This window comes from Nonomuraea sp. NPDC048901 (assembly GCF_040649695.1).
Classification (GTDB): Bacteria; Actinomycetota; Actinomycetes; order Streptosporangiales; family Streptosporangiaceae; genus Nonomuraea.
On record NZ_JBEZFW010000034.1, the window covers coordinates 1 to 56,258 of the forward strand.

A 56,258-nucleotide genomic window follows, 5' to 3' on the forward strand; every position below is an offset into this window, starting at 1 on the left:
TGTACCGGTTAATGATCGAGCAGAACGTTAACCGGTACACGATTTGGTTGTCAATCGCGCCGCGACATCACCGGAGGCCTCGACGTGCCCGAGTTCCTGGACCTGCACAGCAAGATGTCGAAGGCGCTGCGGGCGGCGGCCGAGACGGCGGTGCGGCGCCACGGACTGCACCTCGGGCAAGATCACCTGCTTGCGGTGCTGTGGCGGCAGGACGGCCGCACCCCGGGCGAGGTCGCCGCCGCGCTGAACGTCACCACCCCCAACGTGGTCAAAGCGGCCACCCGGATGACCACGGCCGGCCTGCTCACCCGGCGCCGCGACGACCGCGACAACCGGCTGGTCCGGCTGTGGCTCACCGACGCCGGGCGTGCCCTGCAAGCTCCCATCGAGAGGGAGCGCCGGCTGCTCGAAGAGCAGGTCACCGCCGACCTCACCGAGGCCGAGCGCGAACATCTGCTCAACGCACTGACGAAGATCCACAGTGCGGCGGCCGCCCTGCTGGACGCCCCCATCGACGACCGCGACTCGGCCACCAGCTGACGCTGCGACATATCACCCTCCTTCGTCGTTCGTGAGGCCGTGTTGTCAGTGGGGGCTGAGATCGTGCTTCTGTGAGCGAACTGGTTGAGCATGTCGATGAGCATGACCGCGTGCTGGGAGTCGTCGATCGTGAAGAGGCAGTACGCGAGCACTGGTTGCACCGCATCGCGGTGACGATCTGCCGTGATCGTGAGGGGCGGATCTTGGTGCTGCGACGGGCCCGGACGTTGTCCCGATTCCCGGGCCACTACGATGTGTTGGTCGGCGGTGCCGTGGACGTGGGCGAGTCGTATGAGGAGGCGGCGGTCCGGGAGCTGGCCGAAGAGCTGGGCGTTCGGGTGCGGGTGCGCTTCCTGTTCAAGTTCCTTTGCCGGGAAGGGATCAGCCCCATCTGGTTCGGGGTGCATGAGGCCGTCGTGCCGGAGGTCCTGGTTCCGGACTCGGGTGAGATCGACTGGCTGGACTGGCTGACGGTGAGCGAACTGCTTGAGGTCGTTGATCAATGGTCCTTCGTCCCGGGAGGGCGGGAAGCTCTGCGCCGATATCTGCGGTCCGGATTCGGCAGCGGTGCGGGCGAGGTGGGAGCCGGGTGATCGGCGAGGCGGGTCACCTCGGCATTCGGTACGTGGGTCGCGGTGCGCGCGCTGGACGTACCCGCGACGACGACGCAGCTGGTCGCCCAGCTCGGCCTGAGCCTGGGCACCGTCGGCAGCCATCTGGCGGTGCTGCGCGATGCCGGCCTGGTCACCCGCACCCGCGCCGGCCGGGCCGTCCGCTATGAGCACACGCCGCTGGGCGCGGCCCTGGCGGCCCGCGATCAAGCAGCCGCCCGCGATTAACTCGTGGCGACGTCGGTGGTCATCCCGCGACAATGGCCGACGTTGAGGAGGTCAACGTTGAGGAGGTCGACGTTGGGGAGGTCGGCATGGAGCAGGTCGACGTAAAAGAGGTCCAGGTCGTCGTCGCCCATAACGAGCGCGCGACCCTGCGCGTCGGCGACGTGTTCCTGAAGATCGACGCCGATCAGACGCGCACCGACGTCGAGGTCGAGGCGATGGCCATGGCGCCGATCCCGACTCCTGAGGTCCTGTGGCGCAAGCCGCCCGTGATCGCGCTCGCCGCCCTCCCCGGGACGGCGCTCGGCCGCCTCGGTGAGCCGTCGGCCGCGTCGTCGGCGGCGTGGGTCGCGGCGGGTGCCGCCGTACGGATGCTGCACGACGCGCCGCTGCCGCCATGGCCCGGCCGGAGCATCGACGAGATCGCAGCGCGCCTCGACGGCGAATGCGAGCGGCTGGTCACGAACGGCGTCCTTCCCGCCGACCTGGTCACGCGCAACCGCCGGATCGCCGAGGCCGCGCTCCGGTCGTGGACGCCGGTGTTCACGCACGGCGACCTGCAGGTGACCCACGTGTTCGTCGACGGTGACGAGATCACCGGCGTGATCGACTGGTCCGAGGCGGCCCAGGGCGATGCCCTGCATGACCTGGCCATCTTGACGTTCGGACACGAGGAGCGCCTTGGTGACGTCGTCGCCGGCTACGGCACCGACGTCGATCTCGACGTGATCCGCGCGTGGTGGTCGTTACGCAGCCTGCTGGCGGTCCGCTGGCTGGTCGAGCACGGCTTCGACCCGTTCTTGCCAGGCTGCGAGGTCGACGTGCTGAGATCCCGGATGTGAGGTCGCACAAGCCCGACGGCCACGAGTGCCGTCACCAGGCTCATGTGGTGCGGCCCTGATCGGATATTCCGTGGCGGACGTCCCGGGGAGCGATCACACTGGGCGCAATGGACAGAACAGTCAGCGCATGGGTCACATCGGGTGGCGATCGGCTCGGTGTCATCGGCCCGTTCGCAGTGAATGTGCCGTGGTGGGCCGAAGTGGAGCCGGTCGTCGCGCACCTGCGCCAGGCGCTCGGCGTGGACGTCCTGGTGCTGCGTCTGTTGAACGTGGATGGTGGCGAGGGCGGCCGTGGTGGTCATGTGATCTATCACGTCGAAGCGCTGGAGCGGCCCGCGCCCGGGCGGCTGACGGGTGCGCTGCCCGCCGATCATGCGGTGCTCGACAGGCCCGAGCCGCTGCGGACGCCGTGGGCGCGGATCGACGGGCTGCGGGAGCTGTTCGGCTGGGCGGCGGACGCGCTGAGGACGGCCGGGCGACCGCTGACCGGGCCGATCCGGCAACGCAAGACCTGGAATCTGGCCGGGCTGTTCCTCCTGCCCACCGCCCAGGGACCGCTATGGCTGAAGGCCACGCCCCACTTCGCCACCGACGAGGCCACCGTCATCGACGCGTTCGCGGCTCTGGACCCGGGCCTGGTTCCCACGGTCGTGGCGTCGGGACCGCGGCGAGTCGTGATGGAGCACCTTCCCGGCGAGGACTGCTGGGACGCTCCCGTCGAGATCATCGACAGCGCCGTGACGCGACTGGTCGCCGCCCAGGCCGGCTTGACGGGTGTGATCCCGCCCGGGTTGCCGGACAGCCGCGCGACCGCCGTCGCCGACCGGGTCCGCGACCTGCTCGCCGGTGACGTGGGCCGCGAGCTGACCGCCGAGGAGCTGGCGGGGGCGTACGAGTTGGTCGAACGGTGGCCCATGCTGGCCGAGTGCGGTCTGCCCGACACGATCGTGCACGGCGACTTCCACCCGGGAAACTGGCGCAGCGACGGCGGCCCGCCGACCGTGGTGGACTTCGCCGACGCGCACCTCGGCAACCCGGTGCTGGACGGAATACGGGCTCGTGACTGGCTTCCTCCCGCCAGCCGGCCCGCCGCCGCCGCGGCCTGGATCGCGGCCTGGACCGCGCACGTACCCGGTTGCGACGCGGCGCGCGCACTCGCGATCGCCGAACCGCTGTCCCATCTTCACTACGCCGTCCGCTACCAGGAGTTCCTGGACGGCATCGAACCGTCGGAGCGGATCTACCACCTCGACGACCCGGTCACCAGCATCCGCGCCGCCCTGCGGGCCGCTGTGATCATGGACTGACGATCTGACCGATGGCCACGCGGGCGTACCGTTACCCCGGGCAGTTCCGGCGGCCGACGTTCTGCCCAGCACCGACGACGGAGACCCAGACAGGGCTTTCCGGTGTCATGGCGGCGGCCGTGCACACGATCTGCTCCACGGCCAATGCGGACAGTTTGCCGGCCGGAGTGGACGGGTTCACCGCCAAGTGGCCGGGCTGACGGCCTGGCGCGGCGGTCACCGAGAACGGGGCGGCTTCGGGCGGCACGTCGGTGGTGAGTCCTTGCGCCTGTTCCGCCGTGGTGGGTCCGGCTGCCAGCAGCGCGAGCGTGTCCGCTTGGGACAGTGGCGGACCGGGCCGCGTCACCGCGCTGAGCCGGCCGTTCTTCACCAGGTAGAGGGTGGTCGTCGGGGTTCGTGCGACGGGCCCGCTCGGCGGGTCGCCGGCGCGGATGACGTCGGAGGGTCGCACGCCGCAGCCGGTCACGGCGACGAGCGATACGAGGCCCGCGGCGAGCACGCGGCGGGCGAGCCCGGTCCTCACTCGGGGCCTCCGTCCTGATCGTGCGCCCGGCGTGGCAGACGCAGCGTGAAGATGGCGCCGCCGTTCGGGGCGTTGGTGACAGTGAGGTCGCCTTGGTGCAGGCGCGCGTTCTCCCGCGCGATGGCGAGGCCGAGACCGCTGCCCTCGGACCTGGCCCTGGCCGCGCTGGCCTTGTAGAACCGGTCGAACACGTGCGGCAGCACCGCTTCCCGCAGCCCCGGTCCGTGGTCGCGGACCTCGAGAGCGAGCCATTGCGGGTCGGCGGAAAGCCGTACCGACACCGGTGGCTCGCCGTGCCGCAGGGCGTTGCCGACCAGGTTCGCGAGGATGACGTCCACTCGGCGGGGGTCCAGCCGGGCCGTCACCTCGGGTGGAAGCTCGGTGTGCACCTGCTCCGTCCAGCCCCGGGTACGCAGGCTCGCGCGCACCAGCTCGGCCACGTCGATCTCGTTCAGCGCGAGGGCCGCGACGCCGGAGTCGAACCGGCTGATCTCGATGAGGTCGTTCACCAGCCCGGTGAGGTTGAGCGTCTCCTGGCTGACCAGCCTGGCGGCCCGGCCGGCGGGCTCGGGCAGCTGGGCCGCCTCCTCGTCGAGGACGTCGGCGACCGCGGTGAGCGCGGCCAGCGGGGTGCGCAGCTCGTGGGACACGTCGGCCACGAACCGGCGGGCGTCGGCCTCCATCTCGCGCAGCTGCTTGACGTGCCGTTCCAGCTCCGCGGCGGTGTTGTTGAACGTGCGTGCCACGTCGGCCAGCTCATCGGAGCCGCGGACCGCGATCCTGGTCCGCATCTCGCCCTCGCCCAGCAGGCGTGCCGCCCGGCCGAGCTCGCGCACCGGGCGCAGCACGCCACGGGTGGCCAGCAACGCCAGGACGACCGCGAACGCCAGGGCCGCCCCGCCGATGAGCCAGGCGGACGCGGTGAGCTCGTCGATGCTGCGTTGTTCGGCAAGCAGGCTGCGCGCGGCGTACACCTCGATGCCGGACACCCGCGTCGTCCGGTCCCGCTCGGTGATCAGCAACGGCGCGCCGATGATCAGCCAGGGCGAGTCCTGCCGCACCACGCGTTGCCACGCGATCTGGCCGTCGGCCACCGCCTGCCGCAACTGTGGGGAGATCACCCCGAGATCCAGGGCCAGCACCATTCCGCCCGGCCTCAAGCGTCCCGGCGGGGTGACCGGCGAGTGCGTCTCGTGGTAGATGGCGACCGCGTACTCCACGCTGTCCTGGTCGGGCACGGCGGCGGCGATGTCGTCGAGCTCGTCCGGGCCCGGCACCGAACTCCGCAACGGGTAGAGCGCCGCCAGGCGGCTTCTCATCGTCTGCACCGTGGCATCCTGGGCACGCTGCAGGATGTCGTTGCGGGCCTGGACGTAGAGCCCGCCGGCCACCGCCGCCGTGGTGACCACACACAGCAGGGCGAACGCGAACAACAGCCGGGTACGCAGCCCCAGATTCGGCTGAAATGTCACGGGTGGCCTATACCGGCCCGAACCGGTACCCGAACCCACGCACCGTCTGCACGTAGACCGGCGCCGCCGAGTCGTCCTCGATCTTGGCGCGCAACCGCTGCACGCACGCGTCCACGAGACGCGAGTCGCCGAAATACCCCTGCTCCCACACCGACTCCAGCAGTTGCTGGCGGCTGTGCACCCGGCCCGGCGTGCCGGAGAGCTCGAGCAGCAGGCGCAGCTCGGTCGGGGCGAGGCTGACCGGTACGCCGCGGTTGACGACCACCAGCCCGGCCCGATCGATGGTCAGATCCCCGTGCCGCTCCAGCTCCGCCTGGTCCCGGCCGATGCGCCGGAGTATCGCGCGAATGCGTGCCTCGAGCACCCTGGGCTGCACCGGCTTGACCACGTAGTCGTCGGCGCCCGCCTCCAACCCGGCCACCACGTCCATGTCGTCGCCGCGCGCGGTCAGCATGATGATCGGCACCTCACGGGCGGCTCGAATGCGGCGGCAGACCTCGAACCCGTCCATGCCAGGCAACATCAGATCGAGCACGACGACGTCGGGAAGATCGGCACGCAACCGGTCCAGCCCCTCCTCGCCGGACTCCACCGCGCGCACCCGATGCCCATGCCGGGTCAGGGCCAGCTCAAGGCCCTCTCGTACGGCCGGGTCATCCTCGATCAACAACACTCGCGACACGCCGCCGAGTATCACAGCACGCTCCGTAACTTGCCTGTCGGTCAACCCCATCCACTGTCGGCCGGTCGTGTCCCCGCCTCGTCCGCGCCGTGTCATGGTTGTGTCACGATCGCGCCTACGGTCGACCCAAGGTCCCGCCTGGTCGCGCCGACGGTGGCCGCCGTCGAGAAACGGTGACATGCGGCTGACAACGCACGCACATTCGGCGTCAAGCCTAGTCGCCATGAACGAGCCACGCACGATCCCACCTCGGCCCCGAGATCGGCTGTACGCCGCGGTCACGCTGGTGCTCGCCGTGCTCCTGCTGCCCGCGGCGTTCGTCCGCAGTCCCGGCCGCGCCCGCGAACTGGCCTGCCGCTGGGCGCTGTGGATGCGATTCCCCGCCGAGGACCTCACCGGACTCACCGACGGCGCCATGGCGGCGTTCACCGCGGCGCGTACCGAGGCGCTGTGGCGTCACGGCCAGCTCATCGGCCTCACCTCGGGATACCGCGATCCCGTCGTCCAGCAGCGGATGTTCGACGAGGAGGTGCGCCGTTCCGGCTCCCCGGCCTCGGCCCGCATGCTCGTGTTACCCCCGGCGGAGTCCAGCCACGTCAAGGGCATCGCGCTGGACGTGCGCCCGCACGAAGGCGCGCGCTGGCTCGAGGAACACGGCGCCCGCTACGACCTTTACCGCATGTACGACAACGAGTGGTGGCACTTCGAGCACCGCCCGGACAGGTGCGGCACGCCACCACGTCGACGACCCCACCCCGGCGTGGGCTACGTCATCGAGAACGGGGGTCAGACGTAGCCCATGCGCTACAGGGCACAGGTCGTTAGTTATCGCTGATCGCGCAGACTTTCGCACTCCGCAAGGATCATCGTCCACGAGGCGGCGGGCAACCGCGCCGTCAGCCGGTCACCGTCAGCCTGTACGTCCAGCGGCCCCGGAAGGGCCTCCACCCGGTGCGGGTCGTCCCCGGCGGCGATCACCGAGGCCGACACCGGCCTGACCGCCGCCGGGAGCCGGACGGAGAGGTCGAGGTCCTGGTCGGGCGACCGGTTGACGGCGAACAGCGCCACCTGGGACCCCTCGACGGTGGCCACCGCCGACAGCGCGGGCGCCTCGCCGTACCGCTCGGTCTCCAGGAGCGGCCCGGACGGCTCCACCCGCAGCACGGTGCCGCGCGCGTGCCGGGCCGTCAGCGCGAACGGGTGGAAGATCGTCTGACGCCAGGCCGGGCCGCCGGGCTCGGTCCTGATCGGCGCGATGATGTTGGCGAGCTGCGCCTGGCAGGCGATGCTCACCCGGTCGGCGTGCCGCAGCAGCGTGATCAGGAAGTCCCCCACCACCACGGCGTCGGCGGCGGTGAAGGTGTCCTCGATCAGCTCCGGCGCCTCCTGGAACGGCGAGCGCTCGCGCCCGGTGAACCGGCTCTGGTTCCAGACGTTCCACTCGTCGAAGGACAGGTTGATCTTCTTCTTGCGCCGGAGCTTCGCCCCGATGTGGTCGGCCGTGGCCACGACGGCCGAGATGTAGCGGTCCATGTCCACGGCGCTGCAGAGGAAGCCGGGCAGGTCGCCGTTCTCCTCGTAGTAGTTGTGCAGAGACAGGTAGTCGACCGCGTCGTAGGCGTGTTCGAGCACGGTGGCCTCCCACGCGCCGAACGTCGGCATCCCGCTGTTGGAGCTGCCGGACAGCACCAGCTCGATGCCGGGGTCGACGAGCCGCATGGCCTTGGCGGTCTCGTTCGCGAGCCGTCCGTACTCGTGCGCGGTCTTGTGGCCGATCTGCCAGGGTCCGTCCATCTCGTTGCCGAGACACCAGAGCTTGATCCCGTACGGGGCGGTCACTCCGTGTTTGACCCGCAGGTCCGACCACTGCGTGCCCGAGGGGTGGTTGGCGTATTCCAGCAGGTCACAGGCCTCCTGGAGGCCCCGTGTGCCGAGGTTGACGGCCATCATCGGCTCCACCCCGGCGGCCCGGGTCCAGGTCATGAACTCGTTGAGCCCGAACGCGTTCGTCTCGATCTGCCGCCAGGCCAGGTCCAGCCGGGAGGGCCGGTCGGGGCCGACGCCGTCCTCCCAGCGGTAGCCGGAGACGAAGTTGCCTCCCGGATAGCGGACCACGCTCACGCCCATCTCGCGGGTCAGCTCCAGCACGTCGGTGCGGAAACCGTTGTCGTCCGCCGCCGGGTGGCCCGGTTCGTAGATGCCGGTGTAGACACACCGGCCCATGTGCTCGACGAACGAGCCGAACAGGCGCCGGTCGACGGGGGCGATGCGGAAAGAGGGGTCAAGGGTCAGGTGTGCTTGCGGCACAGGTCAGGCTCCTCGGTAGACGCGTACGTAGTCGAAGTCGGCGTTGACGGCCGGCTGGGCCCCTCCGTGGGCGACCAGGCCGACGCGCACGTCCGTGTCCTTGGGGAAGGTCCACACGCCGCCCCAGGTCCAGGTCTTGCCGTCGCGGCTGGATCCGGCGCGGAACTCGTGCTCCCCGTTGGCCGGGTCCACGTGGTGCGCCAGCCGTAGCCAGGTGGTCTTGGCGGGCGGGCCGACGATGTTGCCGCCGTAGGACAGGCGGCCGGCGAAGGTCAGCTCGCGGCCGTACTCGACCTGGCGGGTGTTCCAGATGGCGACCTGGGACAGGCGGGCGAAGTCGTCGTCGGAGGCGTAGGCGATCAGCCCGGCCTGCTGGTAGTTGCGTACGGCGTCCTCGCCCAGGTCGAGCGTGACCTTGGTCTCCACGACGTAGTCGCCCTTGGGGGCCTCGCGCAGCAGCGCCGACGCCTTGTTGCCGGCCCCGACCAGGTCGGTGCCCTGGACGGGCCAGCGCAGCACGCCCTCCTCGGTCTTGGCCGCGGCGTCCTGCCGCACCCAGGTCCAGCGGGAGTCGAGCGGCCCGTTGAACTCGTCGGCGTCCAGCAGCCTGCCCGTACGCGGCGTCGGCGCCGCCTTGGTGACGGCCTTGAACAGCGGGGCGGCGGAGACGTTGTCGAAGTCGGCGCTCCCGTCGGCGACCAGCCCGATCGGGCCGTTGGCGCGGCCCGTGACGGTGACGCTCGCCCGCGGGTCACGGAGCCGGGCCTCGGTCACCTCGGCGGTGATCGTCCGTCCCTTGACGGTGACGGCCAGGTTGTGCCAGGTCGCGGCGCCTCCGGGCAGCGCCACCGTACGCGACGCGCCGCCCGAGGTGAGCGTCAACCCGTCGCGCGAAACGACCGCGGTCGTGCCACCTATGCGAATCCCGGCGGACTTGTCCGTCTTGAGGTCGGTCTCGACGCGCATGTCCCCGCCGAGCGACCTGCGGCTGATAAGCGTGCCCTGGCCACGGACATACCCATCCTGTACGGTCCAGCCGGCCGTGTTCCGCCAGCCCGACAGATCGCCCGCGAACCGATCGTCCACGACCCCGCGGGTCACCGGCGTCTCCCGCGACTGCTCGGAAGGCCCGGCCCCCGCGCGCACGGCCGGCCAGCCGTCGATCCAGTCCAGCCGGTCCAGCAGCATGGGCCGCTCGTTGATCCCGTACGGCTCGTCCAGGAACGGGTCGCTTCGATCGATGGCGTGGTAGAGCATCCAGTCCTGACCGGAAAGGTCGGTGAGCTGGGCGTGGTGGCCGGTGCCGATGAAGCGGTTGCCGTTCTGGTCCAGGACGGGGGTGCCACCGGCGCGCGAGGCCAGCAGCGGCACGCCCTCGCGGTCGACGAACGGCCCGCGCGGGCTGGTCGAGCGCCCGGCCAGCACCGAGTAGCCGGTGGTCGGCCCGGCGCAGCAGTTCGCCGAGGAGCCGAGCAGGTAGTAGTAGCCGTCGTGGCGCACCACGTACGCGCCCTCGAACTTGTTGTCGATCGCGACCTGGTGCGGCTGCCCGGTGGCGCGCAGCCCGTCGGCGGACAGCTCGGTCACCCACAGGCCGCCGAAGAACCCGCCGAAGTACAGGTACTTGCGCCCGTCCACGTCGGTGAACTGCGCGGGGTCGATCGTGTTCCAGTACGAGTTGCCCGAGGGACGCGGGGCGACGACCGGGGCGTCGATGTGCGTCCACGGCCCGGTCGGCGTGGGCGCCGTGGCGGCGCCGATCGAGTAGTCCCAGTTGGCGGGCGTGGTGGCGGTGTCGGTGACGGTGAAGTACATGACGTACCGGCCGTCGAGGTAACGGATGTCCGGGGCCCAGAACAGACTGCCCGGCGCCGCGTACGACGGCAGGTTGTCCGGCCCGAACGCGTCGCCCACGTAGGTCCAGCTGACCAAATCACTGGAGCGGGAGATCGGCAGCCTGTGCAGGACCTTCTCGCCCTCGCGCAGCGGGTCCGAGGTGCCGTAGGAGTACCAGTAGCCGTCCTGTCCGCGGATCACCGACGGGTCGGCGAACGTGTCGGAGAAGGAGTTGGACACCGGATTGGTGAAGAGGGACAGGATCAGTGTGGCGATGACCGCCAAGTGGTGCATGTGTCAGCCCTTCAGGCCACTACGAGAGATGCCTTCGATGACGTACCGCTGGGTCAGACTGAAGAGGATCAGGACGGGGATACTGGCCAGCACCGCGCCCGCCATGATCACCGGATAGTGGATCGTGTACGCGCCCTGCAGGATCGACAGGCCCGGCGGCAGCGTGAAGTACTCCGGGCTGAAGATCACGTAGATGGGCCAGATGAAGTCGTTCCAGTTGGACAGGAAGCTCAGCACGGCCAGCGTGGCCAGCGCGGGCCGCGACAGCGGCAGCGTGATCCGCCAGAAGATGTGCCAGTGGTTGGCGCCCTCCATCAGCGCCGCCTCGTCCAGCTCACGCGGCAGCCCGACGAAGAACTGCCGCAGGAAGAACACCCCGAACGCGCCCGCCGCCCCCGGCACGACGAGCGCCGTCAGGCTGTCCAGCCAGCCGAGCTGGTCGACGATCAGGAACTGCGGGATGAGGAAGACGAACCCCGGCACCAGCAGCGTGCCGACGATCATCCCGAACATCAGCTTCTTGCCGCGGAACTCCAGCCTGGCCAGCGCGTACGCGGCCAGCGACGACACCGCGAGCACCAGCAGCATGTGCCCGGTGGCGGCGATGACACTGTTGGCGAACCAGCGCAGCACCGGCGTGTCCGTGGTGCCCTGGAAGACCGTCCCGTACGCGGACGTCGTCGGCTCGGTGGGTAGCAGCGTGGGCGGCACCCGGGTGGCCTCGGTCTGCGTCTTGAACGACACGCCCAAGGCCCACACCAGCGGCCCCACGAACACTACGGCGAGGGCCAGCAGACCCGTGTAGCGCTTCATGACCGGGTCCTGAACAGCCGGAAGTTGACCACGCTGATCAAGATCAGCAGCAGCGTGAGCAGGTAGCTCATGGCCGAGGCGCTGCCCATCTTGTACTCCCTGAGCCCCTGCTGGAGCATGTACATGATCGCGGTCCGCGTCTCCCCGCCCGGCGCTCCTTGGGTCAGCAGGTACGACTGCCCGAACATGTTCGCCGAGGCCAGGATCGTCGTCGTCACCACGAACAGCGCGACGGGCCGCAGCCCCGGCAGCGTGACGTGGACGAACTCGCCCCACCGCCCCGCGCCGTCCACCTTCGCCGCGTCGTACAGCTCGCGCGGGATGTCCTGCATCCCGGCCAGGTAGATCACCGCGTTGAAGCCGAGCGTCCACCAGACCGTCACCCCGACCAGCGCGATCCAGGCCCACGGCGTCGCGGTGGTCCAGGGGATCGGCGTGCCGAGTATCCAGGCGACCAGGCCGAGGTTCGGGTCGAGCAGCAGCCGCCACATCAGGCACACCACCGCCACGCCCAGCACGAACGGCGCGAAGAACAGCCCCCGGAAGAACGTCCGGCCCCGGAAGGGCCGGTTGAGCAGCAACGCCACCCCGAGCGGCAGCACGACCAGGAACGGCACGCTGAACACGGTGAAGATCCCGGTCGCCCGCATCGACATCCAGAAGTCGCCGTAGACCGGCGACTGGTCGTCGAACAGCGCCGTGTAGTTGTCCAGGCCGACGAACGGCTTGCCCTCGAGCATGTAGTCCCAGTCGTGCAGGCTCACCCAGATCCCGAACAGGGCCGGGGCCAGCACGAACACCGAGAACAGGATCAGGTACGGCGCCAGGAACAGGTACGGCGTCGCCTTGCCCGATCGGGGAACGCGCGTCTCCCGCTCCAGCGTCTCTTCCGCCGAGCTTTTTGCCGAGATCGCGACCATCAGGCGCCGTACTTCTTCCGGTTGGCCTCAAGGATCTTGTCGGCCTTGGCGGCGGCCTCCGTGAGCGCGTCCTTGGGGCTCTTCTTGAGCAGGATCGCCGCGTTGATCGCCTGGTCGACGACCGCGGAGGCGTCCCCGATGCCGGCCACCGACGGCGGGAAGTACAGGTAGTCGATCTGGGTGCCGATCGTGGCCTGCTCCTTCAGCGCCGCGAACTCCGCGCCTTCGCGGATCGACTTGCGGGCCGGCACCTGGCCGCCCTTGGCCCATTCCAGCGAGTGGCCGCTGATCCAGTTGATGAACACCTTGGCCGCGGTCAGCTTGTTCTGGTCGGGCGTGCGCTGCTTGAACACCACGAACTGGTGCGAGCCCGCCCACGCCGCCGGCTTCGCCCCGATCTGCGGGAGCGGCGCGACGCCCCACTCCAGGTTCTTGATCTCCTTGAGCGTGTTGATGGACCAGATGCCGTTCCAGTTGAAGGCGGCCTTGCCGTTCTGCAGGGCGATGAAGTCGGCGTCCTGGCCGACGTTCTTGGGGCTGTAGCCCTTGTTGACGAGGTCGACGAGCCAGGTCAGGGCCTGCACGCCGGGGTCCTCGGCGAAGCGCGAGACGCTGGCGTCGTCGGCGAAGTGCCGGCCGCCGTTCTGGTAGAGCAGCGACCCGAACTGCATGCTTCCGGTGAACGGGAACGGCGTGGCCCAGTGCCCCTGGATGCCCGCCTTCTTCAGCGTCTCCAGCGCCTTCATGTACTCCTCGCCGGTCTTGGGCGGCTGCTCCGGGTCGAGCCCGGCCTGCTTCATGACCGTCTTGTTGTAGAAGAAGCCGAGCGGGTGCACGTCGAGCGGGATCGAGTAGCGCGCGCCCTTGTAGACGCCGGCCTTCCAGACCGGCGGGGAGAAGTCCGCCTCGGTGAGGTTGAGCGCGTTGGCCACGTCGTCGAGGGGCAGGACCACCTGCCGTGCCGCGTTGGTGGCGACGCTGTCGACGTGCATGATGCCGATGTCGGGGCCTTGACCAGCGGAGACGGCCGCGGGGACCTTCGCGTAGTAGTCCTCCCACTTGTAGACGTTCATCGACACCTTGATGTTCTGGTGCTCGGCGTTGAACTGGTCCACCAGCTTCTTCATGACCGGACCGTCGCCGCCGGTGAAGCCGTTCCAGAACTTCAGCGAGACCGAGGCGCCGGTGTATTCGGTGGGCGCCGCCGTGGTCGCCGGCGCCTGCGCCTGCTTGGGGCCGCCGCCTCCGCCGCAGCCCGCCGCGCCGATGACCAGCGCGCCGAGGCCCAGTCCCAATGCGTGCCGCCTGGAGAGGTTGTCGAGGGACATGCCAGATCACTCCTGCCCGTGAGGTTACGGACGTTCTACAACGTTGGTTCCAACGTTGTAAATTACTTGGCGCCAGTTCGTTACATCGTTGTAAACCAGGTAGGGTTCGCGACGGCGAAGGGGGCGAAGGGGCATGGTGCGGCCGAGGCTTAAGGACGTCGCCGAACTGGCCGGGGTGTCGATCAAGACCGTGTCCAACGTGGTCAACGACTATCCCCATGTCAGCGGCGAGACACGGGCCCGGGTGGAGGCGGCGATAGCCGAGCTCTCCTACCGGCCGAACCTGTCGGCGCGCAGCCTGCGCCAGGGCCGCTCCGGCGTGGTAGCGCTGGCGGTGCCCGATCTGGACAACCCCTACTTCGCCGAACTGGCCACGAACGTCATCGAGGCGGCCGACCGGCGCGGCTGGACCGTGCTCATCGACCAGACCCAGGGCGACCGGGCCAAGGAACGCGTGGTGATCTCCGGGATCCGCGACCACCTCATCGACGGGCTGCTGTTCAGCCCGCTCGCGCTCACGGGCAAGGATCTGGCCGGGCGCGACGAGCGTACGCCGATGGTGCTGCTCGGGGAGCGCATCGGGATGGGCCGCTCGCCGTACGATCACGTCGGCATCGACAACGTGGCCGCCGCGCGGGCGGCCACCCTGCACCTGGCCGAGCGCGGCGCGCGCAGGATCGCCGCCATCGGCGTGCAGCGCACGGCCGTCGCCGCGACGGGCCGCCTGCGGCTGAAGGGCTACCAGCAGGCGCTCGCCGAGGCCGGCTTCCCCGCCGACCCGTCACTGGCCGCGCCGGTCGCCCGCTGGGGGCGCGCCGACGGCGCCGAGGCCATGGGCCGCCTGCTCGACTCCGGCGCGCCGGACGCGGTCTTCTGCTTCAACGACACGCTCGCGCTGGGCGCCCTGCGAACGCTGCTCAAGCGGGGGTACGAGGTGCCGGGCGAGGTGATGGTGATGGGGTTCGACGACATCCAGGACGGCCGGTTCGCCACGCCGACACTGTCGACCGTGGCGCCCGACAAGGCGCAGATCGCGCAGGCGGCGGTGGACCTGCTGGCCGAGCGGCTGAGCGGCGGGACGGAGAAGGCGCACGAGGTGTGCGTGCCGCATCGACTGGCATTTCGGGAGAGTACGGATTTGTCGGGGAAGTAGCCTCAGCGGAATGGACAACGCCGCGTTAACCGACATGGGCCTCGTCCACGAGGCTCAATCCGGCGACGTCCGCATCTTCGCGATCCCGCCGCTCTGAGGCGGTGACTGCGGGCGATCGTGCGCAGCGCCGGCGAGCCTGGCCCACGACGACGTGGCGGCTGCCTTCTCCTCGGGCCGCTCATGCTGCTCCATACCGCCCTCTTCCTCAGTAGAGGCTGGGCGGGGTGACGGATACAGCACCCGTGAAGTATCCATCCACTTCGAATCCACAGCCTCCTGACAAAGTCGACGCGAAGGAATTGAGTTTCCAGGACAGAGAAAGGTACGACCCGCGTGCGAAGAAGAGCGAGCTGGAGACTGGCCACGGCATTCAGCCTGGTCGTCGTCGCCGGCCTGGTAGCCGTTCCTGATACGGCGCTGGCGGCTCCCGCCATCCGGCTGTCCGCCCCCGCGAAGTTACGGGTGGCGGACGTTCCCGGTTCCGTCGACTACCTGACGAAGAAATACGGCGTCAGTGTCGACGAGGCGATGCGTCGGCTGGAGTTGCAGCGAACCTCGGGGGCTCTGCACACCGTGCTCACCCGCGACTACGCCGACTCCTATGCGGGGTCCTGGATCGACCAGGAGAACGGTGGTGTGCTGGTCATCGCGAGTACCGCCGCCGAGGCGCTGGTCCCCGCGCTGAGCGCGATCCCGGACCGGAGCCACGTCCGCGTCGCGGCCGTGCGGCACTCCCTCAAGGAGCTGAAGGCGAAGGCCGCCGACGTCGGTGCCCGTCTCGGGCTCACGCCCGAGCAGGCGCCGGTGATCAACGAGGAGAAGAACCGCGTCGAACTGCACAACCAGGCCGCGGCCGCGGTACGCGGTTCGGCCAGCCGGCTCGCCACAGCCGGCGACCTGGACGTTACCGTGATCGATCCGCCGACCATCACACTCCAGCGGGGTCCGTGCGAGATCCAGGCGTGTTTCCCCCCGATGCGCGGCGGCTTGCGGCTGGACCTCTACGACGTGAACTACTACAAGCTCGCGGGCGACTTCTGCACCAGCGGCTTCAATGTGAAGGGCTCGAACGGGTGGAAGTACACGCTTACGGCGGGACATTGTCTCACGGGTGAGAGCTATTACACGAAGCACACGGACGTGTTCGTCGGCCGCCGCGAAGCCTCGACCAGCAACTCGGAATATCCGGCGGATGGAGCGCTCATGCCGTTCGTCACCAGGGGCTTCACGGAATACGTGAAAACCTGGGCGAAATGGCCGTATAACACGGTGATCCACTACAGCACCAAGGCATTCCCGATATTCGGAATGTGGGCGTATAACGACGTCCGTGTCGGCTGGGTGGTGTGTTCGACCGGCGCGCGGTCGAACAACACCAGGTGCGGCGACATCACGAAAAAGGATGGAGGCTTCCAGTCGAACATCTGCACCCAGTCCGGAGACAGCGGCAGCCCGCTCTACAGTGAGGTCGACAACAAGGCCTACGGGATCCTGCACGGGTCTTCGGGGCTGGGCTGTTGGACCGGTAAAACGTCGTACTGGTCGTCGCTGACGTACATCTTCAATATGGCGAAGAAATCCGGTCTTACCTTCGAGCTGGTCACCGACCCCGACCCGTAACAACAGGCCGCGCGCCTCGAAACATTAGGGGGAGCGATTATTTCCTCTCAGGTCGATCGCTGTTCGCTATGCTCGACGTCATGGCTGACGTCGAGCTACGCCACCTGAGGACCATGGCTGCCATAGCCGAGGAAGGAACATTCGGGCGGGCAGCGCTCCGGCTTGGCTACACCCAATCGTCGGTGAGCCAGCAGATCGCCGCGCTGGAGAAGGCCGTCGGTGGCGCCGTCTTCGATCGGCCTGGAGGTCCCAGGCCGGTACGAATCACTCGCCTTGGCGAGGTGGTCCTGGCCCACGGGCGCGATCTGCTCACGCAAGCGGAGGCGCTGGCCGACGCCGTCGATCGCTTCAGGGCGGGTAGCGGCCGGATCGACATCGGCACCTTTCAGGGCGCGACCAACCTGATCCTGCCGGCCGTCGTGCGCCGGCTGCTGAGCGAGCACCCCGGCTGCGACATCAGGCTTTCCGAGGTGGAACCGGAGGATCCACACATCGGGGATCTTGACCTGTTGTTCCACTACGGCCGGATCGAAGGCGACGTCGAGCACGTCGAACTGCTCGACGAGCCGTATCTCCTGGTGGCCGGCGCCGGCGCGTTCCCCGATGGTCCAGTGCGGGTGGAGCTGCTCGACGACGCTCCGATGGTCGCCTGGCCTCCCACCTATCACCAAACATGGCTGGAGCGGGAGCTGGCCGGCACCGGCGCGCGGCCACGGATCGTGTTCCGCACCGCCGGCCACGAAACCATCGTGTCGATGGTGCGGGCGGGCATAGGGTCGGCGGTGCTGCCGTGGCTCGCCCTTCACGGATCCGATGCCTGGTCCGACGACCGGCTCAGCATCCACCAACTGCGACCATCGCCCGCCACCACGTGGTATCTGTACTGGCCGGCCGGCCGCACCCAGTCGCCGCTCGCAGCCCGAGCCATCGCCATCGCCGTCGAAGGCGCAAAAGAGCTGGCCGGCCAGATTGCGTGACCATCGCTACAGGCGATCAAATTGATCGATAATTATCGCTTTTCACGATGGAGTCGCGGTATTTAGCCTTCCAGGCATGAACGCTCATCAATCCCATGGCGAGCAGCTCCTGTCGATCAACGGCGTCGAGCTGTGCGTGGAGACCTTCGGAGACCGCGCGAGCTCGGCGATCATGTTGGTGGCCGGGGCGGCCGCCTCGATGCTGTGGTGGGACGCCGAACTGTGCGAACGCATCGCCGCCCGTGGCCAGTTCGTGGTCCGGTACGACCATCGAGACACCGGCCGGTCGACCTGCCACCCGCCGGGACAGCCCACCTATTCCCTCACCGACCTGGCCCTGGATGTGCTCGGGATTCAGGACGCCCTGGGCATCGAACGCGCCCACGTGGTCTGTCAGTCGATGTCCGGCGGGGTCGGACTCATTCTCGGTGTGGACCATCCCGATCGGGTCGCGTCGCTGACGTTCGTCTCGACCTCGACCGGGGCCGACGACCTGCCGCCGCCCTCGAGCGATCTGGCCATGCCGGCCGAGCCGGATTCCTTCGACGCGGCCGCGCTCGTCGAGTACGTGGTCGCCGGCGCGAGGGCCTGCGCCGGTGGCTCGCCGTACTTCGACGAGGCCGCGATCCGCGCGTTGGCCGAACGTGACGTGGCGCGTGCCAGGAACTACGCCTCGACGCTGGCCAATCACTACGCCATCGAGTTCGACGAGCCGGCCCAAGGCGGCTTCGGCGACATCGCGGCGCCGACGCTCGTGGCCCACGGCGACCACGACCCACTCCTGCCGCTGCCGCACGGCAAGGCGCTCCGCGACGCCATCCCCGGCGCCGAGCTGCTGGTCCTGGAAGGGGCCGGACACGATCTGCCGCGCCCGGTATGGGATGACCTCGTGTCGGCCCTGGTACGGCACACAGAACCCCCGGTACGGCGCACGGAAGAAGGCCGCTCATGAACCGGCTGCGATCGGCGCTCTGGCTGCCGCTCTTCGACGACCTCGCCGACCCGCGAGCGGTCGCGCGCCTTGCCGCCGACGCGGAGGAAGCCGGCTGGGACGGCTGCTTCGTATGGGATCAGCTGTGCTGGCGAGCGCCGGTCCGGCAGGTCGCTGATCCGTGGATCGCGCTGGCGGCGATCGCGATGGCGACCGAGCGGCTGCGGCTCGGCCCGATGGTGTCGCCGCTTCCCCGTCGACGGCCGGCCAAGGTCGCCCGCGAGACCGCGACGCTGGATCGGCTCAGCGACGGCCGCCTGACCCTCGGCGTCGGCCTTGGCGGAGACCGTTTCGCCGGCGAGCTGTCCAAGACCGGCGAGCAACTCGACGATCGGCGGCGCGGACAGATGCTCGACGAGTCCTTGGCCATCCTGGCCGCCGCCTGGTCCGGCGAGCCGGTGCGCCATCGCGGCGAGCACTACACCGTCGACGACATCGCGTTCCTGCCGCGGCCGGTTCAGCGGCCCGGCGTGCCGGTGTGGGCCGCCGGATTCCCGGGCAACGCCAAGCCGATCCGCCGCGCCGCCCGGCTCGATGGCTTCTTTCCGGTCAATCTCGAGCACCCCGACCAGTTCGCCGAGGTCGTCGCCGCCCTCACCGAACTGCGCCATGGTGAGATGGCCTCGTACGACATCGCCGTCGGTCTGCCGCACGGCGTCGATCCGGAGCCGTACGCGAAGGCCGGTGCGACCTGGTGGCTGCCGGAGTTCGAACCGGGCGTACGGCTCGACGTCGTGCGTGGCGTACTCCGCGATGGCCCGGCAGGGTGACGCGTCAGTCGGGCGTCAGGACGGCGCGTCCCCTGAGCTCTCCGGCGCGCAGGCGGGTCAGCGCCTCATGGGCGGCGGACAGCGGAAACCGCTCGACCTCGACGTGCAACGCCCCGGAGCGGGCGAGGGCGATCACCTCCGCGAGTTCGGGCAGGGCGCCCCAGAACGGCAGTGAGATCCGGCCGCCCGGGGGCAGCGGGCCCGGTTTGCGGACGGTCAGGTGCCCGCCGCCGTTGCCCACGATGGCGAGATCACCGCCGGCGCGCAGGCTGGCGGCGGCCAGATCGACCGTCGATTGGCTGCCCGCGAAGTCGAGCACGACGTCAACGCCGCTGCCGCCGCTCGCCGCGCGCAGGACGCGGCCGGTGTCCGGCGAAAGGCGGGTGCTCAGGTGGGCGCCGCACCTGTCGGCGACGGCCAGGGCCTCCTCGCGCACGTCGACGGCGAACACCCGGCTCGGCGTCAACGCGCGCAGGATCTGAATGGCCAGGTGCCCGAGGCCGCCGACACCGATCACGGCGACCGTCGATTCGTCGTCCAAGGACGCCCGGCACCGCTGGATGGCGTGATACGGCGTCAGGCCGGCATCGGACAGCGGGGCGGCCTGCACAGGATCCAATTCGCCGATCGGCTGGAGGTGGCGGGCCGCCGGCACGAGGACGAAGTCGGCCATCCCGCCGTCGCGGCCCAGCCCCATCCCGGCCCACGGCAGGTCCGCTCGGCGGTCGCAGTAGTTCTCCCGGCCCGCCACGCAGCGTCGGCATTCGCCGCAGCCCCAGGGGCCGTACACCACGTACCGCTCGCCGACGGTGATCCCGGTGACGGCCGAGCCCACCGCCGCGACCCGGCCGGCGACCTCATGGCCGAGGGTGAACGGCGCAGGGAAGGGCATGTCACCCGGACCCGCGTCGAGAACGTGCAGGTCGGAGTGGCAGATTCCGGCGGCTTCCACGCGCAGGAGGACCTCGAGCTCTCGCGGGGCCGGCTGGTCGACGTCGGTGAGGACGGGCGGCAGGCCCCAGCCCGGCAGCCGGAGCGCTCTCACCGCGCCGTCCGATGCGCCGGGAGGCGGATCTCGGCTTTTGTCATGGTCGGCACCAGCATGGCGACACAGTAGCAAACTGAAGTTGGTTCAGTATCGAAGGCGACCCCCTTGCTCGAGGGTGGCTCGTCGTCTAAGGTTCTCGAACTGAGTTCATTTTGGGTGACAGGGCGCGGAGCGCGTGAGCCGCCCTGCGAGAGAGTGACGGTCGGAATGGATCAATTCCTGCTCGTCCTGGTAAGCGGCGTCGCCAGCGGCGCGATCTACGGTTTGATGGGCCTCGGCCTAGTGATCATCTACCGGGCGACGGACGTGGTGAACTTCGCCCTCGCCGCCCTGGCCACGCTGGGACTCTATGCCGCGATCACCTTCCGTGACAGCGGCGTCGCGATGCTCCTGTGCGTGCTCGCCGCGATCGCCGTGACCGCGCTGGCCGGGGTGGTCGCCCGAGAGGTGGTGATCCGGCCGCTCGGTCAGGGGCAGTTGTTCTCCGCGCTCGTGGTGACGATGGGTGTCTCGCTCATCGTCGAGAGCGTGGTGGACTCGATCTGGGGCACCCAGCCGAAGACCTTTCCCAGCCTGGTGGACGGCACCGTCCGATGGGGTGACGCGGCGCTGCCGGCGCAGAGCCTGGTGACCATCGGCATCGCGGCGGTGGCGATGGCGGCCGTCGCCTTCCTGTTCGGCCGCACCACGCTGGGGTCGGCGATGCGGGCCGTCGCCGAGTCCGCGGACACCGCCCAGCTCATCGGCATCAGCGCGCAACGCGTCGCGCGGATCGCCTGGGCACTCGGCCTCGCTCTGGCCGCCCTCGCCGCCTGCCTCTACGCGCCCAGGTCGGGGCTGGTGCCCACGGTCCTGGCCGCGCCGCTGTTCCGCGCGTTCGCCGGGATCTTCCTCGGCGGGCTCACGAGCATGTACGGAGCCGTCATCGGAGGTCTGACCGTCGGGGTACTGGAGAACCTCGCGGCCAGCTACGTCTCGGCCAGCTTCCGCGACACCTTCGTGTTCTCCTTCACCGTCCTCGTGTTGCTGATCCGCCCGCAGGGCCTGTTCGGCACACGCACCTTCCAGCGGGTCTGAGGAGCAGCGCATGGTATTCACCCGCTCGAATCTCGCGTGGGCCGCGCTCGGCCCGGTCGCCGGGCTGGCCCTCGTCGCGCTGATGCAGTCCGGGGCGATCCCCGCCTATCAGGCCTATTCGGTCGGGCTCGCCGCGGTCTACGCGATCGTCGTCCTCTCGGTCGGCCTGCTGGCCGGCTGGTCGGGGGTGTGGTCCGTGGGCCATCCCGCGTTCGTCGCCGTGGGCGCCTACTTCGCGGCGTACGGCGGTGCGCACCAGTGGCCGCTGGAGTGGGTGATCGTGGGGGCGATCGGGTCGTGCGCGTTGATGGGCGCCTTCCTCGGGTACGCCGGCGCCAGGTTCTCGGTGCTCTACATCGCCCTGCTGACGTTGGCGTTCAGCCTGGTGTCCCTCGAGGTGATCAACCGATGGACCAGCGTGACCGGCGGCGACCAGGGCGTGGCGGTGGCCCCGCTTGACAGTGTGTTCGGCGCGGTCCCGAGTGGCGGCAGCGAGGCCCAGTATCTCGCCGTCCTCGTGGCGGGAGCGGTGTTCGCGGTCGCGGTCTTCGCCAGGTCGACCGCGCTGCGCATGCGGCTGGTCGCCGCGAAGGCACACCCGCTGGTCGCCCGTTCGGTGGGCATCGTGCCCGAGGCGCAGACCGCTCTGTCGTTCGCGGTCAGCGCGGCGTTCACCGGCTTGGCCGGCGTGCTGCTGGGCCTGATCACCGGCTTCGTCAGCCCTGATACGTTCTCGGTGAACTTCGGTGTCACCATCATCGCGGCCTGCGTGCTCGGTGGCGTCGGCTCGGTGTTCGGCGCTGTGGTGGGCGGGGTCTACCTGGTGTGGGTTCCGACGGTGGCCGACGCCGTGTCGGTGCCGCAGCCAGTGGTGCAGGGCGTTCTGCTGATCGCCGCGCTGATCTTCCTCCCCGGTGGAGTGGTCCCGTTCCTGGGCTCGCTGGTACGAAGGGCGCTGGGCAGGCGAGCCCCTGGCCCTCTCGACGGCGAGCATTACGTCAGCGCGACGGCCGCCGACAGCGGGGACGGTGCTCCCGCCACCCCGGCCAGGGACCGGCCGGCCGCGGACGAGGTGGCGCCGTTGCTGGTCGTCGATGGCCTGTCCGTGCGATTCGGCGGTCTCAACGCCCTTGAGAGCGCCTCGCTCGACGTACGGCCCGGCGAGGTGCTCGCCATCATCGGCCCGAACGGCGCCGGCAAGACCACGCTGCTCAACGCCGTCTCAGGGCTCATCGGCGGCGCGCGGATCAGCGGCGCGGTCGACTACGCGGGTGTGAACCTGATGGGGACGAGGGCCACCGCACGGCGCCGGCTGGGAATCGCCCGCACCTTCCAGCACGCGGAGACCTTCTCGGAGCTCACGGTCGCGGAGAACGTGCTGTGCACCAAGCGCTGGGTCGGCACGGCGGACCGCACCCGGGCCGATGAACTGCTCGCCTTCACCGGACTGGCCGACGTGGCCGACCGTTACCCGGCCGAACTGCCGTTCGGGCTGCAGAAGCGCCTGGACCTGGCCCGGGCGATCGCCGAAGAGCCGAAGCTGCTGATCCTGGACGAACCGTTCGGCGGCCTGGACGCCACAGAGCGGCAACTGGCCGCCCAGCAGATCGTCCGCCTGCGTGCGCTGGGCGCCGCCGTCGTGATCATCGATCACGTTCTGGACGACCTCTTCGCCGTCGCCGACCGGGTGGTCGCCTTCGACTTCGGCAAGCCGATCGGTTCCGGCGAGCCGGGCGCCATTCTGGCGGACCCGAAAGTGCGCTCGTCGTACCTCGGCCTGACCGCCACGCGCGCCGAGTTGCCGGCCCGCGCCGACGAGACCGTCGCCATCGCCCTGCGCGACGTCAGCCACCACTACGGCGGTGTCGCCGCCCTGCACGACGTCCACCTGGACATCGGCAAGGGCGCGGTCATCGGCGTCGTCGGGGCGAACGGCGCGGGCAAGAGCACGCTCGGCAAGATCATTCATGGCTCGCTGCGCCCGTCGTCGGGGCAGGTGCGGATCGGCGAGCCTGGTGCCCCTCCGGTCCGCGGCAGCCTGGTCCCCGAAGGTCGTGCCCTCTTCAAGACCTTGTCGTTGCGGGAGAACCTCGAAGTGGCCGGTTACGCCGCAGGCGTCCATGGATCGGCTCTGCGTACCCGCCTCGACGAGACCGCCACGTGGCTGCCGGAGCGACTGCGCGGCCGCCTGTCGGTGGCCGCGGCGGGGCTGAGCGGAGGAGAGCAGCAGATCCTGGCCATCGCACGGGCCCTCATGGCCCGGCCGGACGTGCTGATCCTCGACGAGCCCGCGCTGGGGCTGGCGCCGGCCCTGGTCGACGAGGTGTACGCCCGGATCGAACAGCTCGCCCGCGAGGGGATGACGATCGTGCTCCTGGAGCAACTGCTGAGCAGGGCGCTCACCTCCTGCCATGAGGTGGTGGTGCTGCACGAGGGCCGGGTGGCCGCGCGCGGAGACGCGTCGGACCCCTCGTTCGCCGAGACCGCGGAGCTGGCCTACTTCGGTGGGGAGGCCGCGACCTTGCTCAAGCTACGCGACGTGAACGAACTGGAGGCCTGATGCTCGACGTCGATCCGGCGCTGCTCGGCGACACGGATGAACGCAAGCAGCTACGGGAGGTTCTGCGCGACTTCTTCACCGAGGCCGCCGCGTCGGAAGACGTACGCGAGCACCTGGCGACCGGCCGCGGACACGACGCGTCGCTGTGGGCGCGGATGGCCACGGAGCTCGGCGTCCAGGGCCTGGCGATACCGGAGGAGTACGGCGGGTCGGGCTTCTCGTTCGCGGAGCTCGCGGTGGTCTTCGAGGAGGCGGGGCGGGCGTTGCTGTGCGCCCCCTTGCTCTCCACCACCGTGCTCGCGACCTATGCCCTGTTGCTCGGCGGAGATCGCGAAGCCTGCGCCCGCTACCTTCCCGGCATCGCCGCGGGCACCCTCACCGCGACGGTCGCGGGCTTCGGCGACGACGGCGGCGGGCTACGAGCCACGCCAGGGAAGGGCGGGTGGGTCGGCAACGGGGCGGCCGACTTCGTGCTCGACGGGTGCGGGGCCGACCTGATCCTCGTCGCGGCGCGGACCGCCGATGGAGCCGGTCTCTTCGCGTGCGAGCGTGGCGCGGAAGGCGTCACCCGGACGGCCCGGACGGTTCTGGACGGTACCCGGCCCCAGGCCCTGGTCACCTTCGCGGACACTCCTTTCGTACCGATCGGGCAGCCGGGGAACGCCGCCGCGATCACCGGGCGGGTGCTCGACATCGGGCGGGCCGCGCTGGCCGCCGAGCAGGTCGGCGGGAGCGCGCACGCGCTCGACGCGAGCGTGTCGTACGTGCTGCAGCGCCGTCAGTTCGGCCGGCAGATCGGCTCGTTCCAGGCGATCAAGCATCGGCTGGCCGACCTGCTGGTCGAGATCGAGGCGGCACGTTCGGCCGCGGTCTACGCGGTGGCGTGTGTCACCGCCTCGTCGCCGGATCTGCCGGTGGCGGCCAGTACGGCGAAGGTGGTCTGCTCCGGCGTGTACAGCCGGGCGACGGCCGAATACGTGCAACTGCACGGCGGGATCGGGTTCACTTGGGAGCACCCCGCCCATCTTTATCTACGCCGCGCCCGAGCGGCGGAAGTGTTGTTCGGCACGGCCGGTGACCACCGGGCACGACTGGGCGGTCTGCTCGGCCTGAACGTGGTCTGACAGGCGATATTTCGCACAATCCCGGCTATTGACAGGGCAGCAGGCGGCCCATAGAACTGTACTGAATTCAGTTCAAGGAGGAACGTTGACGGTAGACGAAGAGATCCAGTTCGAGCGCGATGGCAACGTCGCGAGAGTCTGGCTCAACCGCCCGTGGAAGAAGAACTGCGTAACCCTGCCGATACTCAAGCGGCTCGACGAGATCATCACCGAGGTCGACGCCGACCCCGAACTGCGTGTCCTGGTGCTGCGCGGCCGGGGCGGCACGTTCTGCTCGGGCTTCGATCTCGACGAGTTGCAGGCCGACTACATCGGCAGCAGCACGGCCATGGACGTGGCGGTCATCTCGGCGAAGGTCTGCGACCGGCTGTACTCGATGAGCACCCCCTCGGTGGCGGTGCTGGAGGGTCATGTCACGGCCGGCGGGTTCGAGCTGATGATCTCCTGTGACTTCGCGATCGCCGCGGACGACGCCAAGATCGGGGACTTCCACATCCGCCGGGCTCTGTTCGGCGGCGCGGGGCCGATCTACCGGGTGCCCCGCATGATCGGCATCCGCAAGACCAAGGAGCTGATGCTCACCGGCAAGCTGCTGACCGGCGTCGAGGCGGCCGACTTCGACCTGATCAACAAGTCGGCACCCGCAGAGGAACTCGATGCCACGGTCGACGAGTTCATCAGCCACCTGACCGACAAGAGTCCCTTCCAGATGCGGATCACCAAGATGACCATCGACCGCAGCCTGGAGGCCGACATCCAGTCGCTGATGGTGATGGAGCACCTGGCCGTCGGCGTGACGCTCAACTCCCAGGACGCCGCCGAGGGCGTGGCCGCGTTCCTGGAGAAGCGCGAGCCGAAGTGGAAGGGTCGCTGACCGGTGTCGACGATGGCGCAGGCCGGTCTGCGGGGCTCGCGGTGCGGTGAGTGCGCGGTGACGGTCTACCCGGCCGACGACGCCTGTCCGCGATGCGGGCGGGCGACGTCCGAGGTGACGCTGTCCTCGGCGGGGGAGCTGTGGACGTGGACGGTTCAGCGGTTCGCCCCGAAATCACCCCCGTACGCGCCGCCGCCGGAGGGCTTCCGGCCTTTCGCCGTGGGGTATGTGGAGCTGCCGGAGGGCGTCCGCGTCGCGGCGGTGCTCGACGTCGGCGACCTCGACTCGATCCGGATCGGCATGCCGCTGCGGATCGAGCCCGCCACCGGAGTGCCGCGCGCCGTCCCGATCGAGCCTGTCACCGGAGCGCCGCGCGCTGTCCCGATCGAAGGCGCCCGATGACGGACGTCCTGATCGCCGGTGCCGGCATGTCGCCCTTCGGGCGTACCGAGCACACGACCGGCCGACAGCATGCCGTGCACGCGGTGAACGCCGCGCTCGCCGACGCCGGGATCGCGTGGTCACGGGTGGGAGCGGCGTTCGGCGGCAGCGACGTCGCCGGGCTGGCCGATACCCTGGTGGCCCAGCTCGGCCTGACCGGCCTGCCGTTCGTCAACGTCAAGAACGGCTGCGCGACGGGCGGCAGCGCCCTGGTGTCGGCGGTGAACGCCATCCGCGGCGGCATGGCCGACGTGGTGCTGGCCGTCGGGTTCGACAAGCACCCACGGGGCGCCTTCGACCCGATGCCGGCCGACTGGGGCCTGGACGAGGCATACGGGCGCGACGGGCTGATGGTCACCACCCAGTTCTTCGGCATGAAGATCCGCCGCTACATGCACGATCACGGGATCAGCTCCCGTACGCTCGCGCTGGTCGCGGAGAAGGCCTACCGCAACGGCGCCCGCAACCCCAACGCCTGGCGGCGCACGCCGATGACCGCCGCCGAGATCCTCGCCTCTGGCCTGGTCAGCGACCCGCTGACCCGCTACATGTTCTGCTCTCCGGGAGAAGGCGCGGCCGCGCTGGTGCTGTGCGGCGCCTCGGTGGCCGGGGAACTGGCGAGCGTCCCGGTGACCCTGCGATCGGCGGTCGTGCGCTCTCGCCGCTTCGGCTCGTTCGAGGTCTTCAGCCCGTGGATCGCCGGCGGCGAGCTGAGCAGCGTGACCAGGGACGCCGCGGCGGCGGCGTTCGAAGCGGCCGGCGTCGCCCCCGGCGACGTCGATGTGTGTCAGCTGCAGGACACCGAGAGCGGTGCCGAGGTGATGCACATGGCCGAGTGCGGGTTCTGCGAGGACGGTGAGCAGGAGAAACTGATCGCCTCCCGCGCCACCGAGATCGGCGGCTCGTTGCCGGTCAACACCGACGGCGGCTGCATCGCCAACGGTGAGCCCATCGGCGCGTCGGGTCTGCGTCAGGTCTGCGAGGTGGTCCGGCAACTGCGCGGACAGGCCGGAGACCGGCAGGTGCCCGGCCGGCCGAGAGTCGGATTCACCCACGTGTACGGCGCCCCGGGCGTAAGCGCCTGCACGGTGCTGTCCCGATAGAGGACTTCCGATAGAGGAACTGATGAGCGATAGTCCGGTACCTGAGAAGTTCAGGGCAGAGGCCCGCGACTGGCTCGCGTCGGTCGCCCGGCCGCGGCAGGCCAACGGTGCCTGGGGCACCGGTGACGACTCGGTCGCGGTCTTCGAGAACTGGTCCGAAGAGGAGGAGCGCGAGCACACCGAACGGATCCGGGCCTGGGAGGTGACCCGGTTCGACGCGGGCTGGGGCGCGCTGAGCTGGCCGGCGGAGTTCGGCGGACGCGGCCTGCCCGTGTTCTACGAGCAGCTCTACCGGCAGGAGGAGGCCGCCTTCGACGTCCCGCGCCGCACCGAGATCTTCCCGGTCACCCAGCAACTGGTGGCCCCGGCCGTCCGGATCTGGGGCACGCCGGAGCAGCGGGAGCGCTGGATCAGGCCGATGCTGCGCGCGGATGAGCTGGCCTGCCAGCTGTTCTCCGAGACCGAGGCCGGGTCCGATCTGGCCGCGGTCCGTACGCGGGCGGTTCGCGACGGCGATGCCTGGGTGCTCGACGGGCACAAGGTGTGGACCTCGGGGGCGACGGTCGCGTCCTGGGGCGTGGCCGTCTGCCGTACCGACCCTGACGTGCGCAAACACGCGGGCATCACCGTGTTCATGGTGCCGATGGACGCCCCGGGCGTCACCATTCGCCCCATCCGGCAGATGACCGGCGGGATCAGCTTCAACGAGGTCTACCTCGACGGTGTCGTGGTACCCGACACCGATCGGCTGGGCCCCGTCGGCGAGGGATGGCGGGTCACCCTGACGGTGCTGGCCGCCGAACGGCTCGACTCCGGCGCCCTCGGCCTGGACAACGCCGACCGCGCCGTCGAGCTGGCCCGGCACCTGCCGCGGCCACTCACCGGCCACGAGCAGAACCTCGCGGCCGACCTGTACGTTCGCACGCTCGTCCAGCGCCTCATCGGCCTGCGCGTGACCGCGGCGCTGGTCTCCGGCCGCGAACCGGGCGCCGAGGCGTCGGTGGGCAAGCTCTACGCCACCGAGACCATGCGCCGCACCAGCGACCTGGTCCTGCAACTCCTCGGGCCGCGCCTGGTCGCCGACACCGGAGAGTGGGGCACCTTCGCCTGGACCGAGCATCTGCTGGGCGCGCCCGGCTACAGCATCGCCGGCGGGACCGACGAGATCCAGCGCACCATCCTGTCCGAGCGGGTGCTCGGCCTGCCCAAGGAGCCCGTACGATGACCGCCGAGCTCGCTTCGCCAGACCTGGCCGACCGGGTCGCCGGCGCGTTCCCCGGGCAGCGGGTGGGCCCGCTGGAGACGCTCGCCGGCGGCCACTCCGGACTCACGTACGTGCTCACGGTGGGAGAGCGCAAGCACGTCGTCAAGGCGGTCCCGCCCGCCGAACGGCCGGTGGGCCGCAACGACATGCTCCGCCAGGCCCGGGTGCTCCAGGCGCTGGCCGGCACGGCGGTGCCCGTCCCGGAGGTGGTGGCGGTCGACGAGCGGCAACCGGCCTGGTTCGCCATGGAGTTCGTCCCCGGTGAGGCCGCGGAACCGGTGCTCGACGAGCACGATCTCACTCCGGAGCTGGCCCGCGCCCGCATGCTGGAAGCCGCCCGTGTCCTGCGGCGGCTGCACGACCTCGACGTCGCCTCCCTGACGTTGGACGCGCCACCGCCTCGCGACGCGGTCGCCGAGCTCGGCCAGTGGAGCCGCACGATGCGCGCCGTTCCCGCCGAGCTGCGCCCCGGATCCGACGGCCTGCTCCACCGGCTCGCCCGGGATGTGCCCGCCGATCTGCCACCGGTCCTGGCGCACGGCGACTTCCGGCTCGGCAACGTGCTGTACCGGGCGCGGGAGGCGGCGGCCGTCGTCGACTGGGAGATCTGGAGCGTCGGCGACCCGCGTACGGACCTGGCCTGGTTCCTGCTGTTCGCCGACCACCGCAACTTCCCCGCGCTGGGCAGAGAAGTGCCCGGGCTGCCCACCGAGGCGGAGTTGCTGGAGGCCTACCTCGCGGGCGCCGCGCCGTTGCCCCGCTTCGACTGGTTCCGCGCGCTCGGCCGGATGAAGATGGCCGCGATCATGGGCCACAACCTGCGGCGGCACCGCGAGGGCCGGATCCACGACCCCGACCAGGAACGCCTGCCGCCGACCATCGCCGCCATGATCCGCACAGCGCACGACTTTCTAGGGACATAAGTGGATTTCGCCTACTCGCCCCGCGCACGCGAGCTCCAGACCCGGATGCGGTCCTTCATGGAGCAGCACGTCTACCCCGCCGAACCCGTCTACGACCGGCAGCTCGCCACCGCCGGCGACCCGCACGCCCTGCCTCCCGTGATGCTCGAACTCAAGGAAAAGGCTCGCGCCGAGGGCCTGTGGAACCTGTTCATGTCCCACGGCGACTGGGGCGCCAACCTGACGAACCTGGAGTACGCGCCACTCGCCGAGCTGGCCGGCGGCTGCGTCTTCGGGCCGGAGGTGTTCAACTGCTCCGCCCCGGACACCGGGAACATGGAGCTGCTGGCCCTGTTCGGCACCCCCGAGCAGCAGGAGCGGTGGCTGCGCCCGCTGCTGGCGGCCGAGATACGGTCATGCTTCGCCATGACCGAGCCCGACGTGGCCAGCTCGGACCCCCGGAACCTCCGTACCAGGATCACCCGCGACGGCGACAGCTACCTGGTCAACGGCCACAAGTGGTACACCTCGGGCATCCTCGACCCGGACTGCAAGCTGATCATCCTCATGGGGGTGACCGACCCGGACGCCGACCCGTACCGGCGCCAGAGCATGTTGCTCGTCCCCCGGGACACCCCCGGCATCACGGTGCTGCGAGACCTGCCCATGTTCGGCTACACCGACCGGCTCGGGCACGGTGACGTGCTCTTCGAGGACGTACGCGTACCCGCCGCCAACCTGCTCGGCGGCGAGGGCGACGGCTTCGCGCTCGCTCAGGGACGGCTCGGACCAGGCCGGATGCACTACGCCATGCGCGCGGTCGGGTTCGCCGAACGGGCCCTCGCGCTCATGTGCCGTCGCGTGCTCGACCGCGAGGCGTTCGGCGGCCCGCTGGCCGACCAGGGCGTCGTGCGGGAATGGATCGGGCGCAGCCGCATCGAGGTCGAACAGGTGCGGCTGCTGGTGCTCAAGTCCGCGTGGCTGATGGACACCGTCGGCAACTCCGCGGCCCGTATGGAGGTCGCGGCCATCAAGGTGGCGGCTCTGGAGACGGCGCACCGGGTGGTGGACCGGGCCGTCCAGGCGTTCGGCGCCGCCGGGGTCAGCGACGACACCGTCCTGGCCCGGCTGTTCGCGATCACCAGGGCGCTGCGCATCGCCGACGGGCCCGACGAGGTCCACCTGCGTACCGTCGCCCGCCAGGAACTGGCCAAGTACCGAAAGAAGGGGGCGGCATGAACGTGCTCGACGGCCGGACAGCGGTGATCACCGGTGGGTCCCGCGGCATCGGGCTGGCCATCGCGCACGCCTACCGGGCCGCGGGAGCGCACGTGGTCATCGCCGCGCGCAAGGCGGAGGGGCTGGCCGGCGCGCGCGCCGAGTTGCTGCGCACCGAGGCGGGCGGGGGTGTGCACACCGTCGTGGCCAACGCCGGCGAGCCGGAGCAGGCACAGCGCTGTATCGACGAGACGATGGAGCGCTTCGGCCGGGTGGACGTCCTGGTCAACAACGCCGCCACCAACCCGTACCACGGCGACCTGCTCGACCTCGACCTGCCCCGCGCGGAGAAGACGGTGCGGGTCAACCAGTACGGGATGATCGCCTGGACCCGCTGCGCCTGGAACGCCTCGATGGCCGAGCACGGAGGCGCCGTCATCAACATCGCGTCGGTGGGCGGGCTGATCGTCGACCCGCACATCGGCTACTACAACGCCACCAAGGCCGCCATGATCCATATGACCAGGCAGCTCGCCTACGAGCTCGGCCCCAAGGCGCGCGTCAACGCGATCGCACCGGGACTGATCAAGACCGAGCTGGCGCGGGCCGTCTGGGAGGCACGCGAGCCCATTCTCACCGCGAAGCTGCCGCTGCGGCGGCTGGGCACGCCCGAGGACGTGGCGAGCGCGGCGCTCTTCCTGGCCTCGGACGCCTCGTCCTGGATCACCGGCCAGACCCTCGTCATCGACGGGGGCGCGCTGGCCCTGCCGATCGGGGTCGACGAGTGATCGACCACCTGTTCTCCCTGAGCGGGCGGACGGCCGTGGTCACCGGGGCCTCCTCCGGACTCGGGGCCCGCTTCGCGGCGGTCCTGGCCGCGTCCGGGGCGACCGTGTTCGCGGCGGCCAGGCGGGCCGACCGGCTGGCGGAGCTGGCGGCCGGTGATCCCCGTATCCACCCGGTGGCCTGTGACGTCAGCCGCGAGGACGATCGCGAACGGCTCGTCGCGACCGCCGTGGCGGAGACCGGCCGGTTCGACGTCCTGATCAACAACGCCGGCGTCGCGGGCGGAACCCGCGCCGAGGACGAGAGTTCGCAGGACTTCGCTGACGTTCTCGCCGTGAACCTGGTCGCCCCGTTCCATCTGGCCCGCCTCATGGCCACGGCGTCCGGCACCGGCCGCAGCATCGTGAACGTCGCCTCCATCCTGGGCCTGGTGTCGGCGGCCCCGATGGGCGGCGCGAGCTACGCGGCCTCCAAGGCGGGGCTGGTGGGACTGACCCGTGAGCTGGCCGGCCAGTGGGGTCAGGCGGGCGTGCGGGTCAACGCGCTGGCGCCGGGCTGGTTCCGATCCGAGATGACCGAGGAGCTGTTCGCCGACGCCCGGTCCAGTCGGTGGGTCGAGAAGAACACGATGCTGGGCCGTGGCGGGGACCCCGCCGAGCTCGACGGCGCTCTGCTCTTCCTCGCCTCGGACGCCTCGTCGTACTGCACCGGACAGGTCCTGGTCGTCGACGGCGGCTGGACGGCGCGATGAGTGTCGGCGAGAAGAGCGTCGGCGAGGAGAGTGTCGGTGAGAAGAGTGTCGGTGAGAAGAGTGTCACGGTGGAGGTCCTGGACGGGGTGGCGGACGTCGTCCTGTGCCGGGGCGAGCGCGGCAACGCCATCTCTCTGGGGCTGGCACGCGAGCTGCGGGACGCCGCCCAGGTCTGCCTGAGCGAGAACGTCCGGGCGGTCCTGCTGCGCGGCGCGGGGCGATCCTTCTGCGTCGGCGGCGACCTGCGCGAGTTCTCCGGTCTGCGGGGGAGAGCGCTGGAGGAGCACCTGATCGAGGTGACCGACGCACTGCACGGAGCGTTGCGGATCTTCGCCACGATGGACGCGCCGCTCGTCGCGCAGGTGCAGGGGGCGGTCGCGGGCGCCGGAGTCGGACTGGCCGCCGCCGCGGACCTCACCATCGCGGCGGACGACGCGACGTTCACGCTCGCCTACACCGGCATCGGCTACTCGCCCGACGCCGGGGTGACCTGGTCGCTGCCCCGGCTGGTCGGTCCCAAGCGGGCGCTGGAACTGCTGCTCACCAACCGCCGCATCACCGCGCGGGAAGCGGCCGGCATGGGGCTCGTGACGACCGTGGTGAGCGCCGAGCGGCTGCCGGCAGAAGCTCGGCGGTTGGCCGCCACGCTCGCGCGGGGGGCGACCGGGGCCTTCGGCGCGACTCGGCGGCTGGTGTCCGACGCGCTGTCCAGTGACCTCGACGCGCACCTGGACCGTGAGGCCCGCGCTCTCGCCTCGGCGGCGACCTCCCCCGAAGGGGAGGAGGGCGTGGCCGCCTTCCTGGGCAAGCGCCCCGCTCGCTTCTCGGGCGGCACCGAGCAGCGCGGCTTGTGACCCAGGCCGCCATACCTTTCCCTTCCCTTACCGACTGACCGGAGTGGATCACCGTGGCCGAAGCCTTCATCGTCGATGCCGTCCGTACCCCTGTCGGCCGCCGCAACGGGGCGCTGAGCGGGGTTCACCCCGCCGACCTGGGCGCCCACGTGCTGCGTTCGCTCATCGCCCGCACCGGGATCGACCCCGGGGCCGTCGATGACGTCTTCTTCGGCTGCGTCGGCCAGATCGGCGCGCAGACGGGCAACATCGCCCGTACGTCATGGCTGGCCGCCGGGCTGCCCCAGCACGTGCCCGGCACCACCATCGACCGGCAGTGCGGCTCGTCGCAGCAGGCAGTCCACTTCGCCGCCCAGGCCGTCATGTCCGGCACCGCCGACCTCGTCGTCGCGGGCGGTGTCGAGGTCATGAGTCTGGTGCCCATCTCAAGCCCGGCCGTCCTGGGGGAGCGTGAGGGCATGGGCGCGCCGTACGACGGGGCGGGCTGGCGGGCTCGCTTCGGCGAGGAGGAGGTGTCGCAGTTCCGCGGCGCCGAGCTGATCGCGCGAAAGTGGGACGTCTCGCGGCTGGACATGGAGCGGTTCGCCCTGGACAGCCATCGGCGCGCGGTCGCGGCATGGTCGGACGGGGTTTTCGGCGAAGAGGTCGTGCCCGCGTTCGGCCTGGCGGCCGACGAGGGTCCGCGGGCCGACACCAGCTTGGCGAAGATGGCGGGGCTCAGGACCCTCAGCGAGGGCGGCCGGCTGACCGCCGCGGTGTCGAGCCAGATCTCGGACGGCGCCGCCGCGTTGCTCGTCGCCTCGCAGGAGGCGGTGCGCCGCTACGGGCTCACGCCGCTGGCGCGGGTCCACAGCATGGCCGTCGTCGGCTCAGACCCGATCTACATGCTCACCGGGCCCATCCCGGCCACCGAGAAGATCCTGGATCGTTCTGGTCTGTCCATCGGCGACATCGACCTGATCGAGATCAACGAGGCGTTCGCGTCGGTGGTGCTGGCCTGGCGTAAGGAGATCGGGGCGGCGCCCGAGCGGACCAACGCGTTCGGAGGAGCGATCGCGCTCGGCCATCCGCTGGGCGCCACCGGGGCGCGGCTGATGACGACCCTGGTGCACCAGCTGCGGCGCACCGGGGGACGGTACGGCCTGCAGACGATGTGCGAGGGCGGCGGCATGGCCAACGCCACGATCATCGAACGAATGTGATCAGCCGTGGACGGCGTTGAGGACGGCGGCGAGCCTCTCCGGCGCGCTGATCATCGCCATGTGCCCGGTGTCGAGATCGACGACCTCCGGGCGGAGCAGCGCGATGGACCGTTGCTGCAGCTCCTCGACGTAGCACAGGTCCCGCTTGAGGTGCACGTACGTGCGCGGGATCGCGCGCTGGTAGCCGCTCAGGTCCACGACCTCGCTCAGCAGTGCGCCCGAGTCGTCGATCAGCCGGTCCAGGGTCGCCGTGGTGGTCGCCTCGTCCATGTCGTCGCACAGGATCGCGGCGGCCCCCTCGCGGGTCTGGTGGTAGACGCCACCGGCGATGGACTGCTCGACCAGGTCCCGTACGCCCGGATCGATCTGGTCGAGCACCCGTGACCCGTCGGGAGGCACCACGGCCGACACGAGAACGACGTGCCGGATCCGCTCCGGCACGAGGTCCAGCACGCGTGGCACGGTGACTCCGGCGAAGGAGTGACCGACCAGCACGACGTCGCGCAGGTCCTTCGCCTCGATGTCCTCGCGGACGGCTTCGGCGCAGTCGGCGAGGGTGACCGTGCGCAGGTCGGCTCCGGCCCGCGTGCCACGGCCGGGAAGGTCGACGGCCAGCGCCTCGGCGTTCAGATGGGGGATCAGCTCGTCCCAGCAGTTCGCGCCGAAGCCGGCGCCATGGATGAGGACGAACGGCATGGGAGGCCTCCTCGTGGGTGATTACCAGCGAACCCTAATTGAATTCAGCTCTGGCGTACAGGGCCGCGCCTGCCGCACACTGCTGGTGAGCTCAAGTGAGTTCAGTTCAGGAAGCGATCGGGAAGGTGCGAGGTGGCCACATCTTGGCATCGACGGGTCTGGTCCGTCGTCCTCGCGGGCGTGCTCGCCGCGGTCCTGCTCGCCGGGGGCCAGGCCCCCGCGCGGGCCGACCGGCAGGCGCCCACTCCATGGCCGGGCGGGCGGTGGGAGCCGGGACCGGCCCGCTACGGCACCACGGTCGTCTCGGACGTTCCCGTCCGGATGGACGACGGCGTCACCCTGACGGCCACGGTCGCCTATCCGACGGATCCGGCGACCGGGCGGCGCGCCTCCGGCCGGTTCCCGGTCGCTTGACCGACAACCGGGACGTGCGAGCACCTTCGATGGGTAAGATGACGGGGAATGAGACTAGAACCGAGTTCAAGTCAGGTCGGCGGCAGAGGCCGGCCGGGCCGCGACGTTTCCCAGGCGGACAAATGGGGGGTGCGGTGATGAAGGCGGCGAAGATCGTCGAGCCGGACGAAAGCCCCCGTTCCAAGCGGCGGGCGATCCTGGCGGCCGCGGTCAAGAACTTCGGTAAGAACGGCTATGAGGCCACCAAGTGGTCGGTGGTCGCCGATCAGGTGGGGATCGGGCAGACCGCGCTCTATCACTACTTCGAGTCGAAGGCGCATTGCCTGCTCACGATCATGCGGCTTGAGCTCCAGCGTTCGCTGGAGATGTTCACGAAGGCGACCGCCGATCAGCCCGATCCGATGGAGGCATTGCGGGCGGCGGTGCGTTCGGCGTACGCGGTGTCCGAGCAGAATGTGCTGCAGATGCGGATCCTGCAGAACAACCTGGCCATTCTCGCGGTGCCCCGCAACTCCAAGAAGGAGGAGGCCGAGCGGCTCGCGGCCCGCGAACTCGTGCACGGCATCGAGCAGGCCTGGACCGAGCTGCTGGAACGCGGGATGGCCGAGGGAGTCTTCGCCCGTCGTGACGCGCACACGCTGGCCCTGAACATGCTCGGCATGATCGTGAGCGTCTGGCGCTGGTATCGCCCCAAGGGCCTGGTGACATTGTCCTCCGTGAGCGAGCTGACCGAAGACTGCTGCGTGCGGATGGTCGCGCCGTAGCGCTGGCCACAATGACCGGCACGACCTGCGCCGAAGGTCGTGCCGGTCGCTCTGTTCCGGCCCTGGCGCGAGTCGCGCGCCCGATGTTTCCTTTTCCGGGCATTCCGCTATTGCCCCATGGTGAGCGCGACGATACAGTCTCGTAAACTGAACTGAACTCAGTTGTGGGAGAACGTCATGCGCCTCCGTTCGACACACCTTCTCACCACCTGCGTCGCGGCCCTCGTCCTTGCCGTGGGCGCCTGCGGCGGGGGCGGCTCCAGCGCCGCGAGCGACAAAGAGATCAAGATCGGCGCCTGGTATCCCCTCACGGGTGCCGTGGCGGCCTCCGGCGTCCCGCAGCGCGCGGGCGCCGACGCGTACTTCAAGATGATCAACGACAAGGGCGGCGTCAACGGCCGCAAGATCAACTGGATCGTCAAGGACAACGCCTTCGACCCGCAGCAGACCGTCCAGATCGCCCGGGAGCTGATCGGCCAGGACAAGGTCGTGGCCATCGTCGCCGCCAACGGCACCGCGCAGGGCGAGGCGAGCTTCCCGTTCGTCCTGCAGCAGTCGAAGGTGCCGATCCTCAACGAGCTGGGCGGGGCCGCCACCTGGTACACGCCGCCGCGTCCCGGCCTGTTCGGCACCCAGACCCTCTATGAGGACCAGGCGGCGGCCCTGGCGGCCTGGGCGGGGGAGGACGGCGCGAAGAAGGTGCTGGTGGTGCACAGCGACCCCGCCGCGTTCGTCAACGTGGCCAAGCAGGTGGGGCCCGTCCTGCAGAAGGTCAGCCCGGGCAGCACCGCCGAACTGCTGTCGGTGAAGTTCCAGTCCACCGACTGGAGCCCGACGATCACACAGGTGAAGGCCAAGAAACCCGACGCGGTGATCGTCATCCTCGCCTCGCCGGAGGCCGCGGCCTTCCTCAAGGAGGCCAAGCTGCAGGGCCTGTCGGTGCCGATGTACGGGTACGCGCCCACCGCCGCGGCCTCCACGCTCACCCTCGCGGGGGATGCCGCCGAGGGCTTCAAGGCGGTGCAACTGGTCAAGGTGCCCAGCGACGAGGATCCGGCCGTCAAGGAGTTCCGCGACGCGATGGCCAAGTACGAGCCGAAACAGCCCGCGGACTTCATCGCCCTGTGGGGGTGGACTGCCGCCAAGGTGTTCGTCCAGATCGCGCAGACCGTCCAGGGTCCGGTCACCTCGCAGTCGCTCATCGCGGCCTACGAGAAGGCAGGCAACATCGACCCCGGCGTCGCGCCCGTCATGAACTTCAGCGCGGCCAACCACCTGGGCACCCGCGCGGTGCAGAAAGTGGTCGTGAAGGGCGGCCAGTTCGTCTCTGAGGGCGACTTCTTCACCCCGCCGGACCGCTGACACCAGGGAGGATGCACACATGGTGCTGCTTGAGTACATGGCCCGCATGGACGGCCAGAACCCGGAGAAGGCGCTCGAGTACGTGGAGCCGGACTTCCGTTTCCTGCTCGCCCTTCCCGGCGGACAGGTGAGCGGGCAGTCCAGGGAGGACTTCGCCCGCTACATCACCGGCCGCAAAGCGGTCGAACGGGTGCACAACGTCCTGCGCTCGGCGGTCGACGGCAACGTTGAGATGGTCTACGGGGTGGTGACCGAATCGGGCAGGCCCACCGGAGCATTCCACTCGGCCGCCGTGGTGTCGGCCAACGGGCGGATGCTGCGCTACCAGTCGTTCTTCACGACCTCGTTCGAGCTGCTGGACTGGCCGGCGGCGCCCGGATCGGAGTGATGACATGTACAACCTCGTGCTTCTGGCCGCGCGACCGCCGGAGTGGACCCACGATCGGTTCATCGCTTGGTGGCGGAATGAGCACGCGGAGCTCACCCGTCGGCTGCCGGGTCTGCGGGCATGGCGGCACACCGAGATAGAGGCGGCGCTGGAAAGCCGGTCCGAAGGCTGGGACGGGATGTCGGTGCTGAGCTTCGACAGCCCGGAAGATCTCCGGAAGGCTCTGGACAGCCCCGAGTGGGCGGCGGCGGTCGCCCAGGTCGGCGACATGAGGGGCCGCCGGATCGCAGTGATGGGGACCGAGCTGGAGATGTTCACGAGCTGATGGTGGAGGGGCCGAATGCGGCAACTGGTGAGTGAGTTCCGGCGTCGGGCCGAGGAGTCGGACTTCGTCGCCGTCATCGACGATTCGGGCGAGCACACGGCGCGGGACCTGCTCGCCCGCGCCACGCGGCTCGCCGAATCCCTGGGCGGCGGCGCCGGGACCGTCCTCCTGCAGGCCGACAACTCCTGGCGGACCGTCGCGGCGAGCCTGGCCGTGGGGATGAACGGTGGCGTGCTGGCGGTGGTCAATCGCCACACCACCGCCGCCGAGTTCGCCGCGGCCTTCGAGGACATCCGGCCCGACGCCGTGGTGGCCGAACCGTCCGCTCTCGCGGAGTGGTCCGTGCCCGCGGCCGGGAGCGTCTGGGACGGCTGGGGGGTGTGGTCGGACGACGGGCCGCGGGACGTCTCGCGGTGGTCCGGTGGCTCGCTGATCGGGCTGACCTCCGGCTCGACGGGGCGGCCCAAGGGAGTGGTCCAGTCCGAGGACGCCCTGCGCTACGCCTGCTCGCGCACCATCGCCGTCAACGGCCTGAGCCAAGGGGACGCGGTCGCGGCGCTCGTGCCGCTGTCCTCGACCGCGGCGTACTGCTTCGGCGTCTTCATGGCTTTGACGCTGGCCGGCCCGCTGGTGTTGTGGAGCAGGTGGGACCCCGCCACGGCGCTGACCCGGATGGCCGCGACGCAGGTGCGGTGGACCATGTGCGTGCCGACCATGGCGCTCCAACTCGGCGCCACCGCCGCCGGGTCGCGGGCGCTCCAGGGCGTGCGTTCGATGACCGTCGGCGGCGGTCCGATGGACGTCGGGGCTCTCGCCCGTGCCGAGGAGTCGCTGGGCACCAGGATCCTGCGGGTGTTCGGGATGTCGGAGTGCCTGGGCCACACCTCGCCGTCGCCGGAGGAGCCGGTGGAGATCCGGCTCGGCCGTGACGGGCGCCCGTTCCCCGGCACCGAGCTGCGGATGGTCGGCCCGGACGGCCGCCAGGTGCCACGGGGCGAGGTCGGCCGGGCCCAGGTGCGCGGGCCGTCGCTGTTCCTGGGGTACGCGCACGAGGGCAGGCCGGAGCCGCCGGCGCTCACCGCGGACGGGTTCTTCCCCACCGGTGACCTCATGATGGTCAACGACGACGGGACCGTCAGCGTCATGGGCCGCGAGAAGGACGTGATCATCCGTGGCGGCCGCAACATCGACGTCACCGAAGTGGAGCGCGCCGTCGCTACCCATCCCGGCGTCTGGCAGGTCTGCGTGGTGCCGGTCCCCGACGAGATCCTCGGCGAACGGGTGGCCGCGCTGGTCACCCTCACCGACGGAGACGGGATCGGGCTCGACGAGATCACCCGGCATCTGCGGAGCGTCGGACTCTCCAAGACCAAGTGGCCCGAGCTGGTGTTCGCCGTCGACGCGCTGCCGCAGACCACGGTCGGCAAGATCTCCCGGGCAGGCGCCCGCGACTTAGCGCGTGACCTGCTCGCCCGCCTGCCCGGCCCGGCGGGCAAGGCGGAGGCGTGACGGCGCCGGCCCGGAGCGGCCAGTGGGCCGAGGCCGGAACGGAGACGATCCGGCCCGGCGTGCACCGCGTCCCGCTGCCGCTTCCCGGAGACGGTCTGCGCGCCGTCAACGTCTACCTGCTCGAAGAGGACGACGGCATCGTCATGATCGACGGCGGCTGGGCCCTGCCCGAATCCCGTCGTGTCCTTGAGCAGGCCATGGCGTCGCTGGGGCACGACCTCGGCCGGATCACGAAAATCTTCGTCACCCACATCCATCGCGACCACTACACGCAGGCGGTGGCGTTGCGCCGGCTCCTGGGGTCGCGGGTGTATCTCGGCGCCGGCGAGCGACCCGGCCTGGACGCGCTGGGCGAGGTGCGCAGCAACGTGCCGGTCACCTCCCTGGAAGTGCTCCGCCACGGCGGCGCGGGCGACCTCGCCGACCGGCTCTCCCGCCTGGACTTCGGCCGCTTCACCGAAAGCGACTGGGAGGCGCCGGACGGCTGGATCGGCGCGGGCGTCCTCGACCTCGACCGCAGGAGCCTGCGCGTCATCCCCACGCCCGGCCACACCAGAGGGCACGTGGTGTACCTGGACGAGGCGGCCGGCCTGCTGTTCTCCGGTGACCACGTGCTGCCGCACATCACGCCGTCCATCGGCTTCGAGCTCGGCGACCCCGGATTTCCGCTGGCGGACTATCTCGCCTCGCTGCGGCTGATGACCTGCTTCGCCGACGCGCGACTGCTGCCCGCGCATGGCCCGGTCACCGGGAGCGCGCACGCTCGCGTCGCCGAACTGCTGACCCACCACGATGTACGGCTGGCGCAGGCGCTGCGGGTCCTTGGCGACCAGACGCTGAACGCGTACGCGGTGGCGCGGCGGTTGACCTGGACCCGGCGCGAGGTGTCGTTCGCGAGCCTGGACGACTTCAACCAGATGCTCGCGGTCAACGAGACGGTCGCGCACCTCGACGTGCTCGCGGCGCGCGGACAGGTGATCGTCACGGTCGACGGCGGCGTGAGCGAGTACACGCGCGTGGACGGCGGCGCGGAGTAATCGACCGCGCCGCCGTGCGGTCCCGGGACACAGCGGGTGGTGCGGCCGCTGCGCGGTCCCGGGGCTCAGCGGGCGGTGTAGCCGCCGTCGACGTACAGCTCGGAGCCGGTGACGAAGCTCGACTCGTCGCAGGCCAGGAAGAGCGCGGCGTTCGCGACCTCGTCGGTTAGGCCCAGCCGCCCCATAGGTGTGTTGTCGATCATCAGGTCAAGCCGGGGCGTTCCCCGCCAGAGCTTGCGTGACAGCGGGGTCTCGATGAATCCCGGATGCAGCGAATTGACCCTGACCCCACGCTTCGCCCAGTGCAGCGCCGCGTTCTTGGTCATCAGCCGGACCGCGCCCTTGGCGGCGTGGTAGGAGAACTGGCCGCCGAATCCGCCGATGGTGCCGAATATCGACGAGACGTTGACGATCGACCCCCCGCCGGAACGCTCGATCACCGGGCCGGCGTGCTTCATCCCGAGCCAGACCCCGCGCTGGGTGACCGCGACGACGGCTTCCCACGTCTCCAGCGTCTCCGTCTCCACGTCCGTCATCTTGGCGATGCCGGCGTTGTTGACCAGCACGGAGATGCCGCCGAGCCGTTCGGCCACCTCGTTCACGACCGCTTCCCAGGCACCCTCGTCGGTGACGTCGAGGCCGAGGCCGATGGCCCGTCCGCCCGCCTTCGTGAGCTGTTCGGCGGCCTCCTCACAGCGTTCGACGTCCACATCGGTGATCACGACCGTCGCGTCCTCCTCGGCGAACCGCCGGACGACGGCCTCCCCGATCCCGCCGGTCGCGCCGGTCACCAGTGCCACGCGGCCGGACAGTCGAGCTCTCACGGCGATCTCCTCTGTCGATCTCAATGCGAAACCTCCGTCCCTCAGACCGTGAACCGGCCGCCGTTGCTGAGCAGCACGGCGCCCACCATGTTCGACGCGCCGGGGGAGGCGAGGTACAGGATGTTGTCCGCCAGCTCCTCGGGGGAGGCGTACCCGATCGGCCCGGAGGCCGCCATCGCCTGCCGGACGGCCGCCGGGGTGCGCGCCGCCATGGGGGTGTCCACTGGACCCGGCGCGACGACGTTGACCCGTACACCGAACGCCGCCGCCTCCTTGGCCACCGACTGCGCGAGCGCGTGCACGCCCGCCTTGGACGCGGCGTAGTGGGCGTAACCCGCCAGCGTGTCGAAGGCCGCCGACGACCCCACCATGACGACGGCGCCGCGACCGGCCGGGATCATCGCGCGCACCGCCGCTCGCAGGACATGGAACGACCCGTCGAGATTGATCGCCATGACCCGGCGCCACTGTTCGTCCTCCAGGTGCCGGAACACGTCAAGGGGCTCGCCCGACTGCTGGGCGGCCAGGATCCGCTCCTTGGCGCGTGGATCGTCGACCCCCGCGGTGTTCACGACGACGTCCAGCCGGCCGTGTGCCGCGACGATCCGTTCGACCTGCGCCTCCACGTCGGCGGCGACGGTGACGTCCAGGGCGGCCGGGCGGCCGGACCTGGTCGTGGCGGCCACCGTACGCGCTCCGACCTCGTTGACGTCGGCCGCATAGACCGCGGCGCACCGCTCGCGATCGAGCTGCCGCACGACCGCGGCTCCGATCCCGGACCCACCTCCGGTGACCAGCGCGACCGCCCCATCGAACCTGCTCGTGTCACTCACTGGTCGCTCATGGGGAAGGCTATTTCGGGCGTACGGCAGATCAGCAGCCGCCGGCACTTACCTGAGGCAGGGTCCACGAGCGCGGTCACGTTGAATGACGCCTCGAACCGTCCGTCCCGCGTCACCGTCCCCAACCCCAGCTCGACATCGCCGACGGCCGTGGCCCGGACCAGGTGATGGACCAGCGCGTTCTTCTCACGCTGCGCGAGATAGCCGACCAGACCCTCACGGTCGCCGCGGAACTCGGCGGTCTGCCCGCCGCCTTTGGAGAACACCACGGACATCTCGAAGTCGTCAGTGATCTTCGTGAGCACGCGTTCGGGCTCGTCGGAGTCCATCGTGGCGAACCACGCGTCGAGCAGGGGGGTGTCGGTGGTCATGGGGCTCCTCCTAGGCGTCTGCTTGGCGTCTTCTAGGCGTCGGCGGTGGTGTTGGTGGCTGCGCCGGTGGCGGTTTTGCCGGTTGTCTCGGTGGCCGTGTGGGCGGCGGTCAGGCCGAAGACGAGAGCCGCGGCGACGCCGCCCGCGTACGCGCGGTTCCACAAACCGCCGACGTCCGACCCCGCCGCGAGGAGCCCGCCGATCGGTTCGCCGTCCTCGCCCAGGACGCGGGCGCGGTCGTCGACGCGCACGCCGTGGAACGGGAACGTGATGGCCGGCACCGCCTCGATGACGTAGTACGGCGGCTCGTCGAGTGGCAGGCGGTCCAGCTCGCGGCCGGGCCGCAGGTCGAGCCCCGCCGAGGCGCGCTCGTTGAAGAGCTCGACGCCGTCGCGGACGGCCTTGCCGTGGTAGCCCCATTCCTCCGGCAGGAAGGCCAGTTCGTCCAGGTCCTGGGCGAGTCCGACGCGACCGCCTCGCCTGCTCGCCAGGGCGAACTTGTCGACGGCGACGGCGCCCTCGACATAGGAGCCGACGATCCAGTCGCGGAACACCCGGGCGTCGGCGACGAGCAGGCCGCGGCTTCCGGGCTGCTCCAGCAACGCCATGGTGGTGAGGTGATCGCCCAGCGTCTCGTCCGTGAACCGTTCGTTGTTCAGGTTGAACAGGAGCGCGTGCTCGCTGTAGTACAGCGACAGGTCGACGAAGTCCGCCGGATCGGCGAAGGAGATGCCGCTGGGGATGAGGTGACCGTAGAAGCCGGCGTCCTCGTGACCGGTGGCCGCGCCGGCCTGCGTGGCCAGGCGGTAGCCGCCGCCACGGCTGTGTGGATTCGAGCGCAGCTCCATACGGTCGGCTCGCGGGTGCACATGGGTGGTACGGAGCGCGAGGTCGCCCTGGAACCCGCCGGTCGCGACGAGCGTCGAGCGAGCCCGCACCATTCTGCGCGCGCCGTCGGCCGACCTCAGCTCCGCCCCCGCCACGACTCCGTTCTCCGTCACCAGACGTTCGGTGTCGGTGTCGAGCAGCAGTTCGCCGCCGCCTTGGAGGATGAGCCGGCGGCAGGTGTCAAGGTAGTGGTTGGTGTCGAACCGATGCCCGCGGCCGAAGCTGAGAATTGCCTGCTCGTCCCCGGCCTCGACGCCGATGGAGCGGATCCATGAGACGCCGTCGGCGAACCGGTCCACCAGGGCGCGTTTCAGTGCGGCCTCTCCGCGCGGATTGTGCTGATCCATGATCTCGTGGCTGGGAGCGGTCCACGCGTACCCGGCGAAGCGCGCCGATCCGCCGACATCGCCGCCGATCTCGGCGATCAACACCGACAGACCGTCGCGCACGGCTCGCGCACCAGCCGTCAGCCCAGCCATCCCGGCGCCGATGATCAGCAGATCGACGGCTTCTGCTTCTGCGCGCACGCGACTCTCCTCCATCGGTCCCTGCTGCTCAGCGGACTGCCAGGCGTCTCGCGTGCCACAATAGACCAAACTCAATTCAATTCAAGAGCAGGTCCTCCGGCGCCGACGAGACGGAGGGCGAACTCGCTGTACTGCCACACGACGGCGTCCTCGCCGTGCTCGCCGTCTTCGCGATACCAGGCCGCCAAGCCCATGCCGAGGTCGAGGATCGCGTACGACGCCAACCGCGCCGATGCCACGGCGAAGACCCCCTGTCGCGATCCCGCCTGTACGAGATCACGAAACCGGGTCTCGTACTCGGCGCGAAGCTCCAGCACGCGCCCGCGATGCGGTTCGGTGAGGCTGCGGATCTCCCGGTTGCCGACGAACGCCTCAAGCCGGTGCCGGGCGTGATAGCGGACGTGAGCCTCGGTCGCCCGCCGCAGGCGCTCGACGGGGTCGGTCGTGGTCGCGACCGCCGCGCGGTTGGCGGCGAGCAGTTCGCGCATCGTCGCCTTCATGATCTGGGCGAGCAACTCCTGCTTGGAGGCGACGTGCTTGTACAGGCTGGGCGCGCGCATTCCCACCGCTTCGCCGATGTCGGCCATCGTGGTGGCCTCGTATCCCTTGCCGGCGAACAACTCCAGCGCCACCGAACGAATGTGCTCGACCCGGTCCACATCGACTCCTCGGCTAACGTTAATTAGCTGCAATGATGGCGCATTTCCGCCCCCAGGGGCTACGGTTCGGCTAACGCTCATTAGCCAGATGGGAGACCCATGGCCGTCGACCTCGCCCCCGATCCAGCTGTCGCCGACGTCGCCCGGCGCACCACGACGTTCATCCGCGAGGCGGTGATTCCTGTCGAGGAGGCACAACACGGCGTCGCGCGGTCGGAGGACGTCCGCAGGACGCTGCAGCAGGCCGCGAAGGAGGCCGGTGTCTTCGCCCCGCACGTCGCGCGGGAGTACGGCGGGCTCGGGCTCGACATGCGCGGCCGGGCCGCCGTGTTCGAGGAGGCCGGCTACTCCCTGCTCGGACCGCTCGCGCTGAACATCGCGGCGCCCGACGAGGGAAACATGCACATGCTTGAGGCCATCGCCACTGACGAGCAGAAGGAACGTTACCTGCGGCCACTCGCCGCGGGCGAGGTCCGCTCGTGCTTCGCGATGACCGAGCCCGCCCCGGGCGCGGGCTCGGACCCGAGCGCCCTCACCACGCGTGCGACGCGTACGGCTGACGGATGGCGTATCGACGGCCACAAGTGGTTCATCACCGGCGCTGACGGGGCGGGCTTCGCGATCTGCATGGCCAGGACCTCCGGGCAACCGGGCGAAGCGGGCGGCGCGACGATGTTCCTGGTCGACGGCGACAACCCCGGCATGAAGACGGTCCGGCACATCGACACCCTCGACGAGAGCCTGTACGGAGGTCACGTCGAGCTGGTCTTCGACGACTGCGTGGTGGGGGAGGACGCGATACTCGGCGAGGTCGACGAGGGCTTCCGCTACGCCCAGGTCAGGCTCGGCCCGGCCCGCATGACGCACTGCATGCGCTGGCTGGGCATCGCGCGACGGGCGCAGGACATCGCGGTGGCGCGGGCCGCGGAGCGGCGGCTGTTCGGGTCGCGGCTGGGCGAGCTCGGCATGGTCCAGCAGATGATCGCCGACAACGAGATCGACATCGCCGCGTCCCGTGGCCTCATCCTGCGGGCGTGCTGGGAGCTCGATCAAGGCGACAGCGCGGCACAGTCCACCGCTGTCGCCAAGACCTTCTGCGCGGAGGCGATCTGGCGCGTCGTCGATCGTGCCGTGCAGATCTGCGGCGCACTCGGCGTTTCCGGCGACGTTCTGCTGAGCCGCTACCTGCGGGAGGTGCGCCCCTTCAGGATCTATGACGGGTCCTCGGAGACCCACCGCTGGGCCATCGCCAGGCGCGTCCTTCGCCGCCACGACGCGGCGGCGGCGCGATGACCGGCGTGACGTGGAAGTGGCGCGATGCCCGGCATGACGTGCGGTGCGATGACCGGAGTGGCGTGGAGGCGGCGCGATGACGGACACTGACCGGTCCGCGCTCGATGGCCTGGATCTTCCCGCGCTCGAAAGGTTCTTCGCCGAGCGCGTGCCCGGCTTCGCCGGTCGCCTCACCGCCGAGTTGCTCCATGGCGGGCGGTCGAACCTGACGTACCTGCTCGGCGACGGCCGGCACAAGTGGGTGCTGCGCCGTCCGCCGCTGGGCGGGCTCACACCGTCGGCACACGACATGGGCCGCGAGTACCGGGTCGTCGAGGCCCTTGCCGACAGCCAGGTCCCGGTCGCACGCGCGGTCGCCCTGGCCGGCGCCGAGGTGCTGGGCGTGCCCTTCTCCGTGGTCGAGCACATCGAAGGGGCCGTGATCCGGACCACGGACCAGTTGCTCACGCTGTCCAAGGGCGATATCGCCCGATGCGCGGACAGCCTGATCGAGGTGCTGGCCCGCTTGCACGCGGTCGATGCCGATGCCGTCGGGCTGGGGACGTTCGGCCGTCCCCACGGTTACCTCGCCAGGCAGGTGCGGCGCTGGCACGACCAGTGGCAACGGGTCCGGACCCGCCCCCTGGCCGACATCGAGCGCCTGCACGCGTGGCTGGCCGAGGCGTGCCCCGAGGAGAGCGGCGCCTCGATCGTCCACGGCGACTATCGCATCGACAACGCCATCCTCGACCGGCACGACCCCGCCCAGGTACGGGCGGTGGTGGACTGGGAGATGGCCACGCTCGGCGACCCGCTGGCCGACCTGGGACTGCACCTTGTGTACGCGGATCCGGCGTTCGCCCCCGTCATCGGCGGCTCAGCGGCGTCCACCAGCGACCGCTTGCCCCCGCCGGCCGAACTCGCCCAGCGATACGCCACGATCAGTGGCCGCGACCTCGGCCGGCTCGACTTCTATCTCGGTCTCGGCTACTTCAAGATCGCAGTGATCGCGGAAGGGATCCACGCCCGCTTCCAGCGGGGCATGACGCGGGGATCGGGGTTCGAATCCGTCGGTCAGGCGGTCGCGCCGCTGGCCGCCGCCGGTCTGCATGCCCTGGCGAAGCCCGCCTGAAGGAGTAAGGAATGCCGGGCCAGTACCTCAGGGGTACGAAGGTCGCCGCGCAGCGCCCAGACCGCGGTGAGTTGCGGGTTCTTGGTGGGAGCCGGTTCGGTGACCTCTGGTTGGCGGACTTGCCGCCCACGCCGTGGACGATCAGCCGCGAGCCGGCACGAGCGAGCGCGGGCGTACGGACGAACACCCGGCTGGTGCCACGACCAGCGCGACCGCGTAGCGGATTGCTGGCTTGGTCTGCATGCGGCCACTATCAGCGGCCACCGCGTGAGCCGCATGAGTAGGCGCTACTCAGACGGATCCGGCCGCTGACGTCCCGGCTGGTGGCTCGAGCATGGGCACGAGGAACCGCCGGGCCACCGCGGCCAGTTCGTCGTCGTCATCCAGGTCGATGATGGCACTGGGGATCGTCAGGAAAGAGGTGGAGATCCGCACCATCATCTCGGCCACAAGATCGACGTCAAGCCTGCTCGACACGTTGCCCGCGCGTTGCTCGCTGCGGAGCTGACCGGCGACGAAATGCCGTACGGTGGCGAGGGTCTGACCCCCGTCGGCCGTCATGGAGGGGACTAGCAGGTCCGGTTCCGTAGCGATGAGTCCGCCGATCAGCGGGTTGCCGCGAATTGCTCGCAATGAGGTTACGAAGCCCAGTACCACCCTGTCGGCAGCGGTGCCGGCCTGTTCTATGTCGATGAGGAACTGGTCGAAATAGCGGCGGAACTCCCGGCGCACCACGTGTTCGATCAGCGTGTCCTTGGTGTCGAACCGGCGGTACACCGTGATCCGCGACACCTTCGCCAGCCGGGCGACGTCCTCCATGGTGGAGCGCCTGATGCCCATCCGGCAGAACTGCTCGTACGCCGCGTCGAGGATGCGCGCCCGTAGCTCGTCGCTGTCGTCGACGCGCTCGACGGCATCGACATAGGCGCGCTCCAGCAGCGAATCCGAGTCCGACGGCGCCATGAATCCGGACAGCACAGATTCCACGATCACCTCCTAGAGGAATTCTGCCTCAAACGTGGTCTTGTGATGCTCGTCACACTGTGCTCTGATGATGATACACAGACTCATGACTTGTTTCTCCGTATCAACCATTTCTCGCATGCCCTGAGCAGAACCCCCACCTCGAAGGAGTGCGGAGCATGGCAGAGTTGAGCAGGCGCGAGGTACTGATGTCGGGCACCGCGTTGGGGGCGCTCGGCGCGTTAGGAATGGTCTCCCCGGCCCAGGCGGACTCCCTGTCCGGCGACTGGGGCTGGCCGGCCAGTGGTTCGATCGCGGGTTCCGGCAGCGGCGCCGACCCCCGATGGGTGTGGGACGACGTGGCCGATCCGCTCCTCGCCTCCCTGCTCGACCGCGGTGTCATACCCGAGGTCAACCGGCTGCTGGACGGCTGGAACCGCAACGACCAGCCCCTGCCCGCGGGGCTGCCGGAGGATCTGCGGGCCTTCATCGAGCAGGCACGTCAGCTGCCATCGTGGGCCGACCCGGCCAAGCTGGACGCCGCGGGGCGCTTCCACGCGCTCAAGGGGAACTACATCGTCGTCCTCACCATTGTCGGCGCCGGGATGCTGGCCACCGCCATCCCCAAGGAGGCACGCGCTGTCTATTACTCCGCGGGCGGCGCGGATCTGAAAGACCGGATCGCCAAGACGAACATCCTGGCGTACGCGGTCAGACCCCAGAACGCCTGGAGTGCCGGAGGCACGGCCGTGGTCGAGGCCGTGAAGACCCGGCTGGTGCACGCGGCGGTGCGGCACCTGCTGAAGTCGTCTCCCCACTGGTCCGGCCCTATCCCGATCAGCCAGGAGGACATGCTCGTCACGTGGCACACCCTGGCGACCTACTCCATGCGCGGGATGCGGGAGTGGCAGGTGCGCATCTCCTCCACTGAGGCCGCGGCGTACCTGCATTCGGTACAGATGCTGGGGCACATGCTCGGCATCAGGGACGAGTTCCTCCCCGCCACCTGGGACTCCTCCTACACCCAGTCGGATCTGGTCCTGCCCAGGAACATGGGGCCGACCTCGGAGGGGGTGGAACTCAACGCCATCCTGCGGGGCATGCTCGCGGAGCTGACCAGCCCCGGCGGCCTCGACAAGCCGCTCGTCAACGCGTTCTCCAGGTACCTCACCGGCGACCAGGTGGCCGACTGGAACGGCATCCCGCGCGAGCCGCTGTGGGACCCGGCGGTCAAGACCGCTTGGCCGCTACTGGTGCGGTTCCGGGAGGGTCTGATCGGGCTGCCGCTGGTGCCCGCCGCCGCCTGGCTCCTCGACGAGATGGTCAAGAAGTGGACCACGTACTACCTCACCAAGGGGGCACAAACCAAGATCGTGATTCCGACGGGCAACCGGCCCAGCTGATCACGGTCCGGCAAGGAGATCCCAACTCCTGGGTCACACCCGCATGACGGCATAGCCCGTTGCGTTGAGAGGCGCACCTTCGGTACACCATCGGCCCCCGGCGACTGGGTTGTCGCCGGGGAATTTCTTTTGCCTGATCCCTTGACCTGGACCCCCGGGAGGGGAGAGTTTGGTCAGAATCGGATTTACGAGTCATTTACGAACCTAGTTCGTAAAGGGGTGTCGTGGCGATTGTGATCGGAGTGGTGACCCACTCGATGCACGGGGAGTTGTTCCGGGAAGCCGCGAACACGCTCGGTGGGGTCGACCTGGAGTGGGTCAGCTACGACCACGAGGACGAGATCCGCGCCAAGGTCGCCGAGTTCCTGAGCACGACCCGGCTCGACGGCTTCCTGGCCGGCCCGGTCCCGTACACGGCCAGCCGCGAACTCCTCCCACCCGGCCTGCCGGTCGGCGTGATCCGCTCGTCGGCGCTCGACCTGACCCTCGCGCTCTACCGCGCCCAGGAGCGTGGGTGGGGCCGCACCCCGGTCAGCATCGACACCTTTCCCGCCGAGGCGGTCGAGGCGGTCGCCCTCGCGCTCGAGCTCGACGCCGACGCCATCGACTGCCTGCCGTACGCCCCCACGCAATCCGTGGAGGACATCGTCGAGTTCCACCGTTCCGCGTACCACCGGTTCGGCGAGCGCAGCTATGTGATCAGCGTCCGCGCCGCCGTCCGCGAGCGACTGTCCGGCGAGATCCCGATCATGAGCGGGATGCCGGTGCCGGCGACGATCCGGACCGAGCTGCACGAGCTCGCGCTCCGGATCGAGTCCGAGCGAGCCAGCGCACAACGCTTCGCCGCCGGAGTCTTCCTGATCTCGCATTCGCAGGACGAGGAACGGGCCCGGATCGGCCTGATGAACCTGTTGCTCAACACCCCCGAGTTCGCCGGCGCGTGGATCGAGGACCGTGGCCGGCGCGGTGTCGTCGTCTTCGCCCACAAGGCTCTGTTCGAGCGCATCACCCGCAACTGGGTCGCCGTACCCGCGCTCGCCGAGGCGGCCGCGGCGCTCGGTGCGCAGGTCTCGGCCGGGTTCGGCGTCGGCGCGTCCGCCCGCGGCTGTGTGGCCCTGGCCGAACAAGCGGCCGCCCGGGCCGAGCGGGAGAGCGAGCCATGCGGCTACCTGATCGAGGACAGCGGCGTGATCATCGGCCCGATGGGTCCGGTCCGGGCGGCGCTCAGCTACTCCTACCGCGAACACGGCGACGACGTCGAACAGCTCGCGAAGTCCGTCGGCCTCAGTGCCGCGACCGTCTCCCGCCTGGCGGCACTGGAGCACGAACTGGAAGGTCGCGCGATCTCGCCCGGTGAGCTCGCCGACCATCTCGGCATCACGGATCAGAGCGGCCGCCGGCTGATCCGCACACTTGACGCTGGGGGCCTGGTGAGCGTCGAAGGCACAGCTCAGCGCCATCCGAAAGGACGCCCGACGCGTCTGTACCGGCTACGCATCGCCCAAGCGTTACTGCGCTCACCGCGTTGAAGGGACAACCATGGAGCTCAACCGCCGCCAGATCCTGAAGTACGCGGGTCTCGGGCTGGCCCTGCCCGCCGCATCGCCCCTGCTGACCGCCTGCTCCAACGACAAGTCCGCGGGCTCCGGCGACGGCAGCGTGAAGTTCGAGGGCTGGGACTACGAGGCCGCACTCGTCCAGCAGAACCTCGACAACTTCACCAAGACCAGCAAAATCAAGGTCAACTACACCCCGATCACGAGTGCGCAGTACGTTCAGAAAGTAGTCGCCGAGTTCACCGGCGGCGGCGGCCCGGACGCCCTGTACGTGTACGACGATTCCCTCGCGGGCTGGGTCGAGGGAGACTACCTGCAGCCGCTCGACGGCATGCCCGGCGTCGACGAAGTGTACGGCGCGATCTACCCGGGCAACGCGTCCGCGATGACCTACCAGGGCAAGCGCTACGGCCTGCCGTACTACACCGACTCCAACTGCCTGACCTACAACGCCGACATCCTCGCCAAGGCCGGGATCACGAAACCCCCTGCCAGCCTGGAGGAGCTGGAGGCGCAGGCGGTCAAGATCAAGAACGCCGGCCTCCTGAAATACCCGATCGGCGTACCGGCGCAACTGTCCGACACCTGGTGGTCCTGGGTGTGGGCGCTGGTCTTCGGCAGCGGCGGCAACATGTTCGACGACCAGCAGGCGCCGATCATGAACACCACCGACACCGTGGTGAAGGACGTCTTCGCCTGGCTGCAGCAGGCGGCGAACAAGTCGAAGGTGATCGACCCGGCCTGCCTGCAACTGCTGCCGGTCCCGATCGACAACGCGATGAAGGCGAACCGGTACGCGTACACGATCGGCGCGCGGTACGCCAGCCGCGACTACAACGACGCGACCAAGTCCAAGGCCGCGGGCAAGATCCGGATGGCGCTGATACCGAGCCTCGACGGTCAGGTGCACGGGACGGTCAGCAACACCCGGCTCTATGCGCTGGCCAAGGACACCGAGGTGAAGGACAACGCGTTCAAGCTGCTCACCTACCTGGGCGGACTCGACGCGAACAAGCAGCCTTACACCGCGAAGTTCTGGTTCCTGCAGCGTGGTCTCGGATTCGCCTACCGGTCGATGGCGACCGACCCGGAGATCACCGCGTCGCTGAAGAAGTTCGCCGACCCGGCGATCTACGCCCACCTGGGCGAGATCGCCAAGCCGCGCAACGTGCTCGGCATGCCGTGGTACACCGAGTTCGAAACCGAGATGCACAAGGTCGTGCAGGGCGTGCTGAGCAACCAGACGCAGCCGTCCGCGGCGGTGGCGAGCTTGGCGCAGTCCGCTGCCACGCTGAAGAAGAAGTACAGCTGAGGATGGCCGTCCAAGCCGAACGCCGGCCGCTGGGCGACAACGCCAAGGCCTGGGCGCTGAACGCGCCGGCCATGATCGTGATCGCCCTGCTGGTCGCCTACCCGATCGCGTACTCGTTCTGGGTCAGCCTGCAACGCAACAACCTGAAGCGCCCGCGCGCGAAGAGCTTCATCGGCTTCGACAACTACCAGGCCCTGCTCAGCGATCAGGCTTTCCTGTCCGCGCTGAAGGTGTCCGCCCTGTTCGTCCTCGTGGTGCTCGGGCTGACCGTCGTACTCGCGCTGATCCTGGCGCTGGTGCTGAACGAGCGGTTCCGCGGCCGCGGTCTGTTGCTCAGCCTGGCCTTGTTGCCTTGGGCGATGCCGGGGGTGGTGAACGGCCTGATGTGGCGGACCATCTTCGACGCGAAGACCGGCGCCCTGAACGGTCTGCTGACGCAGCTCGGGCTGATCGACGACTATCACGCCTGGCTGACGTCCGGGACCGGCGCGTTCCTGTTCACCGCGCTGGCCCAGGTGTGGAACACGCTCCCGTTCTCGGTCATCATTCTGCTCGCCGGATTGTCGACAATCCCTTCGGAGTTGTACGACGCCGCCACCGTCGACCGAGCGGGTGCGGTGCAGCGGTTCGTCCAGGTGACGTTGCCGTGGTTGCTGCACCCCCTGCTGATCGTGCTGATCCTCGAGACGATGAACGCGTTCCGTGCCTTCGACACCATCTACGTACTGACTGGTGGCGGACCGGGTGACGCGACCACCACCATCGCCCTGCTCGACGTGCAGACCGTCCTGACCTTCACCGACTTCGGCCTGGGCAGCGCCTACGCCTGGGTGATCACCGCGATCACCCTGTTGATCTCGGTCTGCTACATCGGCCTGCTCTACCGGAAGGGGGACTTCGAGGTATGAGCACCGTGGTGAAGGTTCCCCTGCGCTACCGAATCCCCTGGAAGAAGATCGTCCTGTACGTGCTGGCGGTCGTGTTCGCGCTGTATCTGGTGTTGCCGTTCTACTGGATCGTCGCGATGAGCTTCATGCACGAGGTGGATGCGATCTCCGTTCCGCCGCACTGGATTCCGGCCCGCCCGACGTTGGAGAACTATCTCGGTTTCATCCATCCGAGTGAGGCCCAGCAACTCGTCGGCGGCCGGGCGATCGACGAGACGCCGTACTCCTTGCGCAACAGCCTGATCGTCGCCACCTCGACGGCGATCCTGAATCTCGCGCTGGCCACGTTCGCGGCGTACTCGTTCTCGCGGCTGAAGTTCCGTGGCAGTCAGGCGCTGCTCATGCTCTACCTGCTCACCCGGATGGTGCCGGGGATCGCGATCATCATCCCGTTCTACCTGCTGATGCGGACGCTCGGACTGCTGGACACCTACCTGGCGCTGATCCTTTCGTACACGACGTTCGCGCTGCCGATCACGATCTGGATCCTGAAGGACTTCTTCCGCTCGGTGCCGCGCGAGCTGGAGGAGGCGGCCCGGGTGGATCGGTGCGGCTGGTTCCGGACCATGTGGTCGGTGTTCCTGCCGGTCGCGGCGCCGGGGCTGGTCGCGGCCGCGGTGTTCGCGTTCATGACCGCGTGGAACGAGTTCATGTTCGCGTTGTTCCTGACCAGCACGAAGGCGGCGAAGACGATCCCGGTGGTGGCGGCGAACTTCGCCACCGACTTCAACACCCAGTTCACCGTGATGGCCGCGGCCGGCGTGCTCGCGGTCGTCCCACCCCTGGCACTGGCCCTGCTCTTCCAGCGCAAGCTGGTCCAGGGCATGGCCGCCGGATCCGTGAAGGGCTGACAGATGGCAGAGGTTCGACTCGAAGGCGTCAGCAAGTCGTTCGGCGGCAAGACGGTGGTGAAGGACCTGAATCTGACCATCGAGGATCAGGAGTTCCTCACCCTGGTCGGCCCGTCCGGTTGTGGAAAGTCGACGACCCTGCGCATGATCTGCGGCCTGGAACGGGCCTCCGAGGGCAACATCTTCTTCGACGGCAAGCCGGTCAGCTGGCTGCCGGCCAACAAGCGCGACGTCGCGATGGTGTTCCAGAGCTACGCGCTCTACCCGCACAAGACGGTCCGGCAGAACATCGGGTTCGCGCTGAAGATGATGCGGGTGCCCAAGGCGACGATCGACGAGCAGGTGCTGCGGGCGGCCCGGACGCTGGACATCGAGGACCTGCTGGATCGCAAGCCGCGCGAGCTGTCCGGTGGTCAACGGCAACGGGTCGCGCTCGGCCGCGCGATCGTACGGGACGCCGGCGCGTATCTGCTCGACGAGCCGCTGTCCAACCTGGACGCGCAGCTCCGGGTGCTGATGCGCGCGGAGATCAAGCGGCTGCACGTGGATGTCGCCCGGACGTTCATCTACGTCACCCACGACCAGGTCGAGGCGATGACGATGTCGGACCGGATCGCGGTGATGCGCGACGGCGTCGTCCAGCAGTGCGCGACGCCGGGGGAGATCTACGAACGGCCCGCGAACCGGTTCGTCGCGTCGTTCATGGGCTCGCCGCCCATGAACTTCGTCACCGGTGAACTGGCCGACGTCGACGGCGTCCGCACCTTCCGCAGCGGCGCGTTGAGTCAGGAGCTGGGCCGGTACGACGTTTCGCCGGACGACCCGGCCGTCGTCCTGGGCGTCCGGCCGGAGGACGTGACGTTGTCGCCGACCCCGATCGCGGGCTATCAGCCCGGGAAGGTGTTCGTGTCCGAGCCGCTCGGTCCGGACGTGCTCGTCACGGTCCGGATCGACGGCGAGCTGCTGAAGGCCCGCGTCCCGGTGCCGTTCCGGCTGGGTCATGACAGCACGGTGTACGTCGGCTTCAACCAGAACCGCCTGCATTTGTTCAAGGCCTCCGACGGCACCGCGCTGCACGCCCCTCATCGAGAGGAACACTCTTGAGAGACCCCGAGAACGCGATCGTCGAGGTCGAGTTGCCGGCCGACTTCGACGACTTCTGGGCGGCCGGCCTGGCGGACTGCGCGTCGTACCCGCTGGACCCGGTCCTCACCGAGATGCCATCGCTGTCCACGGACAAGGTGATCGTCTACGATCTGCGCTACACCAGCTATGGCGGTCTGCGGATCGCGGGCTGGTACACCGTCCCGCGCGATCGGCCGGCCCCGCACCCGGCGTTGGTGACGATCCCCGGCTACATCTCCGAGCCGACGATCCCGAAGGAATGGTCCGAGCTCGGGTACGCCGCGCTCGCGGTCGCGCCGCGCGGAAAGCTGCGCTCGAACGACGTGTTCAACCCGGGCTACCCGGGCTTGCTGACGCACAACATCATCGACCACAACACCTACGGGTATCGCGGGTTCTACCTCGACGTGGTGCGGGCGGTCGAGGTATTGCTCGATCGTCCGGAAGTCGATGATCTGCGGATCGGACTGCAGGGGTCGAGTCAGGGCGGTGGCCTCGGGATCTCGACGGCCGCGCTCCTGCCGGACGTGATCCGGTGCGTGGCGGCGGGAGCGCCGTACCTGTGCGGGATCATGACCGCGCCGACACTGACCCGGTCGTATCCGTACGAGGAGATCAACGAGTACTTGCGGATGCACCCGAAGGACGTCGACCGGGTGCGGGAGACGGTCGCGTA

At 69.6% G+C, this 56,258-nt stretch carries 56 protein-coding genes (1 of these 56 running past the window's edge); 40 read left to right on the plus strand and 16 right to left on the minus strand.

The annotated features are described in order from the left end of the window. The first annotated feature begins 84 nt into the window (after positions 1-84). The 5 genes from AB0C30_RS55955 (at position 85) to AB0C30_RS55975 (ending at position 3,525) form a co-directional block, all read left to right on the plus strand. The gene (locus AB0C30_RS55955; RefSeq protein WP_357960639.1) at positions 85-540 is read left to right on the plus strand and encodes a MarR family winged helix-turn-helix transcriptional regulator; all 456 of its coding nucleotides are present in this window, start codon (positions 85-87) and stop codon (positions 538-540) included. A gap of 71 nt (positions 541-611) precedes the next feature. Next, complete coding sequence (locus AB0C30_RS55960) at positions 612-1,133, plus strand: NUDIX domain-containing protein (RefSeq protein ID WP_357960641.1); 522 nt, start codon at positions 612-614, stop codon at positions 1,131-1,133. A gap of 42 nt (positions 1,134-1,175) precedes the next feature. Further along, positions 1,176-1,379 (plus strand): helix-turn-helix domain-containing protein, encoded by a 204-nt coding sequence (locus tag AB0C30_RS55965; protein ID WP_357960643.1) that lies wholly within the window; start codon positions 1,176-1,178, stop codon positions 1,377-1,379. A gap of 32 nt (positions 1,380-1,411) precedes the next feature. Next, positions 1,412-2,218, plus strand: coding sequence for a phosphotransferase (locus tag AB0C30_RS55970; RefSeq protein ID WP_357960646.1), 807 nt, complete (start codon positions 1,412-1,414; stop codon positions 2,216-2,218). A gap of 107 nt (positions 2,219-2,325) precedes the next feature. Next, positions 2,326-3,525, plus strand: coding sequence for an aminoglycoside phosphotransferase family protein (locus AB0C30_RS55975; RefSeq protein WP_357960648.1), 1,200 nt, complete (start codon positions 2,326-2,328; stop codon positions 3,523-3,525). Between the two features lie 31 nt (positions 3,526-3,556). Here AB0C30_RS55975 and AB0C30_RS55980 read toward each other — a convergent pair whose 3' ends face one another. From AB0C30_RS55980 to AB0C30_RS55990, 3 genes are read right to left on the minus strand one after another with little or no spacing between them, the layout of a single operon-like run. After that, on the minus strand, positions 3,557-4,048 hold the full coding sequence (locus AB0C30_RS55980; protein WP_357960650.1) for a hypothetical protein: 492 nt from the start codon (positions 4,046-4,048) through the stop codon (positions 3,557-3,559). Beyond that, entirely contained in the window at positions 4,045-5,520 is a 1,476-nt protein-coding gene (locus tag AB0C30_RS55985; protein ID WP_357960653.1) for a HAMP domain-containing sensor histidine kinase, read from the minus strand. Before AB0C30_RS55985 ends, AB0C30_RS55980 begins: the two co-directional genes overlap by 4 nt. 7 nt (positions 5,521-5,527) lie before the next feature. Beyond that, on the minus strand, positions 5,528-6,202 hold the full coding sequence (locus AB0C30_RS55990; RefSeq protein ID WP_357960656.1) for a response regulator transcription factor: 675 nt from the start codon (positions 6,200-6,202) through the stop codon (positions 5,528-5,530). A gap of 223 nt (positions 6,203-6,425) precedes the next feature. Here AB0C30_RS55990 and vanY-N point away from each other — a divergent pair, with 223 nt between their 5' ends. After that, entirely contained in the window at positions 6,426-6,998 is a 573-nt protein-coding gene (vanY-N, locus tag AB0C30_RS55995) for a D,D-peptidase/D,D-carboxypeptidase VanY-N (RefSeq protein WP_357960658.1), read from the plus strand. A gap of 29 nt (positions 6,999-7,027) precedes the next feature. Here the strand turns inward: vanY-N and AB0C30_RS56000 are convergent, their stop codons facing one another. From AB0C30_RS56000 to AB0C30_RS56020, 5 genes are read right to left on the minus strand one after another with little or no spacing between them, the layout of a single operon-like run. Then, positions 7,028-8,509: an alpha-N-arabinofuranosidase gene (locus tag AB0C30_RS56000; RefSeq protein ID WP_357960661.1), complete on the minus strand. Its 1,482-nt coding sequence runs from the start codon at positions 8,507-8,509 to the stop codon at positions 7,028-7,030. A gap of 3 nt (positions 8,510-8,512) precedes the next feature. Continuing rightward, complete coding sequence (locus tag AB0C30_RS56005; protein WP_357960665.1) at positions 8,513-10,639, minus strand: family 43 glycosylhydrolase; 2,127 nt, start codon at positions 10,637-10,639, stop codon at positions 8,513-8,515. A gap of 3 nt (positions 10,640-10,642) precedes the next feature. Next, positions 10,643-11,452, minus strand: a complete 810-nt coding sequence (locus AB0C30_RS56010) for a carbohydrate ABC transporter permease (RefSeq protein ID WP_357960668.1) — start codon at positions 11,450-11,452, stop codon at positions 10,643-10,645. Then, entirely contained in the window at positions 11,449-12,372 is a 924-nt protein-coding gene (locus tag AB0C30_RS56015) for a sugar ABC transporter permease (RefSeq protein ID WP_357960671.1), read from the minus strand. The genes AB0C30_RS56010 and AB0C30_RS56015 overlap by 4 nt, the downstream gene beginning before the upstream one ends. Beyond that, positions 12,372-13,700, minus strand: a complete 1,329-nt coding sequence (locus AB0C30_RS56020) for an ABC transporter substrate-binding protein (protein ID WP_357960674.1) — start codon at positions 13,698-13,700, stop codon at positions 12,372-12,374. The genes AB0C30_RS56015 and AB0C30_RS56020 overlap by 1 nt, the downstream gene beginning before the upstream one ends. A 133-nt stretch (positions 13,701-13,833) precedes the next feature. Here AB0C30_RS56020 and AB0C30_RS56025 point away from each other — a divergent pair, with 133 nt between their 5' ends. From AB0C30_RS56025 to AB0C30_RS56045, 5 genes are all read left to right on the plus strand, one after another. Beyond that, positions 13,834-14,853 carry a LacI family DNA-binding transcriptional regulator gene (locus AB0C30_RS56025; RefSeq protein WP_357960676.1) on the plus strand — a complete coding sequence of 340 codons (1,020 nt, stop codon included), beginning with the start codon at positions 13,834-13,836 and terminating at the stop codon, positions 14,851-14,853. A 333-nt stretch (positions 14,854-15,186) separates the two neighbouring features. Further along, entirely contained in the window at positions 15,187-16,473 is a 1,287-nt protein-coding gene (locus AB0C30_RS56030; protein ID WP_357960679.1) for a S1 family peptidase, read from the plus strand. 80 nt (positions 16,474-16,553) lie between these two features. Further along, positions 16,554-17,450, plus strand: a complete 897-nt coding sequence (locus tag AB0C30_RS56035) for a LysR family transcriptional regulator (RefSeq protein ID WP_357960682.1) — start codon at positions 16,554-16,556, stop codon at positions 17,448-17,450. A gap of 76 nt (positions 17,451-17,526) precedes the next feature. Then, entirely contained in the window at positions 17,527-18,402 is an 876-nt protein-coding gene (locus tag AB0C30_RS56040) for an alpha/beta fold hydrolase (protein ID WP_357960685.1), read from the plus strand. Continuing rightward, on the plus strand, positions 18,399-19,211 hold the full coding sequence (locus tag AB0C30_RS56045; RefSeq protein ID WP_357960688.1) for an LLM class flavin-dependent oxidoreductase: 813 nt from the start codon (positions 18,399-18,401) through the stop codon (positions 19,209-19,211). The genes AB0C30_RS56040 and AB0C30_RS56045 overlap by 4 nt, the downstream gene beginning before the upstream one ends. Before the next feature lie 4 nt (positions 19,212-19,215). Here AB0C30_RS56045 and AB0C30_RS56050 read toward each other — a convergent pair whose 3' ends face one another. Beyond that, positions 19,216-20,256, minus strand: a complete 1,041-nt coding sequence (locus AB0C30_RS56050) for an NAD(P)-dependent alcohol dehydrogenase (RefSeq protein ID WP_357960691.1) — start codon at positions 20,254-20,256, stop codon at positions 19,216-19,218. A gap of 210 nt (positions 20,257-20,466) precedes the next feature. Here AB0C30_RS56050 and AB0C30_RS56055 point away from each other — a divergent pair, with 210 nt between their 5' ends. The 13 genes from AB0C30_RS56055 to AB0C30_RS56115 all read left to right on the plus strand — a co-directional run bounded on the left by AB0C30_RS56055 (position 20,467) and on the right by AB0C30_RS56115 (position 34,415). After that, positions 20,467-21,336: a branched-chain amino acid ABC transporter permease gene (locus AB0C30_RS56055; protein WP_357960694.1), complete on the plus strand. Its 870-nt coding sequence runs from the start codon at positions 20,467-20,469 to the stop codon at positions 21,334-21,336. 10 nt (positions 21,337-21,346) lie between these two features. After that, positions 21,347-23,896, plus strand: coding sequence for an ATP-binding cassette domain-containing protein (locus AB0C30_RS56060; RefSeq protein WP_357960697.1), 2,550 nt, complete (start codon positions 21,347-21,349; stop codon positions 23,894-23,896). Further along, a complete protein-coding gene (locus AB0C30_RS56065; protein ID WP_357960700.1) occupies positions 23,896-25,020 on the plus strand; it encodes an acyl-CoA dehydrogenase family protein in 1,125 nt (374 codons plus the stop codon). Before AB0C30_RS56060 ends, AB0C30_RS56065 begins: the two co-directional genes overlap by 1 nt. Positions 25,021-25,105: 85 nt before the next feature. After that, complete coding sequence (locus tag AB0C30_RS56070) at positions 25,106-25,894, plus strand: enoyl-CoA hydratase/isomerase family protein (protein WP_357960703.1); 789 nt, start codon at positions 25,106-25,108, stop codon at positions 25,892-25,894. A 12-nt stretch (positions 25,895-25,906) separates the two neighbouring features. Continuing rightward, positions 25,907-26,296, plus strand: a complete 390-nt coding sequence (locus AB0C30_RS56075; protein WP_357960831.1) for an OB-fold domain-containing protein — start codon at positions 25,907-25,909, stop codon at positions 26,294-26,296. Next, positions 26,293-27,438: a thiolase family protein gene (locus tag AB0C30_RS56080; RefSeq protein ID WP_357960706.1), complete on the plus strand. Its 1,146-nt coding sequence runs from the start codon at positions 26,293-26,295 to the stop codon at positions 27,436-27,438. The genes AB0C30_RS56075 and AB0C30_RS56080 overlap by 4 nt, the downstream gene beginning before the upstream one ends. 22 nt (positions 27,439-27,460) lie before the next feature. Next, positions 27,461-28,663 carry an acyl-CoA dehydrogenase family protein gene (locus AB0C30_RS56085; protein ID WP_357960709.1) on the plus strand — a complete coding sequence of 401 codons (1,203 nt, stop codon included), beginning with the start codon at positions 27,461-27,463 and terminating at the stop codon, positions 28,661-28,663. Further along, a complete protein-coding gene (locus AB0C30_RS56090; protein ID WP_357960712.1) occupies positions 28,660-29,625 on the plus strand; it encodes a phosphotransferase family protein in 966 nt (321 codons plus the stop codon). The genes AB0C30_RS56085 and AB0C30_RS56090 overlap by 4 nt, the downstream gene beginning before the upstream one ends. After that, on the plus strand, positions 29,626-30,843 hold the full coding sequence (locus AB0C30_RS56095; protein WP_357960716.1) for an acyl-CoA dehydrogenase family protein: 1,218 nt from the start codon (positions 29,626-29,628) through the stop codon (positions 30,841-30,843). Continuing rightward, positions 30,840-31,610, plus strand: coding sequence for an SDR family oxidoreductase (locus tag AB0C30_RS56100; protein WP_357960719.1), 771 nt, complete (start codon positions 30,840-30,842; stop codon positions 31,608-31,610). The genes AB0C30_RS56095 and AB0C30_RS56100 overlap by 4 nt, the downstream gene beginning before the upstream one ends. Further along, positions 31,607-32,359, plus strand: coding sequence for an SDR family oxidoreductase (locus AB0C30_RS56105; protein ID WP_357960721.1), 753 nt, complete (start codon positions 31,607-31,609; stop codon positions 32,357-32,359). The genes AB0C30_RS56100 and AB0C30_RS56105 overlap by 4 nt, the downstream gene beginning before the upstream one ends. Then, a complete protein-coding gene (locus AB0C30_RS56110) occupies positions 32,356-33,213 on the plus strand; it encodes an enoyl-CoA hydratase/isomerase family protein (RefSeq protein WP_357960724.1) in 858 nt (285 codons plus the stop codon). Before AB0C30_RS56105 ends, AB0C30_RS56110 begins: the two co-directional genes overlap by 4 nt. A 53-nt stretch (positions 33,214-33,266) precedes the next feature. Continuing rightward, on the plus strand, positions 33,267-34,415 hold the full coding sequence (locus AB0C30_RS56115) for an acetyl-CoA C-acetyltransferase (RefSeq protein WP_357960727.1): 1,149 nt from the start codon (positions 33,267-33,269) through the stop codon (positions 34,413-34,415). Here AB0C30_RS56115 and AB0C30_RS56120 read toward each other — a convergent pair whose 3' ends face one another. Further along, complete coding sequence (locus tag AB0C30_RS56120; protein ID WP_357960730.1) at positions 34,416-35,111, minus strand: alpha/beta fold hydrolase; 696 nt, start codon at positions 35,109-35,111, stop codon at positions 34,416-34,418. It abuts the gene before it with no gap. 132 nt (positions 35,112-35,243) lie between these two features. On the opposite strand from AB0C30_RS56120, the gene AB0C30_RS56125 reads away from it, so the two are divergent. The 7 genes from AB0C30_RS56125 to AB0C30_RS56155 all read left to right on the plus strand — a co-directional run bounded on the left by AB0C30_RS56125 (position 35,244) and on the right by AB0C30_RS56155 (position 40,910). Next, positions 35,244-35,525 (plus strand): hypothetical protein, encoded by a 282-nt coding sequence (locus AB0C30_RS56125; RefSeq protein WP_357960733.1) that lies wholly within the window; start codon positions 35,244-35,246, stop codon positions 35,523-35,525. Between the two features lie 137 nt (positions 35,526-35,662). After that, positions 35,663-36,289 (plus strand): TetR/AcrR family transcriptional regulator, encoded by a 627-nt coding sequence (locus AB0C30_RS56130; protein WP_357960736.1) that lies wholly within the window; start codon positions 35,663-35,665, stop codon positions 36,287-36,289. A 177-nt stretch (positions 36,290-36,466) separates the two neighbouring features. Continuing rightward, a complete protein-coding gene (locus AB0C30_RS56135) occupies positions 36,467-37,651 on the plus strand; it encodes an ABC transporter substrate-binding protein (RefSeq protein WP_357960739.1) in 1,185 nt (394 codons plus the stop codon). Positions 37,652-37,670: 19 nt separating this feature from the next. Then, a complete protein-coding gene (locus tag AB0C30_RS56140) occupies positions 37,671-38,039 on the plus strand; it encodes a hypothetical protein (RefSeq protein WP_357960742.1) in 369 nt (122 codons plus the stop codon). A gap of 4 nt (positions 38,040-38,043) precedes the next feature. Beyond that, the gene (locus AB0C30_RS56145) at positions 38,044-38,364 is read left to right on the plus strand and encodes an EthD family reductase (RefSeq protein ID WP_357960744.1); all 321 of its coding nucleotides are present in this window, start codon (positions 38,044-38,046) and stop codon (positions 38,362-38,364) included. Between the two features lie 15 nt (positions 38,365-38,379). Beyond that, the gene (locus tag AB0C30_RS56150; RefSeq protein WP_357960748.1) at positions 38,380-39,873 is read left to right on the plus strand and encodes a class I adenylate-forming enzyme family protein; all 1,494 of its coding nucleotides are present in this window, start codon (positions 38,380-38,382) and stop codon (positions 39,871-39,873) included. Continuing rightward, positions 39,870-40,910 carry an MBL fold metallo-hydrolase gene (locus AB0C30_RS56155; RefSeq protein ID WP_357960752.1) on the plus strand — a complete coding sequence of 347 codons (1,041 nt, stop codon included), beginning with the start codon at positions 39,870-39,872 and terminating at the stop codon, positions 40,908-40,910. The genes AB0C30_RS56150 and AB0C30_RS56155 overlap by 4 nt, the downstream gene beginning before the upstream one ends. Before the next feature lie 65 nt (positions 40,911-40,975). Here AB0C30_RS56155 and AB0C30_RS56160 read toward each other — a convergent pair whose 3' ends face one another. The 5 genes from AB0C30_RS56160 to AB0C30_RS56180 form a co-directional block, all read right to left on the minus strand. After that, positions 40,976-41,734 carry an SDR family NAD(P)-dependent oxidoreductase gene (locus tag AB0C30_RS56160; protein WP_357960755.1) on the minus strand — a complete coding sequence of 253 codons (759 nt, stop codon included), beginning with the start codon at positions 41,732-41,734 and terminating at the stop codon, positions 40,976-40,978. A 41-nt stretch (positions 41,735-41,775) separates the two neighbouring features. Next, positions 41,776-42,567 (minus strand): SDR family NAD(P)-dependent oxidoreductase, encoded by a 792-nt coding sequence (locus tag AB0C30_RS56165; RefSeq protein WP_357960758.1) that lies wholly within the window; start codon positions 42,565-42,567, stop codon positions 41,776-41,778. Then, entirely contained in the window at positions 42,564-42,947 is a 384-nt protein-coding gene (locus tag AB0C30_RS56170; protein ID WP_357960761.1) for a hypothetical protein, read from the minus strand. Before AB0C30_RS56170 ends, AB0C30_RS56165 begins: the two co-directional genes overlap by 4 nt. Positions 42,948-42,979: 32 nt before the next feature. Then, positions 42,980-44,362 carry an FAD-binding protein gene (locus tag AB0C30_RS56175; protein WP_357960763.1) on the minus strand — a complete coding sequence of 461 codons (1,383 nt, stop codon included), beginning with the start codon at positions 44,360-44,362 and terminating at the stop codon, positions 42,980-42,982. A 71-nt stretch (positions 44,363-44,433) separates the two neighbouring features. Further along, entirely contained in the window at positions 44,434-45,021 is a 588-nt protein-coding gene (locus AB0C30_RS56180) for a TetR/AcrR family transcriptional regulator (RefSeq protein ID WP_357960766.1), read from the minus strand. A 99-nt stretch (positions 45,022-45,120) separates the two neighbouring features. Between AB0C30_RS56180 and AB0C30_RS56185 the strand changes: the two genes are divergently transcribed. Then, positions 45,121-46,314 carry an acyl-CoA dehydrogenase family protein gene (locus tag AB0C30_RS56185; RefSeq protein ID WP_357960770.1) on the plus strand — a complete coding sequence of 398 codons (1,194 nt, stop codon included), beginning with the start codon at positions 45,121-45,123 and terminating at the stop codon, positions 46,312-46,314. Between the two features lie 76 nt (positions 46,315-46,390). Next, complete coding sequence (locus tag AB0C30_RS56190) at positions 46,391-47,425, plus strand: phosphotransferase family protein (RefSeq protein ID WP_357960772.1); 1,035 nt, start codon at positions 46,391-46,393, stop codon at positions 47,423-47,425. A gap of 291 nt (positions 47,426-47,716) precedes the next feature. Here AB0C30_RS56190 and AB0C30_RS56195 read toward each other — a convergent pair whose 3' ends face one another. Beyond that, the gene (locus AB0C30_RS56195) at positions 47,717-48,388 is read right to left on the minus strand and encodes a helix-turn-helix domain-containing protein (protein ID WP_357960835.1); all 672 of its coding nucleotides are present in this window, start codon (positions 48,386-48,388) and stop codon (positions 47,717-47,719) included. A 179-nt stretch (positions 48,389-48,567) separates the two neighbouring features. Between AB0C30_RS56195 and AB0C30_RS56200 the strand changes: the two genes are divergently transcribed. The 7 genes from AB0C30_RS56200 to AB0C30_RS56230 form a co-directional block, all read left to right on the plus strand. Beyond that, complete coding sequence (locus tag AB0C30_RS56200; protein ID WP_357960775.1) at positions 48,568-49,791, plus strand: oxygenase MpaB family protein; 1,224 nt, start codon at positions 48,568-48,570, stop codon at positions 49,789-49,791. Positions 49,792-50,015: 224 nt separating this feature from the next. After that, positions 50,016-51,320 carry a hypothetical protein gene (locus tag AB0C30_RS56205; protein ID WP_357960778.1) on the plus strand — a complete coding sequence of 435 codons (1,305 nt, stop codon included), beginning with the start codon at positions 50,016-50,018 and terminating at the stop codon, positions 51,318-51,320. Positions 51,321-51,330: 10 nt separating this feature from the next. Further along, entirely contained in the window at positions 51,331-52,659 is a 1,329-nt protein-coding gene (locus tag AB0C30_RS56210; RefSeq protein WP_357960781.1) for an extracellular solute-binding protein, read from the plus strand. A 2-nt stretch (positions 52,660-52,661) separates the two neighbouring features. Further along, entirely contained in the window at positions 52,662-53,567 is a 906-nt protein-coding gene (locus tag AB0C30_RS56215; protein ID WP_357960784.1) for a sugar ABC transporter permease, read from the plus strand. Further along, positions 53,564-54,457 carry a carbohydrate ABC transporter permease gene (locus tag AB0C30_RS56220; protein WP_357960787.1) on the plus strand — a complete coding sequence of 298 codons (894 nt, stop codon included), beginning with the start codon at positions 53,564-53,566 and terminating at the stop codon, positions 54,455-54,457. The genes AB0C30_RS56215 and AB0C30_RS56220 overlap by 4 nt, the downstream gene beginning before the upstream one ends. Positions 54,458-54,460: 3 nt before the next feature. Continuing rightward, positions 54,461-55,561, plus strand: coding sequence for an ABC transporter ATP-binding protein (locus AB0C30_RS56225; RefSeq protein WP_357960790.1), 1,101 nt, complete (start codon positions 54,461-54,463; stop codon positions 55,559-55,561). Beyond that, positions 55,558-56,258, plus strand: the 5' portion of a protein-coding gene (locus tag AB0C30_RS56230; RefSeq protein ID WP_357960792.1) for an acetylxylan esterase. The gene runs 226 nt beyond the window's last position; 701 of the gene's 927 nt are visible here — the first part of the coding sequence; it begins with the start codon at positions 55,558-55,560; its stop codon lies off the right edge, out of view. Before AB0C30_RS56225 ends, AB0C30_RS56230 begins: the two co-directional genes overlap by 4 nt.

Excerpts from the sequence above, each read along its gene's own strand:
- AB0C30_RS56170 (WP_357960761.1), bottom strand. The coding sequence starts at position 42,947 with ATGACCACCGACACCCCCCTGCTCGACGCGTGGTTCGCCACGATGGAC.
- AB0C30_RS56080 (WP_357960706.1), top strand. The coding sequence starts at position 26,293 with ATGACGGACGTCCTGATCGCCGGTGCCGGCATGTCGCCCTTCGGGCGT.
- AB0C30_RS56035 (WP_357960682.1), top strand. The coding sequence starts at position 16,554 with ATGGCTGACGTCGAGCTACGCCACCTGAGGACCATGGCTGCCATAGCC.
- AB0C30_RS56005 (WP_357960665.1), bottom strand. The coding sequence starts at position 10,639 with ATGCACCACTTGGCGGTCATCGCCACACTGATCCTGTCCCTCTTCACC.
- AB0C30_RS55975 (WP_357960648.1), top strand. The coding sequence starts at position 2,326 with ATGGACAGAACAGTCAGCGCATGGGTCACATCGGGTGGCGATCGGCTC.
- AB0C30_RS56200 (WP_357960775.1), top strand. The coding sequence starts at position 48,568 with ATGGCAGAGTTGAGCAGGCGCGAGGTACTGATGTCGGGCACCGCGTTG.
- AB0C30_RS56150 (WP_357960748.1), top strand. The coding sequence starts at position 38,380 with ATGCGGCAACTGGTGAGTGAGTTCCGGCGTCGGGCCGAGGAGTCGGAC.
- AB0C30_RS56055 (WP_357960694.1), top strand. The coding sequence starts at position 20,467 with ATGGATCAATTCCTGCTCGTCCTGGTAAGCGGCGTCGCCAGCGGCGCG.
- AB0C30_RS56130 (WP_357960736.1), top strand. The coding sequence starts at position 35,663 with ATGAAGGCGGCGAAGATCGTCGAGCCGGACGAAAGCCCCCGTTCCAAG.
- AB0C30_RS56045 (WP_357960688.1), top strand. The coding sequence starts at position 18,399 with ATGAACCGGCTGCGATCGGCGCTCTGGCTGCCGCTCTTCGACGACCTC.
- AB0C30_RS56120 (WP_357960730.1), bottom strand. The coding sequence starts at position 35,111 with ATGCCGTTCGTCCTCATCCATGGCGCCGGCTTCGGCGCGAACTGCTGG.
- AB0C30_RS55970 (WP_357960646.1), top strand. The coding sequence starts at position 1,412 with ATGGCCGACGTTGAGGAGGTCAACGTTGAGGAGGTCGACGTTGGGGAG.
- AB0C30_RS56040 (WP_357960685.1), top strand. The coding sequence starts at position 17,527 with ATGAACGCTCATCAATCCCATGGCGAGCAGCTCCTGTCGATCAACGGC.
- AB0C30_RS56020 (WP_357960674.1), bottom strand. The coding sequence starts at position 13,700 with ATGTCCCTCGACAACCTCTCCAGGCGGCACGCATTGGGACTGGGCCTC.
- AB0C30_RS56220 (WP_357960787.1), top strand. The coding sequence starts at position 53,564 with ATGAGCACCGTGGTGAAGGTTCCCCTGCGCTACCGAATCCCCTGGAAG.
- AB0C30_RS56010 (WP_357960668.1), bottom strand. The coding sequence starts at position 11,452 with ATGAAGCGCTACACGGGTCTGCTGGCCCTCGCCGTAGTGTTCGTGGGG.
- AB0C30_RS56100 (WP_357960719.1), top strand. The coding sequence starts at position 30,840 with ATGAACGTGCTCGACGGCCGGACAGCGGTGATCACCGGTGGGTCCCGC.
- AB0C30_RS56210 (WP_357960781.1), top strand. The coding sequence starts at position 51,331 with ATGGAGCTCAACCGCCGCCAGATCCTGAAGTACGCGGGTCTCGGGCTG.
- AB0C30_RS56025 (WP_357960676.1), top strand. The coding sequence starts at position 13,834 with ATGGTGCGGCCGAGGCTTAAGGACGTCGCCGAACTGGCCGGGGTGTCG.
- AB0C30_RS56225 (WP_357960790.1), top strand. The coding sequence starts at position 54,461 with ATGGCAGAGGTTCGACTCGAAGGCGTCAGCAAGTCGTTCGGCGGCAAG.
- AB0C30_RS56015 (WP_357960671.1), bottom strand. The coding sequence starts at position 12,372 with ATGGTCGCGATCTCGGCAAAAAGCTCGGCGGAAGAGACGCTGGAGCGG.
- AB0C30_RS56090 (WP_357960712.1), top strand. The coding sequence starts at position 28,660 with ATGACCGCCGAGCTCGCTTCGCCAGACCTGGCCGACCGGGTCGCCGGC.
- AB0C30_RS56075 (WP_357960831.1), top strand. The coding sequence starts at position 25,907 with ATGGCGCAGGCCGGTCTGCGGGGCTCGCGGTGCGGTGAGTGCGCGGTG.
- AB0C30_RS56140 (WP_357960742.1), top strand. The coding sequence starts at position 37,671 with ATGGTGCTGCTTGAGTACATGGCCCGCATGGACGGCCAGAACCCGGAG.
- AB0C30_RS56085 (WP_357960709.1), top strand. The coding sequence starts at position 27,461 with ATGAGCGATAGTCCGGTACCTGAGAAGTTCAGGGCAGAGGCCCGCGAC.
- AB0C30_RS56190 (WP_357960772.1), top strand. The coding sequence starts at position 46,391 with ATGACGGACACTGACCGGTCCGCGCTCGATGGCCTGGATCTTCCCGCG.
- AB0C30_RS56215 (WP_357960784.1), top strand. The coding sequence starts at position 52,662 with ATGGCCGTCCAAGCCGAACGCCGGCCGCTGGGCGACAACGCCAAGGCC.
- AB0C30_RS56060 (WP_357960697.1), top strand. The coding sequence starts at position 21,347 with ATGGTATTCACCCGCTCGAATCTCGCGTGGGCCGCGCTCGGCCCGGTC.
- AB0C30_RS56110 (WP_357960724.1), top strand. The coding sequence starts at position 32,356 with ATGAGTGTCGGCGAGAAGAGCGTCGGCGAGGAGAGTGTCGGTGAGAAG.
- AB0C30_RS56185 (WP_357960770.1), top strand. The coding sequence starts at position 45,121 with ATGGCCGTCGACCTCGCCCCCGATCCAGCTGTCGCCGACGTCGCCCGG.
- AB0C30_RS56065 (WP_357960700.1), top strand. The coding sequence starts at position 23,896 with ATGCTCGACGTCGATCCGGCGCTGCTCGGCGACACGGATGAACGCAAG.
- AB0C30_RS56195 (WP_357960835.1), bottom strand. The coding sequence starts at position 48,388 with ATGGCGCCGTCGGACTCGGATTCGCTGCTGGAGCGCGCCTATGTCGAT.
- vanY-N (WP_357960658.1), top strand. The coding sequence starts at position 6,426 with ATGAACGAGCCACGCACGATCCCACCTCGGCCCCGAGATCGGCTGTAC.
- AB0C30_RS56135 (WP_357960739.1), top strand. The coding sequence starts at position 36,467 with ATGCGCCTCCGTTCGACACACCTTCTCACCACCTGCGTCGCGGCCCTC.
- AB0C30_RS56145 (WP_357960744.1), top strand. The coding sequence starts at position 38,044 with ATGTACAACCTCGTGCTTCTGGCCGCGCGACCGCCGGAGTGGACCCAC.